Here is a 57,347-nt window from a genome sequence, read left to right as displayed (position 1 = left end):
GACCGGGAGGTGGAAATGGGCGCGGTGGTGGTTATGGCTCCCGGCGGGGACCTGCTGGCCATGGCCAGCAGGCCCGCCTACAACCCGGCCCCGGGTAAAATTGAAGACTATCTGGGCGGCAACAACGACGCCTTTCTGGACCAGTGCACGGACCTGTTTCAGCCGGGTTCAATTTTTAAGGTGGTGGTGGCCGCTGCCGCCCTGGAGGAAGGACTGGTTTCAGAAGACACACTCTTTTACTGCGCCGGGCGTGAAGACAGGCTTATATCCTGCTGGCACCCGGGACATGGTGAAATCACCTTCGCCAGGGCCTTCGCGGAATCCTGCAACCCCGCCTTCGCCAGGCTGGGGTTAAAACTGGGGGCCGCCAAAATAATAGAGTACGCCGGGCGGCTGGGGCTGAACAACCAGGAAATAACAGGCTACCCCCTGCCCCGTAAAAACCAGCAGGATTTTAGGCTTATTGCCGCCAAATACAATCTGGTTAACAGCAGCGTGGGGCAGGGTCCGGTGCTGGCCACCCCGGTGCAGATTTCAGCCATGCTCAACACAATGGTCAATGGCGGTGTATACCGGCAGCCCAGGCTGGTAAGCGGTATTTCAGGCCCGGGACTGGAAAAACAGTTTCCCCCGGGTGAAGGGGTAAGGGCGGTTTCTCCGGATACCGCCGCAAGGCTTTTAAAGCTGCTGGGCATGGTGACAACCGAAGGGGTGGGGCGGGAAGCCTATGTGCCGGGAGTCGGCAGCGCGGGCAAAACCGGCTCGGCCCAGCTGGGTTACGGGGGAGGCCCGGTCAATGCCTGGTTTTCCGGCTATGTTCCAAAGGAAAATCCTCAATATATTATCACCGTGCTGGTTAGAAACGGAAAGAGCGGCGGGGAAACCGCCGCGCCACTGTTCAGGGAAATCGCCCGGGAAATAATGCTACTAAAACATTAAGCAATAATTAATGAAAATTTAGAATTATTTCGCTGAGAATTAAAAATATATCGTCTTTGATTGACTGCCTAGGGAAAGTATAGTAGGATAATATTATATTTTTAAGCCGGGAGGCAGTGTGAGATATGATTGTTAAAGGTGACCAAATCCGCGCCATGCGTGAAGAACGCGGCTATACGCTGCAGGATCTGGCACGCCGGGCAAGCCTGTCTCTATCCTATCTCAGCGAAATTGAAAGAGGCTCAAAGCGCCCTTCATTGAAAACCATAGACAAGCTGGCCTCTGCCCTTAATGTGTCAAAGGCGCAGCTTATAGAGGGCGATGTGATAGACACCGGACTCTCCCTGGGGGATAAAATCCGCCTCATGCGCGGGGAAAAGAATCTCTCCCTGCAGGATCTGGCGGTTAAAGCGGGCATTTCACTGTCATACCTGAGCGAAATAGAACGCGGCACAGTCTATCCGGCGCTCAACACCCTGAAAAGGATTGCCGAGGGACTGGGCGTGCATCCGTCCGCGGTGATGGGGCACGAAGGGTCCCTGGGCCACAAGCTTAAAGCCCTGAGGGAAGAATACGGGCTTACCCAGGCCCAGCTTGCCAACCTGGCAGGGGTTACCGCCGGATTAATCGGTCAAATAGAGCAGGGCAAAGTCCAGCCGTCGCTTAAAACCCTTGAAAAACTGGCTGAGGTTATGGGGGTGTCCCCGTGTTATTTTATTATGGAACCCGGCGCGGTGGACCAGATGTTAAGCCTGATGAACCCGGAACTGAGGGAGTTGCTAATGCACCCCAATGTACAGGCTGTATTGAATCTGATTTGCAACCTCAATGAAAAGGAACTGCAGTTTGTTCTTAATTTTATACAGTTATTTAAAAAATCAGAATTAAGCTAACCGGTTCCGTATTTACACGAATCCGGTGAAAAGTGTATTATGGCTGCGGAGGTTACAATGCCAGCGTATGTGGTGCCGGAACTCTGCCTGGGCTGCGGGGCGTGTGCCGAAATATGCCCTAAAAAAGCAATTATAGTATTGCTGAAAAGGGCCCGGGTGGACATAGAACTGTGTGACGACTGCGAGGAATGCATCTTTATATGCCCCAACGGGGCCATAACCGGCGGATGATGGAGGTGTAAATTTTTTATGCCCATATATGACTACCGCTGCAAAAAATGCGGGCAAAGGTTTACCGTGATGGTGGCCATCAGCGACCGTGACAAGGTAACCTGTCAGAAATGCGGCAGCCCCCGGGTGGAGCAGTTAATATCGGCCTGTTCCGTTAAAGTGGGAAGTTGCGGCGGTTCCGCCGTTAAGACCGGCGGCGGTTGAGGAATATAAAATTAGGACGCCGTTGGCGGTCCTTTAAAATTGCAAAGGGGAGATGAATTTGGCACTGGAATTAAACGACAGTAATTTTGAAGCGGAGGTCTTGAAATCGGATCTGCCGGTACTTGTGGATTTCTGGGCGCCCTGGTGCGGGCCCTGCCGCAGTATGGCTCCGATTATCGAGGAACTGTCCAATGAGTATCAGGGCAAGGTGAAAATTACAAAGTTGAATGTGGATCAAAGCCAGGAGATTGCCCGCCGTTTCGGCATAATGAGCATTCCGACCCTGATTATTTTTAAAAACGGACAAAACGTGGGCCAGACCGTGGGGTTGACCCCCAAGGCGCTTCTGGCCAAGAAACTGGATGCGGTTATTGAAGATTAAATATACTAAAATTATACTGCACTTATTTTAAAGCTAAAAAAGCAGCGCCTTTAAGCCGGATGGCAGGGCGCTGTTTTTTTCCGGAAATCGCTGCTAAAACATTCACCTGGCGCTTCAGCCGGGCGGACAGTATTAATTTGGGACTTTATCGTTAGGGACACTATATTTGGGTGGGCGTTCATACGTTGGGGACGTTCATACGTTGGGGACATTCCTCTGGAAGAGGTGTGTCCCCTTTCCACTTTCGGAGGTATGTCCCCTAACCTTCGATCGGCCTGTACGCATAGCGCCGTCCGGCACTTTTCCCAAACGAAAATGCCTGTTGCGAACTTCCGGACAATTTTCAAATCTAATGGTGCCGCTTAGCAGCGTAAACCGTCCATTTTTTCAGGTTCTCCCGAAAGCGCTTTGTTATATTTTCAGCACTAATCCCCGGGATGGATTAATGAAGCGCTTTTTCCAGTTCCGAAGGGTTGTAGCCCATAATGACCTTGCTGCCGACGGTGATCACCGGTACCGCCAGCTTCCCTGTTTTTTGGACCATTTCATCCCTGGCCCGCTGATCCGCGGCCACATCCTGCTCGGTGTATTTTACACCTTTTTGTGAAAGAAACTCTTTCACCGAGCGGCAATGGGGTCAAGTTGGTGTAGTGTATACGGTTATCTGTTGCTCCTGCATAGTTACCTCCGGGAATATTTTTATCTGCTGACAGCCTGTTTTTTCTAGTCCTTGAAGGCCGGGGAAAAACAGGCTGAAAAGCTCGAAGTCAGGGGACACCTTCTTTGAGCATGGCTTTAGGCCGCAGGATTGTCCCCAGCCTATGTCGGTAGGGGAGTAACCTCTTTTCCAACATAAGGCTCACTTATAGCGTTTTTTTATTATGTATCAATTGGCATTGTATTTATTCCTTTGAAGTTTGCGTATGGCTACACCCGGATCATTGCAGCCAGCATGTCACAGCATTTGTCCAACATCTAAAAACAGAAAATTTAATTTTTGCGACGCCCGAGAACCGTCCCCTGTCGCAAAAACCCCCCGGTATATGGTTCCGGGGGGTTTGGCGATAACAAATATGTTTTTCCACGGTTGCCCGGGCCGGTTTAAGATAACCTCAACGCCAGGTGACGGCAGGCTCTTTGCGCAATGGGATGCGGTGATAGCTGAATTGGGGGTATCCTATCATCAAAGCGCCGTAGGCCTGATGCCCTTCGGGAAGGGCCAGGGCCTGGAGCAGCGGCGGATAGAGCCCGGCGGCGGCGCCGAAATATCCGGCCCAGCAGGCCCCCAGCCCCATTGAATATGCGGCCAGCTCCAGGTAGGCCAGGGCGATTGTACAGGCCGCCGGGGCGGGTGGCAGCGCCTTCGGGGCATGGGCCAGAATTAAATGGGGCGCTCCCCGGCAAATCTTATCGTAGCCTGCGTCCCAGCCCGCCACTACCTTGTCCATGTGCAGGGAAAGGGCAAATTCGGGTTTTTCTTTGAGCATAAAGCGCATCCAGTCTATCACCATTCCGGAAAGCCGCTTTATTTCCTCCTTTTTTTCAATAACCAGCCAGTGAACAGGCTGCAGGTTGTGGCCGGAGGGAGCGTAACTGGCGATTTGGATAATCCTTTGCAGCAGCTCCCGCTCCACGGGCTGCTCTTTATATTTGCGGATGGAGCGGCGGGTCAGCAGGAAATGTTCCGCCTGTTCCGGACCCGGAAGCAATTCCCCGCGGACCGGGGAGCATTTTTCAGGACTCATGTCGCCCAGGGATATGGCGCCCTGGGGGCACACGGCCACGCAGTGGCCGCAGCCAATACACATTTGTTCTGCACCCTGCGCCCAGGCGGGGAAGGATTCCTTATCCGGCATGCTGATAATGGAAATAGGGCACTCAGCCGCGCAGATACCGTCTTTTTTGCATTTTGTCTGATCCACGGTAAAAATAGACATTTGGTTAAAGGCTCCTTTCATAAAATAGTTGCATGGATATAGATAAAAATGATAGTAACTATACGAATAATTTGCTTATTAAATTTTCATATGCATATATTCTATATTTTTTTAAATTTTCCTTGCCAAGGGTTATACCCGGGGGGTTAAATATTATTAATCAAATCACGGAGAAATGAGGCTGATGACGGTGTACAAACATAAAGTAATTGCCACGGTGAAAGAAATCCGGGGGGAGGGGAGCTGTCCTTTCGGACACAAGGTGGGGGATGTTTTTGAATTTACGGAACACACTCCTCCGGGACTCTGTCATTTCGCTTATGAATCAATGCATTCCGCAGTGGCGGTGACACTGTACGGAGGAAGATACCCCTGGGCAAAGGAAGGGCAGCCCACCACCTGGGGCTGCCCGGATCCCGAGCGGACTGTTGTTTTTGAGCTTAAAAGGGTGGAACGGGAATCCAAATAGATTCGGTCAGGACTGCAGTACCCTTTGTACCTCTCCAATGTCGTCCAGCGGCCGGCCGCAGGCGAAATTTTGGCATATGTAAAAGGTGGTTTTGTCGTCCAGGGGAGACATGCCGCTTATATGCGGGGCAATTTGCTCCAGTTCCCGGTATTCCCGCCCGGGCAGGCGGAACATAAATACGGTGTCCGGGGTGAACAGCCGCCGTATTTCCGTTAACTCCTTCCGGACATCCCCGCTGTCCCGCCCGGACACCACCACCACTTCCCTCCCGGGGCTCATGGCGTAATCCAGGGCCATTAACAAATGGCAGTGGCCGGCGGGGTATTGTTTAACATTGCCCGAAAAGCTTTCAAATAGGGTTTCAGCCATTAAGGAGTATTCATTCTTTGCCCCCAGCCGGGCCAGCCTCAATAAATTCAGGGCCGATACGGAATTGCCCGAGGGTGTTGCGCCGTCATATATTTCCTTGGGGCGAGCCAGCAGTTCTTCCCCGTCGCTGCCGTAGAAGAAATATCCTCCGTGCTGGCCGTCCCAGAACAGCCGGTTTTGCTCCTCCTGCAGCTCCAGCGCCAGTTTGAGCCATGACGGCCGTTGATCCGCCTGGTACAGTTCAATCATCGCCCATACCAGGAAGGCGTAGTCATCGATATAAGCCGGGTAGGCGGCCTCCCCGTCCCTGTAGCGGGCCAGCAGCCGGCCGTCCTCTCTCCTCAGCCGGGTCAGTATGAATTCCGCTGCCCGGGTGGCGGCGTCCAGGTACGATTTTTCATTTAGAATGGAGAAACCCCGGGCCAGGGCCGCGATCATAAGCCCGTTCCAGGAAGTAAGTATTTTATCATCTTTGTGGGGATGGATCCTTTTCTCCCTGGCGGCGAAAACTTTTTGCCTGGCTTCCGCCAGCTTTTTTTCCCATTCCTCCGGGGCCATGCCCGGGCTTAAAGCTTTTTTGTCCCGGTGTATTCCATTCAATATGCTGTGTCCTTCAAAGTTGCCCTTTTCCGTAACGTCATACCACAGGCAAAACAGCCTTCCTGTTTCCTCACCCAGTATATTTATAATTTCCTCCGTGGTCCATACGTAAAATTTCCCCTCCACTCCTTCGGAATCGGCGTCTTCCGCGGAGTAGAACCCGCCTTCGGGGGAGGTCATGTCCCTCAGCACATAAGTGAAGATCTCTCCTGCAACCCTTGCGTAACCTTCGCCGCCGGTGGCCTGGTGAACCTCCAGGTAAAGCATGGCCAGCAGGGCGTTGTCGTACAGCATTTTCTCAAAATGGGGCACCAGCCACTTGCGGTCCACGGAATAACGGGCAAAGCCGTATCCCAGGTGATCGTAAATGCCTCCCCGGTGCATGCTCCGCAGGGTTTTTTCCACCATGGCCAGGGCTTCCCCGTCGCCGGTCCTTTTCCAGTGGCGGAGCAGGAAGGCCATATTGTGCGGGGTGGGGAACTTGGGCGCTCCGCCGAAGCCGCCGTATTCCGGATCAAAGCTTTTTTTCAGGGTTAAATATCCTCTGTCTAACGTATCCCGGTCCGGTTTTCCCGCTTTATCGCCGTGGAATTGCCGCCCCACGGCGTCTGCTATGTGCTCCCCGGCCTTTAATATTTCCTCCCTGCCGGAAATCCACTGCCGGTGAACCTCCTCCAGTATTTCCATCAGCCCGGGACGTCCGTAGTGACTGCGTTTGGGAAAATAGGTCCCGGCGAAAAAAGGTTTTTTAGCGGGGGTCATGATTATGGTTAGAGGCCAGCCGCCGCTGCCGGTCATGGCCTGGCAGACAGTCATATAGATATGGTCCACATCCGGCCTTTCCTCCCGGTCCACCTTTATGGACACGAAGTATTTATTCAGCAGTCCGGCCAACTCTTCGTCCTCGAAGGACTCCCTTTCCATAACATGGCACCAGTGGCAGGTGGAATAGCCCACACTAAGGAAAACCGGCTTATCTTCCTTTTGGGCTTTATCAAATGCCTCTTCCCCCCAGGGATACCAGTCCACAGGGTTGTTGGCGTGCTGGAGAAGATAGGGGCTTTTTTCATCAGCGAGCCTGTTGGCCATAAAAAATAACCTCCTAAAACTGTTTGAGGTTATTATCCCTAATAATTATTACAAAATAATGAACAAAAGCTTCCAAAATCCCTATAACAGGAGCTAAAACCAATAAAATTTTTAAGGCGCGACAGCATTGGTTTATTCATGGGTCAACCGCTCTTTCACTTAGGGGTTCTGAAAATGCCAATCACCTGGTTACCACCGGCTAATGTCAGGGGGAAGGGGGAATTGACATGAAGTTTTCTGACATCCTCCCCTTGACCCTTTGATACCCAGCAGAAAATTGTGGTTCTGTTATTGACAAAAGCCAGAAATATTGTACTATTGTATTATGCACTTAATACAATAGTACAGGAGGTGATTTAATGCCCTGGGAATTAAATTCTGACCGGCCTATTTACATCCAGTTGGTCGAACAGATTGCGCTGATGATATTCTCGGGTGTTTATCCATTAGGGTCAAAACTGCCTTCGGTACGGGATATGGCCAAAGAGGCGGCCGTTAACCCTAATACCATGCAAAAGGCTTTAGTGAAGCTGGAAGAAGACGGACTTATAATAACGCACCGCACAAGCGGTCGATCGATAACGGAGGACGCACATATGTTGGAGGTGGCTAAAAACAGATTGGCTCAAGAGCAAATTTCCGAGTTTTTGGGGAAAATGCAAAAGCTGGGCTTTGACCCTAAAGAAATTTTGCGTGTTATTCAAAACATGGTAAAGGAGATGAAAAAATGAGCGCAATTTTGGAATGCAGGAAACTTACCAAAAGTTTCGGCAGTAAAACCGCTATATCTGAAGTTGATTTAAAGGTAGAAAGAGGCCAGATCGTTGGGCTGTTAGGGCCTAATGGCAGCGGAAAAAGCACCCTTATCAAAATGGTCAACCAACTTTTGACACCTACCAGCGGAAATGTTTTTATTGGAGACAAAAAGCCAGGTATCGAAACCAAGAAAATAGTATCCTACCTCCCGGAAAAGAATTATCTGAACGATTGGATGAGGGTGCACGAGATTATTGAACTTTTTTCCGATTTCTATGATAATTTCCAACCGAAAAAGGCATACGATATGCTAAAAAAGCTCAATATCAATGCCCACGACAAGCTGAAGACCATGTCTAAAGGAACGAAGGAAAAGGTGCAGCTGATTCTTGTTATGAGCCGGGAGGCGGAGCTTTACCTTTTGGATGAGCCCATAGGCGGGGTGGACCCGGCAGCGAGGGATTATATATTGGAGACGATCCTTGGCAATTACAGAGAAAATGCCACAATAGTTATCTCGACACACCTTATTTCAGATATTGAAAAATTATTGGATTATGTTGTATTCATCCATCAGGGACAGATTGTATTGACTTCTTCTGTTGATGCTATCCGTGATGAAAAGGGCAAATCTATTGATGCCCTATTTAGGGAGGTATTTAAATGCTGAGAAAACTATTCAAGTACGAGTTTAAAGCCACAGGGAGAGTATTTCTGCCACTTTTCGCTTCTCTGCTGGCGTTTGCCTTTATCTCAAGAATATTGTCTGTTTTTGATTTTCAACAGACTTTTCCAGTATTCATCAGCCACACCATCTATATTATCATAATGGCCGGTATGTTTGTCATGACTCTGACAGTGATGATTCAGCGCTTTAATAAGAATCTGCTTTCCGATGAAGGCTACCTAATGTTTACACTGCCCACAAATCCCTGGCAGCATATCGTCAGTAAGCTTTTGGTATCTATGCTCTGGATTACAGCCAGCGTAATCGCCGCCGTATTCACAATTCTGATAATTACTTACAAAGCAGGAGCGATAAGTGAAACTATCCGGGGTCTTTCACTACTTATAAGTCGGTTGTCGGAATATTGGAGTGTTTCCGCGTCATTCACCATCTTTGAAGTTATCATCGCCATCTTTAGCACCCTGACCTCCGGCATTTTGCTCATATATGCTTCCATTGCTGTGGGGCACCTGTTTAGTAAGCATAAAATACTGGCTTCCTTTGGAGCCTTCATCATTCTCAACACCTTAGCACATGTCCTGGTCAATCTAATCAGCCTGGTCATAAAGGTTGTTCCATTAGCCAATATTCATATTAGTTCCTATAACTTTGCCAACAATTTACCGGCGATTCAGATGGCTTTAGCTTTTGGAATCATTATTGCCGGGCTTAAAAGCGCCGCTTACTTCGCTATTACTAATTTTATATTAAGTAAACGGCTTAACTTGGAATAATATCAGGGGGATATCAGGGGGACGGGGGAATTGACATGGAGTTTTTGATTTCAAATAGCAGGGTAAGTGTCATTTCCTTTGTCCCCTTGACAACCCTATGATTCATGGAAACTTGAACCATGCGGTTTCATCTAATCCCTTTTAATGATTATCCTTTTTTGTTTGGACACAAGAAATCGGTCTTCCCTTATATATTTCATCAACACATTTATTACACGAAATACACCTTGCTTTTTTATGTTCATCAGTTTTCCATTGGTTTATCAGGCTGGGCTCACATATCAAGGGACGGCATAACGATATAAAGTCCGCTTCTCTGTTTTGAATAATCTCTTTCATTAGAGATAAAGTTCTTAAACCGCCGACCATCATTATTGGAATATCCGTTTGGCATTTTATTTCCCGGCACCAGTTTCGATAGTATGCCTCTTTGTCCAGGCTATTGATATGGGCTTTGTATTCAGTGCCTTCATATCGTTCACCTCTTAAACCCTGGCTGATTTCCAGAGAGTCAAATCCTAAATTTGCAAGAAATTCGGCAGCCTGTTTTCCCTCATCGAACTCAAGTCCACCGGGAAAACCATCCTGGACTCCAATTTTAATGAATACCGGATAATCCTCGCCAACTTTTTTCCTGATGTCCTTGTATATTTCGCTATAAATACGAAGACGGTTTTCAAGACTCCCGCCCCATTGATCCTGCCTTTTGTTTGTATAAGGTGAAAGGAACTGACCTAAGAGGTAGGCATGGGCACCGTGAACCTGGACGGCATCAAACTCGGCCTCTTTTGCCCTACGCGCTCCATCTCCGAATGCTTGAATTATCTCCCAAATCTCACTGTCCGTGATTTTCCGGTATTCGCCCCTGTAATATTGATCATTTTCGACAACTGACGGAGCAATAGGAAGGACATTCTTTGTTTTTAAATATTTGGCCTCTCTTCCTCCATGAAAAATTTGCAGGGCAATTCCGGCTCCACGGTCATGAACCGCTTTAGTCAGTTTTTTAAAGCCGGGAACAAACTCATCACCGGCAATGGAATTCTGAAACGGTGATATCTGACCGGTATGATGAACGTAAGCTATGCCTGCCATTATTAGGCCTACACCGCCATCAGCTAGATCGGAAAAAAGTTTCATCTGTCCGTCGGAGACATGACCGCTACTATCGGCGAAACCGTCGTATGTAGCTGATCTGACAAATCTATTTCTAAGCACAATATTTTTGATCCTGACCGGCTCAAATAAAATACTCATGGTATCCTCCCAATCTTTCAAAAAATTACTTTTTTCTAATATTCTAACTATACAGTTAATTATATCTCCATAAAAACTATCTGAGAAGGCTGGCAGCCGGAGAGTTCCACAATAAAAACTGTCATTATCAATGAAAATTACAATAATAAGTTTTTCCAATAACCTTTTGGGATTTTATTTATTTTTTATCAAAAATAATTTTATATCTGGGAATCTGCAAAACATCAAAACCAAGTACAACAAATCTTTTATTCTTTTGCAGAAACTCATTCATAGTTTTCAAGGAAATTCCATCTTCGTAAATTAGAACTTCTTCTATTTCCAGGGTGTTCATACTTTGCGCAGTTGCCTCTTTAGAGACCCAATTTCCTATGCTTTGCGAAGTGGTATTAAGCCAATGTTTCATTTTGGGAGTAAAATCCATTATATCCCGAACGGAAGACTTTTGGGGATATGCAACAGCGAAAACTCCAGATGTCAGATCGCCGAAGTCAGGAATAGTATCATAAAAACGAAGGGAATTTACTTCGGGATGATTAGTGATTAAGGCAAAATTATTTTCTGTAAGTATTGAAACGTTGCACACCCCAAGATCAATTATACTTTCTTCAGGATTTCCCCATAATTCTTTTTGCTTTTCAGCCGAAAAAAAGCCAATGTCGGTAAATTCGTTTATTTTTCCGCCCGTACCGTCCAAGGTAGCGTGTTCCGAAGCAGGGTAATAGCTAAATGCTCCTTCACCTGCAACGTAATATTTTTCAAAGGCGACTTTGACAAAACCTTCAATCAATGCTTTCGCCTTGGCTTTATCGTCCTCCGAAGCGTCTTTCCATAAATACCTTGTCAGCATGATTATTCCTTTTCCCATTTTCAACGACCATTCATGCCATTCATCCAAATCTTCATCTGAAGGGATTGGTTCGGACATAACCCCAAGAGCCGTTTTGAACATCTCCTTCCTGTATCGCAAAGGAAAGGATTGGTGAATGTCACTGCCGTTTCTGTCAATGAATGTTTTGATAATTGAAGCCGTGTTGGTTAAATCCCTTTTTAACAATTGGCCGCTTGTTCTTGATCTGGGTCCCCAAAACCCCGTTCGCCGGTCCTGATTGTCATAAAACCATTGAAGCAAAGTTTGTTTCCACTCGGGAGAGAAATTATATAAATTATGTTCTCCAATAACACCTTCCCCGTTGTAATAACTCAATAAGCTTCTTGCGAACAAAAAAGTGGTTTGCGGAAACCTGGAAGCAATCCACCCGACATTGGATACATCCTCAAGAAACGCTTTCAGCTTTTCAGGCGTATTAATATCGTCCAGGTATTTCAAAGGATACTTCAAGCGTAATGGCTGTCCTGTTTCTTCAGCCAGCGCATCAATATGAGATAAAATATTTTCCGTGGGTTCGTTATAAGTGCAATATGGATAAGAGTCATCCATAAAGGCTCCTGTTCTGGCGTTTTGAAGGTTTAAATAGAAATCCAATTCATCTTCCTTGTTTTTAAATTTCGGCATTTTAATTAATCCCTCTCTTGTTTTTAACTGCCTGTGCAGTTGATTGAGCCGTGACAACGCTGTGTGGTAATGGCCATGATCCAGCCAGTATGCCATTCCCATCATCTTAAACTCAAAATCAGCCATATAATAGCCCTCTTCCTGAAGTTCTTTGTTTAACCGGAACAAATCTGTTATTTGTGATTGCACGTGAAGTACGGTAAAAAATAAGGAAATAATCAAAGCCAGAATAAATATTGACACGATGAGAATTGTTTTTTTATTTTTCATTTCAACCCCCGGGTAAAAATTTATTTATGACAATAGTAGACAAAGGCTCTGCCCAAAAAGGGCATTGAAATAATAAAATCCCTCAACTTTATAATAAAGATGAGGGAGCCATCGGGCATCATACCCCAGACATGTTCTTTCTCTATCTTAAGTCATGGATTTTTTGGGCAAGTAACGCCAGCTGGGTCCTGTCCCTGGCCCCGAGTTTGGCCAACAGATTGCTTACGTGATTCTTCACTGTCCCTTCGACAATAAACAGCGCGGAAGATATTTCAATATTGGAAAAACCCCTGCCGATCAGTCTTAAGACTTCCTTCTCCCGGTTGGTCAGTTGAGAAATATCCTTCCCGGACAGATTATCCGCGACAGCCTTTCTATCCTGTTCTGAAATTCTTGCGAGAATTTTTTGGGTTACATCAGGATGCAGGCAAACTCCACCGTCATGAACAACCCGGATGATCTGGCACAGTTCCTCGGGCTGCATATCTTTAAGCAAAAAACCCTTGGCTCCGTTTTGTAATCCTTTGACAATCAGCATATCCTCATTAAAGGTTGTCAGAATCAGCACCCTGGTGTCCGGAAAGAGCCGGGTGATTTCTCCGGTAGCCTCAATGCCGTTCAGCACAGGCATACGCGCATCCATTAATACTATATGGGGTTTATTCCGCTCACAAAAATCCAACGCCTCTTGCCCATTGTAACAAACACCCACAACTTCAAAATCCTCTTCAAACCGCAGAATAGTGTTCAAGCCTTCACAGACAATGGGCTGATCATCAACAATCAGAATTTTTATCTTCTTCATTTCCTACCCTCCGTCTGTCTATGTGCCCGTGGATTTTAAAACCTTTTCCCCTCTGCGACTGAAAATAAATAACGCCGCCAAGTTCGGCGATTCTTTCCTTCATACCCTTTAAGCCGTTTCCCTCTTCAATCCTATTTGTTCCGGCACCATTATCGCAATAGGAAAAAGACAAAGATTCCCGGTTTGCTGATATGGAAATTTGCGCGCGGTCAGCATTCGCGTGACGTAAGGTATTGGTGACGGCTTCCTGAAATATCCGATATAAATTGAAATCCTCTTTACTGGATAAGCACAGACCCCGGGGCCTCATGTCAAGCTCTATCTGCAAACCGGTTAAAGCCTGCGCCTTGCGGGCCATTTCGTTAAGACGGGAAACTAACTCAAATTCAAAATATGATTCCCTTTTTTCTGAAACCAGTTCCCTGACTGAGTTAAGAGCCGTCCGGGAAACCTGAAGGGCTTTGTCCCAGTATGTCTTTGCGGCTTCCGGATCATGGTTCAGCAGTCTTTTCCCGGCTTCCAGGGTCAAAATTAGGCCGGTGAGATCATGGCCGAAACCATCGTGGATCTCGCCCGCGATTCGCCGCCGTTCAGCTTCAGAGGCTAACTTCTCACTTAAAGCCATGCTTTCGTTCAGCTGAAGGTTGACGTATTCAAGTTCTTTTGTCAGTTTTTTAAAGGCCAGCCTTTGTTCCCTTTGTCTTCTTTCACTAAGAACCAGAATAAACGCAAATCCATACAGAAGTATTTCGGCAATCCCAAGTAATTGCGCCTGACCCGTTTCCCTTAATTCAAACAGTGCATTGGAGCCCACACTGGCTGTGGTGGCAAGCATGGCATAGATAATGAAGAAAGGTTTCGGTAATATAGCTGTTCCTTCTATGAGGTAAATCATAAAAAGTTTATCAAAGCCGGCACTTTTCGGGAACAGAGAGATAAGAACAGCCAAAAATAAGTCCAGCAGCAAAGTAATCATATTCACTTTTGCCCTGTCATACCTGTAAAAACTTCGCCAAAAGCCATTGGCTAAAATAGCAAGCGCAATTGCCGTCAGTGGGAAGCTGAGCGGGGTTTTTTGCAACAACCTGATTAAAAACCAGGAATATAAAATGATCTTTGTGCCGGTTAGCCAGATAAACATGATTCAACCTCAGAGATATTTTCTTTCCCGCAACTCAATCCTGGACTTAAGCAACCATTCTATCCGGGGTGTTGAATTCCTCTATTTTACACATTGCCCGCCAACTAAACACTCAATATACGTCCTCTTTTCCTCCGGTCCGGGACATTTTATGATGACACAACCACCAATTGTGATAAATCTTTAAAACAGGGCAAAAAGTAATGGCCTGAAAATTGTCCGGCTCTGAAAAATTTGTGGGACATAAGTTAAGAGAGCAGGGCGTCAATAGCTTATTGACTTTTGGGTCGACATGAAATATATTAATACCTAGATTAACTATGCATAGATATAGAATTTATTGCGAAGAGGGATTGCCTTGAAAGTAAATAAAGAGCTGTTAAAAGGGAGCACGGTAATTCTGGTTTTAAGTTTGCTGGACCGCGCGCCTATGTATGGCTATCAAATGATAAAGGAAATAGAAAAAAAATCCGGTGGAGTTTTTAAATTCAAAGAAGGAACACTCTACCCCATTTTACACTCATTGGAAGCCAATGGCATGATTGAGTCCTATTGGCTGGGAAACGAAGGCAGCCGTCAAAGGAAGTATTATCGAATTACTGATAAGGGGAATCATTGTTTAAAGGAAAAACAGCAGGAATGGGAAACATTTCGTTCAGCGGTGGATAAAATTTTAACCGGGAGGCTTATCTATGGTTATAAAACAGAATGACAGAATACTGGCATATATAAATGACGTATGTTCGCAAATTAAATTCCGCGAAGTTCATAAAGAAATACAGCTTGAACTTAAAAGCCACCTTCAAGAGATTGTTGAGGAGTACTTGTCGGAAGGTTTTTCTGAAGATGAAGCCGTTGGCAAAGCGATTGCTCAAATGGGGAGCGCGGAAATTGTGGGAAGGCAGTTGGACAAGGTTCATAAACCAAAGCCGGAGTGGACCGTTTTGACTTTAAGCCTTCTTTTTGCGGGACTGGGTTTATTGTCAATATATTTTATGGAAAAACAAGGATTATTTGCGTCTGCTTCCGCCTCTATCCCTATGTTTACCAGGAGTATTGCCGTTATAATTATTGGAGCGGTGGTGGTGACCGGATTGTATTTATTTGATTACAGAAAATTGGAGCCCTTTTCCAAGCACATCTATCTGGGTACGGTATTTGCGCTGACTGTTCTTCTTTTTGTTGGTCAACCCGTTATTGGAAAACCATATTTTAGTGTGGGTTTCTTTTCTTTTGACATGGCAGGAATTAGTACAATATTATTTAGCATAGCTTTAGCCGGTATTTTAAATAAATGGGATTGGAACAATTCAGAAAAGCTGGCGCAGCTGGCATTATTATGCCTGGTGCCGCTAATCCTCATATTGGCAAGTCATTCATTAGCCACAGGCGTTATATACTGCATAACTTGCATTGCCCTCGTGATTGTTTCAGGGGCCGGGCCCAGGGATTTTTTAATACTGACTGGTTTAGTGTCGGGCATGATTTTGCTGCCAATAATCAACGACCCATACAGATTGAATCGATTAACTGCATTTATTCACCCTGAAAAAGATCTCTCAGGCATGGGCTGGTTAGGTGCGCAGTTGAGTAAATTGATTGATAATTCCGGGCTTTATGGACAGGGGTTGGCTTTAAAACCTGAATATGTGCCCGGTCTTCATACGGATTTCATTTTTTCGTACATAACTTTTGCTTTTGGTTGGATAGCCGGGGGTGTTTTAGCGGTTTTGGTGGCGGTGTTTATAATACGTATAATGCTTATAGCAACAGCGGTAAAAAGTAGTTATGCCAGGCTGCTTGTCACTGGATTTGTTGCCATCTTTGCCGTCCAGTTTTTGTGGAACATACTGATGAATTTGGGATTTGCCCCGCTAATCGGAGTGGGACTGCCTTTTGTTAGCTACGGCGGCTCACAATTGATTTTCAATGCTGCGGCGCTGGGTATTATTTTCAGCGTTTACAGGCGGAGAAACCTTTCAGGGCCTTTAATTGACGGTTAAAAAACATAAAGGCCCCGGGGCGGATAGAATGCTTGCGGCAGTGCTGTTGCTTCGCTGTGGCTGATTACCTCTGAATAATTTCCAGCGCCCCCAATGGGCAGATAAAGGTGCACCGGGCGCAGCCCAGGCATTTTTGCAAATTAATGGATGGAAGTTCATAATGATTTTTTTGCTCAAGTACTTTCCAGGTGCAGGAATAAGTGGCAATACATTCTCCATTTTCGCATTTATCAGGCAGGCATTTGTCTTTATTCACCACTACCAATTGCATGGCTACCTCCGGTTGCAGGTTATTGAAAATTTAGTTTTAGCGATGGTATTTTTTAAAGTCATTTTGGTTAACCCATCGATTATCTATTATACTTGCTGCGGCCACGGATTTCATCAATTCCACTTCCCATTTGTTAAATTAATATTTTAAACCCTTTTGCCTCCGACAAGACTTGAAGAGGATTTAATCGGGAGAAAACATGCCGGCGCTACTTATGGTCACTCCTGAAAATACGGAAATAAACAGGTTTAGAGCAAAACAGTGAGGGGAAAAGACTCATATGCCCGATTGACATAAAGATAAATATATGATAGTTATGTTTTAAGTTGAATAAATCATCCAGGTGCCCTCAATGGGGATAATAGGGAAGACCGGGCGAAAGAGACAACTTTCGGAACCGGCGCGGTCCCGCCACTGTAGTCGGTAAGCTGCCGGCAGCCACTGGGTTTGACCCGGGAAGGCCCCGGCAACCAGCAATGACCCGATAGCCAGGAGACCTGCCAGGATGAGTATGCCGCGCTTATGGTAAGCGTTTTGCGAGATGATGGAAAAATCTCCAGCCTTTTTAGGGTTGGGGATTTTTTTGTTAGTAATTATTAAACAAAAGAAAGGAAGATGTTTATGTCCCCAAATTCATTCTCCCGCCGCTGGCCGGCACGGCGGCTGACCTACCTGGCAATGTTTATGGCTTTGTCAGCTGTGGGAGCATACATCAAAATCCCCAGTATTATCGGCACTCCGGCCCTGGACTCCTTTCCCGGTTTTCTGGCCGCCCTGCTTATGGGACCGGTCAATGGCGCCATTGTAGCCGCTTTGGGACATATGCTCACTGCCCTGACCGCCGGATTTCCACTCTCAATACCCATTCACCTGCTTATTGCCGGAGGAATGGCCGGTATTGCCGCACTCTTTGCCCTGGTTTCCCGCTACTCCCTTTGGGCCGGGATGGCAGCCGGAGCAGTGCTGAACGGTATTGCCTTAAATGGCCTTTTTTTGCCAATCCCGGGTTTTGGCAAAGCCTTTTTCCTGGCCATGGTGGTTCCATTAACTGTGGCTTCCATTTTGAATATCGCCCTGGCGGGAGTTGTTTTTAAGGCCTTAAACAGGTTATTCCCAAACAGTTACATTAAGACCGGGAGGGAGAAAGCCGGTGCGGCAATCAATAATTCCCATTACTAGGCGGCACCGGGATACCACCGTTATTGATCTGGACCGGAACAAAGCACTGGTGGTGGCCTGTGATTCCGCCGGGGCAATCGGTCCCAAGGAGGCCGACGTGATACCGGTGCCGGGCTATGTTCTGGGGCGTTTCACCGCCAGGGTGGCCCTGCTGGAGGTTCTGGCGGTGGGGGGATGGCCTGTTTGTGTGGTGAATACTCTTTGTGTGGAGCCCCGGCCCACCGGAGAAGAAATAAACAGGGGCGTAGCCGATGAAATAAGGGTTTTGGGGATTGAGCCCGGGGATATTCTCACCGGCAGCGCTGAAAAGAACATTCCCACCGCCCAGTCCGGGGTGGGGATAACGGTTATTGGACTGGCTGAAAAATCCGCTTTAAGAATTGGACGCCTTGGGGAGGGCGATGGGATAGCCCTTTTGGGCCGGCCAAAGGTTGGCAGTGAAGTTACCCTGGACGACCAGCACATTGTGGATTTAAAAACTGCCTGCGTTTTACTGGACGACCCGGATATCCGGGAGATTGTTCCGGTTGGCTCCCGGGGAATATTTGATGAGGCGAGCAGCCTGGCCGGCCTTTACGGGCTGCAAATATCCTGGCGGGAAATTCCGCCGGATATTGACCTGCGCAAATCAGCCGGTCCTTCAACCTGCCTGCTGATCATGGGTGACCCGGCTGCTCTCAGAGCAGCGGCGGATAAAACAGGAAAACCCTTCTTGATATTGGGCGGTTTATATAAAATTTAGCAACTGCCCGGGCAGGACATTTAATTTATAAGGCGGTAATGTTCAAATAACGATCCCGGGAGGGATCGTTTGCGTTTATGGAGGGCTGTTCCGGCATTGCAAGAGGGCCTTTGTCACGGGCGGCGGATTAGCTATTCTTAATACACATTCATGGAAAACTTTCTGATATTTAATGTTTATTTCAATAACGTTTTACATGAAAACCGGATAATATTGTTGAAATTTATTTTTGCGGGGTGTTTTATGTTAAACGTTACAGCTATGTTTAGTTGGTCCGTTTCCACCGCAACAAAATATATTTCCGCCGCTCCCATTCCCGTCCAGGGAGTAAAGGGCGCCAGCAGCACCCATACTTTCATTAACGAGAATGGAAGGCAGATACTGCATAACGATGGTCATAGGCGGGCGGCGCAATTTTACCGGATGTTCGCCGGCCAGTTGGACAGCGGTGTGGTCTGGATTGATAAAGGTTTGAAAAGCACTTGCCATCACTACGATCCCGAAACCGGGGGGGGAATGTGGCTCTGGCCCAGCGCCGCGGTGAAGTGCCTGGAGTTTTTTAACAGGTCGCTGAAACTGTGGAGGGATAAAAAGCACGCCAGGGCCATGTTCTTTTTAGGGGCCGCTACTCACCTGGTACAGGATGTGTGTGTGCCTCACCACGCTTCCTGCAGGATATTCAGCGGTCACCGGGATTACGAGGGCTGGGCGGAAAAGAGAAAGGCCGGCTATATGGTGGACAGCGGGGGGATATACCAGGTTTCGGACAGCCCCGGGGAATGGGTGGCCGAAAACGCCAGGGTGGCTAAAGAGCATTATGCCCTGGTTAGCAACGGTAATGACCGGGATTATCACCGGGCCACGGAAATACTGCTGCCGCTGGCCCAGCGCACCACCGCGGGCTTTCTGCTGAATTTCTACAACCAGCTCTAACATGCCGGAAAGGGGGATAAGGGTTGAGAGTTGCCATATTTACGGATACTTTTATTCCTCAGGTAAACGGGGTTGCCCGCACCGTGGGAAGGCTGGCGGAAGCCCTTGCCTGCCGGGATATACCGTGCCTGGTGCTTTCCCCGGATACCGGCCTGCAGGGGAAGTACCCCTTTGAATTTAATTTTTCGCCGGGTTTTGATCTGCCCGTATACCATGAGTGTAAACTGGCCCTTCCCAGTTATCCCGGCATATGTAAACTGATGGAGCAGTTCAGGCCCGACGTTGTTCACCTGGTTACCGAATTCTCCATGGGTTTGTGCGGTCTGAAATACTCCTCCTCATACCGGATTCCCACTGTGGCTTCCTATCACACCAACTTTCCCGAATACCTTTCTTATTACAGGCTGGCCTTTTTAACAAACTGGGTATGGAAATACATGCGCTGGTTTCATAATCAGTGCCTCATCAACTACTGTCCTTCGGAAGCCACGCTAAAACAGCTGGAGAAAAAAGGAATACGCAGCCTGGACATATGGGGGCGCGGTATAGATACCGCTCTTTTCAATCCCGGGAAAAGAGATTTTTTATTCGGGGACCGGGTGGGGGCGGCGGGAAAGACCCTCTTGCTGTATGTGGGCAGAGTCGCCCCGGAAAAGGATCTGGATATACTGATGGAATCCTTGAGGATACTAAATGCCGCCAACCGGGATGTCCATCTGGTCATAACCGGGGACGGTCCCCAGGCTGACGTTTTGAGACGGGAAGCCCCGCCCAACGTCACCTTCACGGGTTACCTGCACGGCGAGGAACTTGCCGCGGTTTACGCTTCCTGCGATATTTTCGTGTTTCCCTCCACCACGGAAACCTACGGCAATGTTGTGCTGGAGGCCATGGCCTCGGGGCTGCCGGTGGTGGGGGCTTATTCCGGAGGAGTAAAAGAAAACCTGGTTAACCGGTTCAACGGGTTGACCTGCCGTCCCCGCAACCCCGGGGACATGGCCGCGGCTGTGCTGGAACTTATTGAAAATAAAGGACTGAGGAGCTTGCTGGCCTCCCAGGCCCGGTCCTATACCCTGACAAAATCCTGGGAAAGTGTATTTAACAAGCTGATTGAAGGCTATTGCCGGGCTATCGCCGGGGGGAATAAACTGATATCGGCATGAAATAGGGGAAATATCAGAAAAAGGGCTGTTAAAGCCCTTTTTTTGCTGTCCGGAAAAAGGTTGTTTTAATATTCCCTGCGCCGGGAGCGCTCAGGAAATCTTTTTTAGTCCGTGACGTAACGATGTCAGGTATTCATGTACCAATGCCATGGAGGTGTTTAATATCCTGCCCGGTTTAATGCCCGCTTTTTCCGCCGCTTCCAGGGCGTTTTCAAAATTGCCCACACCGAAACAGCTGTGCGCGTCGCTGTTAATCGAGATCATGGTTTCATATCTGGCCGCTATTCGCGCCATCTGGTTGCAGCGGGGGGTGCTGCCAGGGCGGCTGAGATAGAAAGAGCTGTTGTTGATTTCCAGGGCTTTGCCGGCCGCTTTGGCGGCCTGGGCGATTTTTTCCAGGTCAACTGGAAATTCGGGGTTGCCGGGGTGGGAGATTATATGGACGTAAGGGTTGTTGATGGCCGCGATAAGAGCCCCGGTATTTTGCTCCACTGTGCCTTCCTGGTAGCCCGTATCGGCGTGGAATCCGGCCAGTACAATGTCCAGGCCGTGCAACAGGCGAACCGGCATGTCCAGATTTCCGCTGCCATCGATAATATTGGCCTCGACTCCTTTTAATATTTCCACCCCGTAAATACTGGGCGGCAGTCCTGCAATCTGGCTGAAATAGTATTCGTGGGGGCCGCCGGGCATGTTAATGCCGTGATCGGTTATGGCGATCATCTTAAGCCCCATGAAGGAAGCATATTCAGCCATTTCCCTGACAGTGCTGAAGGCGTGGCCGCTGGCAATGGTATGTGTGTGCAGATCGGCTTCCAGCCTCATAAAGATCCCCCTTTCAGAAGTTGGGACATTCCCGGGTGAGAGTGTTAAAGGATGTAATGGTTTTACGTGTCCCGCCCCGGGATTTAAATTTTGCGACACTTGAGAACCGTCCCCTGTCGCATTGTCCCCTGTCGCATTTTGGGCGGGTGTGCCTTTTTCCTTAATATAGGACGGCAATGTTAAATGAAAAGGTGTTATTATTTTAGCAATTGGTTAATTTTATGCTCTCCCCATGCCGGCGTACTGAAAACCCAGACTTTTTATCTTATGGGGGTCCAGACAGTTCCTGCCGTCCAGTATTACCCTGGGGGGGCTCATTATTTTCCAGGCTTTTTCCCAGTCCATATCCAAAAATTCCCGCCATTCAGTGGTTATAACCGCGGCATGACTGGATGTCAAAGCGGCCAGGGGATCCCCGCACAGCGTGAATTCAGGCAGCGGGCCGGCGTTTTGGCGCAGTACGGCCATGGGGTCGTAGGCGGTTACTTCCGCCCCTTCGTCCCCCAGCATGCGGATTATGTCAAGAGAGGGGGATTCCCGGGTATCGTCGGTGCCGGGCTTAAAGGAAAGCCCCAGTATGGCGATTTTTTTCCCGCAAAGGGAGTCCAGCAGCCGTGACAGCTTTCTTACCGCCAGTATGCGCTGGCGGGCATTGACCTCTATCACGGCTTTTAACAGGTTAAAGGTGTGCCCGTTCAGGGTTGATATAAAGTCCAGCCCCTTGGTATCCTTGGGGAAGCAGGAGCCGCCGTAGCCCAGACCCGCCTGCAGGAAGCTGCCGCCAATGCGGCCGTCCATTCCCACCGCCCGGGCCACGGGGATAATATCGGCGCCCACCAGTTCGCAGAGGTTTGCTATTTCGTTTATAAAAGAGATTTTTGTGGCCAGAAAGGCGTTGGAGGCGTACTTTACCATTTCCGCGCTGGATATGTCCATCACGCAAAAAGGGGCCTCTATATCACTGTACAGACTTTTTACCGTTTCCACCGCCTCCGGGGTTTCGGCGCCCACCACGATTCTTTCCGGCTGGTACCAGTCCTTTACCGCCCTTCCCTCCCGTAAAAATTCCGGATTGGAAACATAGGCGATCTTCCCGCTTTTTTGGAATAAGAAGCGTTTCTGCAGCTGCAGGCCCAATCCTGGCGGTACGGTGCTTTTCATTATAAGGGTAACCGGTTCCGTTGCCAGTTCCGATATGTCCGTCATCACCCCAAATATTTGTCCAAGGTCCACTTTTCCGTCGGGCCGGGAGGGAGTTCCCACCGCCACAATAATTATTTCAGTATTTTTTATGCTTTCTATTTCAGTGGAAAAGCTGAGTTTTCCGCCTTTAACACCCCTGGCCAACAAATCTCCCAGGCCTTCCTCGTAAAATGGCAATAAGCCGCCGGCAAGCATTTCGCACTTGGAGCGGTCATGTTCGACGCATTTAACCCGGTGGCCCGAATTGGCAAGGCAGCAGGCGGCCACCAGGCCCACATACCCGGCCCCTATTACCGAAACAAGCATACGGCTCCATCTCCCGTCACTGTGGTTTATAAGTTTTGGGGACATTCCCGCAGGAAATTGTTATAAGGCATGATTTTTAACTTTCCCGCCGGGAAGGTGTGTCTTCAAACCTTAAGGATAAAGGATAAAGTTTAAATATTGACGGGGTCCGGGATAAATTTTTATTAATTTCAGGTAACAGTGAAAAAGGCCGCCTACTGGCAGCCTTCCACGGTTAACTCCCTGATCAATTTGGTCAGGGCCCTTTTTTCTATGCGGGATACGTACGAACGGGAGATTCCCAGTTTGCGGGCTATTTCCCTCTGGGTTTTTTTGGTGCCGTCGTCCAGTCCGAAGCGCATCACCAGAACTTTTTTTTCGCGCCGGCCCAATCTTTCTATTTTTTCCAGAAGAAGCTTTTGTTCAAAATTTTGTTCCGCCATTTCCGATACCACTTCGGCATGGGTGCCCAGTATTTCTATAAGGGTTATTTCGTTGCCTTCCCGGTCAACCCCGATGGGATCGTACAGAGAGATTTCCGAACGCATCTTTTTTGTATAGCGCAGGTGCATTAATATTTCAATTCCAATGACATTGATACAACGGAAAAATTATGTAATGGCTATATTCAGCAATCGTCCTGCCGGAGTATTACAGTGATTTGGCTGTTGTTTTTCCGGGGTCTGCCGGTGAGCAGCAAATCCGACAACACCAGCCGGAGCAGCGCTTTCTTTTCATTGAAACTTAATTCGTCCAGGCCGGACAGCACCCTGGCCGAAGCCGTCCGCAGCCTTTCGTCTTCCAGGGGACCGGCGTCCACAATCAGGGTTTCCAGACGGTCTCTGCTTTCTTCCAGGTGGTCTTTGTATCTCAACAATTGCTCCAGCCGGTTTTTTATATCGTCGTCAAGATTGATAATCCCGGCGGCCAGGGCGTCCAGCAGGGCCTTCCGGCCCCTGGCCGTTTCTTTGAGCTGTTTATTTATTCCGGCCAGCTCCTTTTTTAATTGATTTCCGGCGGGGATAAGGGAGCGGGTTTCCCGGGCCAGGGCAAGGGGATCGCTGAGTTTTTTTTTGACTTGTTGCCAGACAGCCTGCTCCAGGGGCTCCGCCGGAATAAATTTGGCCGGCCGGCAGCAGGCATCCTTATTACTGTGACTGCTCCGGCAGGTATACCGCCGCTCCGGCTTTCCCCACCAGTGGACAAGACAGCCGTGCATGGGCAATAAGCAGTCGCCGCAGGTTACCAGGCCGGAAAGCAGGTAGCGGCTTCTTCCCCGGGAATAGACTCTGCCTGCCCGGGCCATTTTTTCCTGCGCCCTGTTCCATATATCCGGTCCGATAATGGCCGGAACCGGGATGATGATAACCTGGCCGGGGGAGCGGGGCAGTCCGGTGTGACGGTCAAATTTTCCATATCGCCATTGTCCCTTGTAAACCGTATTGCCGAGGATTTGACGGATCACCTGGCGGTGCCAGCGGGGGACCCTTCTTCTGGTGGGAATCCCCATTTTATTCAGTCTTTCGGCTATGCCAAGGATGCCGATATCCTCTTCGGTATACCAGGTGAATATATTGCCCACCACCCGGGCCTCCTCCGGCTTTATGGATACATTGCCGGTCTCCGGGCGGTAGTCGTAGCCAAATACGTCAAAATTCACCGGAATGCCGCCCTGCCTGGCTTTTTGTTTTTTTCCCCTGGACATGCGCTCTCTTATTTTTTCCCTTTCGTATTCCGCCACGGCTCCTTTAATTGAATAAAAAAGCCTTCCCTCCGGGGTATCCTTCCATTCGAAATCCAGAAATTCAATGCGAACGCCGTGTTTTTCAAACTCCTCGGACAGCAGCAGCTGGTGCGCCAGCCTTCGGGAAAGACGGTCCGGGTCCCTGATAATCAGGCAGTCAATCCGGTTTGTTCCAATCGCTTCCCTCAAATCCGACAGGGCCGGCCGCTCCAGGGTCGACCCGGAAACCCCTTCATCGCAAAATTCCAGTATCTCCCTTCCTCCCAGTTCCATGGCCCGTTTGCCGCAGGCCTCCCTTTGCTCCGCCAGGCTGTAGCCGTGCCTGGCCTGATCCTCCGTGCTTACCCGGATATAAATGGCTGTCCTCATTGTTAAGACGCTCCAATTCCTCTATAACTTTTATTGCCAGAAGGCGGTATGCGGCTTCCAGCCAGTTTTTTTTAATATTAATACCGAGTACTGCTCCCTGTCCCGTTTTATCCCCGGACATCAAACATCCCCCCCTGTATTAAGCCTATGCCCCGGGATCTTGTCCGAAAACCCGGTTTAAGCGGTGTAAAGAGCTATTTTATAATGAGGCGGACTATTAACGCAGGAGAAATATAATCCAACAGCGAACAATAACAAAAATTGATAAAATTCTATGTTATAAGCTTGAGGGGGAGCAAGGTGAGTAATCCAGCACTTTTAGGGATTATAGTCAAGGCTTTGTCCGGCGTGGACCTCTTCAACGGTCTGCCGGCGGCTATTCTGGAAAAAATGGCCGAACTGGCGAAGGTTACTCAATATAAAAAGAACGCTCTGATTTTTAAAGAGGGCGATAAAGGCGACAGCATTCACATAGTGGTTAACGGCCGGGTAAAAATACGCAAAAGAATTTCCGACACCGAAGAAACCGTCTTATATATCGCCGGTGCCAGTGACATGTTTGGGGACATGGCCCTGATGGACGGGCTGCCCAGGTCGGCCGATGCCGTGGCGCTGGAGGATACCGTTCTTTTTTACATAGAGCGGACGGTCTTTCTTCATTTTTTAAGATCCAACCCCGACGCGGCCCTGAAGCTCCTGGAAACCATGAGCCTGCGGGTGCGGGAAACCAACAATATGCTGGTAAATGTAATAGAGAGTTACACCAGGTCCCCGGAAGCCTCCCAGACAACGCCGAAAAAGCCGGTTATATCCAATGAAGGACCGGTGCTTAAAGAAAAAACCGAAGATTTTGCCCCGGGCGGGGAAGAATACAAGGTCGAAGAGAAAACGGGGAATTATGTTGAAAACACCCTGAAATGGACCTACAGCAAGAAGTTCATCTGTCCGCTGTGCGCCAAGGAAAGTCCGTCCCTGGTGGCAAAAACCGACTGCGTGCAGGAGGAGAGCGTGGATACGGATATGTGCACCCGCTATCGGCTGGTCAACCCAACCTTTTACTATGTGGTTGTTTGCCGGCACTGCGGGTATGCCTTCCCCGAGAGTTCAATGGAAAGATTACGGCCCGCCAAGGCCAGGCTGGTTGGCCAGCAGCTGCCTCAGGTCCGTTCGCAACAGGATTTTTCGGGGGTCAGGACCATTGACGAGGCCATATCAACCTATCGTCTGGCCATAACCTGTCAGAACCTGGCGGGGGCTAAAAACGCTGTGATGGGCAGGCTGTATATGCTGCTGAGCTGTCTCTGCCGGCAGAAGGAGATGCAGAAAGAGGAAAAGGATTGTATGAAACAGGCCCTGGAGTACCTGGAAAAGGCCTATAATTACGAGACTTCCGCAGATCCCAGGGCCGAGTTGAACCTGATATATCTGATAGGCGAGTTGTACGGCCGCCTGGGAAGACCCGGAAAGGCGGTGGAGTGGTTCAAACAGATTGTAATCCACCCCCACAGGGAATCAAACCCATATATTGTGAATATGGCCAGGAGCAGGTGGCAGGATTTTAAACAGCGGAAAATGAACAATTAACTCTTTGCCCGACCGCGTAAGATTGCCTTAATACCAAATTATTACGTTGCGGAAAAGTCATTAACATTTCATTTTCTATGCATCTGGCGGCGTATGTTGCCAGTCGGGTACCGCGGTCCGGCTTGAAGCTGTTGATGCCTTTGATAAGCCCTATGGTGCCGATGGAGATTAAATCATCGGTTTCTTCATTATTACTGTCAAATTTTTTCACAATATGGGCTACCAGGCGCAGGTTGTGCTCGGTTAAAATAGCCCGGGCCTTTTCATCCCCCTGTAGGAGCAAGGATATATATTTGGCCTCCTCATCTTCCGACAGGGGTCTGGGGAACGTGTTGTTGGCCATGTAGGAAACCAGCAATGTTATCCCGTTGATTACCGATAATATTAATAACGACCATAACCCGCATATCATAGCGCACCCTCCCCTAAAGCTGCTATAAATACTATGGGCTCCGGGGGTTTTGGGTGCATGTCCGGCCGGTTGTGGAGAGAACTTAAAGTGGAGTGGGACAATGATACTGGTTCAGTACGGTATAGGAGAGACCCAAAGACTGATAGCCATGTTGACAGGAGCGGGTTACCGGGTGGCGGCGTCGGTGAAGACCGAGTATGGCGGGGAGCTTGCCGGACGGGGAGGAGCGGAGGAAATTGTTTTTCTTCCGGAAAATCAGCCGGAAATATCCCAACTGCTGCGAAATAAAGGTGTATCCCTGGTGGTGGACGCCAGCCATCCTTTTAAAAACCCATTATCCCAGTTGCTGGGCGCGGCCTGTTCCGAAACCGGGATACCCTGCTTGAGGTTTTACCGGAAGGAAACTAAAATCCCCGCTAATAATCTTGTTTATTGTGTATATTCCTGGGAAGACGCCGCCAGGAGGGCGGCGGAGCTCGGGGAAACCATTTTTCTCACCACCGGCAGCAATAATCTGGACGTTTTTTTAAAATGTCCGGCTTTGAAAAATAAACGGCTGGTGGTGAGGGTTCTTCCGGAATACAGGGTTATAAAAAAGTGCCAGGATATGGGGATTTATCCCAGGGATATTGTTGCCCTGCACGGCCCCTTTTCCGTTAAATTCAACAAAGCCATGTTTCAGGCCTATAAGGCCGGGGTTATAGTTACCAGGGACGGCGGGTCCGCCGGCGGCACGGAAACTAAAATCACGGCGGCCCTGGCCCTTAAAATACCGGTGGTGCTGATAAAAAGGGAGCAGCCGCTAAAACCCGGAGCGCCGGAAACCTGTGAACAGGTATTGGAATGCGTGAGGAAAATTCTGGATAGCAGCCGAATGGAATGATACAGATGAACTCCGTAACCGGGGTGGTGTTGGCCGGCGGTAAAAGCGGCCGCATGGGTACCGACAAGGCGGTTTTAAATATAGGCGGACGAAGTATGCTGGACCGGGTGATGCATGAACTTTTCCGGCTTTTTGACCAGGTGCTGCTGGTGACCGGGGAGGCTGATCAGCGCGGTTATCCCGGTGTTCGGGTTATCCGGGACATATATCCCGGGTGCGGCCCGCTGGGGGGTATACACGCCGGACTAAAGGCGGCCGGCACTCCGTATATTTTCGTTACAGGCTGCGACATGCCCTTTGTCCGGGCTGAACTGATGGCATGCCTGTTAGACCATGCCCCGGGCTACGACCTGGTAATACCAAGGAAAGGGGAATATGTTGAGCCGCTTTTCGCGGTTTACGGCAAGGGCTGCATTGGGCCGGCGGAAAATATGCTGAGGGAAAAAAAGTATAATATAAGGGGCTTTTTCCCGGAAGTAAGGGTAAAATATATTGACAGGAAGGAAATGGAACAATGCGCCGGTTCCGACAGGTGCTTCATCAATGTGAATACTCCTGAGGAACTGGCGGAGGCCAGGCGCATGTCGGAAGACGGGGAGGTTTAATTTGTTTCGGAAACTTTTATATCCCAACCTGTATGTGGGCTCTGTTCATCATATTGATATCGACAGCCTGGCGGTTATGGGTATTCGCGGGCTGCTTTTCGATCTGGACAATACGGTTGTGCCAAGGGATGTGGATGATTTTTCCGCTGAAATAAAGGATTGGTTCGGCAGACTTGAAGCCAGGGGCTTTAAAATGTGTTTCGTATCGAACAACGGTCCCAGAAGACTTCAAAACCTTACCGGAGCATTGGGACTGCCCTTCGTCTGCCGGGCGGTCAAACCCCGAAAAAAACCCTTTCTCAAGGCTATGGAAACCATCGGCACATCCCAAAAGGAAACAGCGGTTATTGGTGACCAGATATTTACAGATATACTGGGAGGCAACAGGCTGGGATTGTTTACAATTCTGGTTACCCCCATGCCCGGAAAGGAATACTGGGCTACGGAACTTATCAACCGCAGGCTTGAAAGATTTATTATTAAAAGACTTAAACGGAATCCGCCTGCCGGCTGCGGGGAGGTGTGACAATTAATGATACACATCGACGGGACCGTCAGGGTATGCGGCCTGTTTGGCGACCCGGTGGCCCATTCTTTTTCCCCGGCCATGCATAACGCCGGGTTCAGGGAACTGGGCCTGAACTGGGCATACATTCCCTTCCGGGTAACCGCGGACAATCTGGCTGCCGCCGTGGACGGGGTAAGAGCCCTGGGCATGGCCGGTGTTAATATAACGGTTCCCCACAAGCAGGCGGTGCTGGGCTGCCTGGACCACATAACGGAGGAAGCCGCGCTGATCGGGGCGGTGAACACCGTGGTGAACAGGCAGGGACTTCTCTGGGGCTACAATACCGACGGGCCGGGTTTTATCCGGGCGCTGGCCGAGGATGCCGGATTTAGCGTTTCAGGCAGGAGGGCGTTAATTCTCGGGGCCGGCGGGGCGGCCCGGGCTGTGGCCGTATCCCTGGCCCTGGCCGGCGCCTCGGGTATAATTATAGCCAACCGCTCACCGGGCAAGGCCCGGGAGTTGGCCGAACTTGTCAGAAGTAAAACAGGCTGTCCGGCGGGGGTATTGGGAACCTATCCTCAGCCAGGCAGCGGTTCAGCTCCGGAAAAAGAGTGGCAAGAGGCGGTTGGCGGTTCCGCCCTGGTGGTGCAAACCACCACCCTGGGCATGCACCCGAACCAGGATACTTTGCCCCCATTTCCCTATCATTTGCTGGGCCCCGGGCATCTGGCGGTGGATCTGGTTTACAATCCCCGGCAAACATTGTTTTTAAAACGGTGCGCCGGCCGGGGCGCCGGTGTCAGCAGCGGGCTGGGCATGCTTTTGTACCAGGGAGTGCAGGCCTTTGAAATGTGGACCGGGGTGCGGGCCCCGGTGGAACGGATGAGAAAAATATTAAAAGGGTGTGTGTCCTAATGATTCGTTTTCTTACTGCCGGGGAATCCCACGGGCCGGCCCTGACCGCCATAGTGGACGGCCTGCCGGCGGGAGTGCCGGTAACCGGGGAGTATATAGATGTTCAGTTGAAAAGGCGGCAGGGGGGCTACGGCAGGGGCGGCCGGATGAAAATTGAAAATGACCGGGCGGTTTTGCTGTCCGGCGTCAGGGGCGGGTACACCCTGGGCTCTCCGGTTTGCCTCAGAATAGAGAACAGGGATTGGAGCAACTGGCAGAAAATTATGGATCCCGGTCCCGGGGCAATACTTACCGAGAGGGTTGTTACCAGACCCAGGCCCGGACATGCCGACCTGTCCGGCGCTATAAAGTACGGCCACAGGGATATGCGCAACGTGCTGGAGCGCTCCAGCGCCAGGGAGACGGCCGCCCGGGTGGCGGCCGGGACTTTGGCCAGGCGACTGCTGGAAGAACTGGGTGTGCGGGTGGTTGGCATGGTAACCGCCATCGGGAAGGTGGCCTCAGCCGGGATTGAAGCAACACCGGAGCAGCTGGAGGAAAGGGTGGCGGCTTCGGAGCTGTATTGCCCGGACCCGCTGGCTGAGAATAAAATGATGGAAGCCATAGACTCCGCCAGGGAATCCGGGGATTCCCTGGGAGGGGTTTTTGAAATAAGGGTTTTTGGCCTGCCCCCGGGTATAGGCGGGTATGTCCAGTGGGATCAGAGGCTGGATGGCCGGCTGGCGGGAGCGCTGATGGGCATTCAGGCCATTAAGGGTGTTGAGGTGGGCCTGGGTTTTGCCGGGGCGGCCATGCCCGGTTCCAGGGTGCATGACGATATTTATTACAGCCCGGAAATGGGCTTTTACAGGGAGAGCAACGGAGCGGGCGGCATTGAAGGCGGCATGACCAACGGGGGGACCGTTGTGGTCAGGGCGGCCATGAAGCCGATTCCCACCCTTTACAAACCAAAGCAGAGTGTGGACATAGCCACCAAGGAGCCCTTTACGGCGTCGGTGGAAAGGTCCGATATATGCGCCGTCCCCGCCGCCTGTGTGGTGGGTGAGGCGGCGGCTGCCTGGGAGTTGGCCCGGGCGGTGCTGGAAAAATTTGGGGGGGACACCCTGGAAGAAATTAAACAAAGATGGTCACTCTACCTGGAAAGGGTCGGGCGGTTTTAATACCTTTTTTTCGCTGCCCCGCCGGGGGATGGGAGGCTGTGATGAAAAATATTGTATTAATCGGTTTTATGGGCACGGGCAAGACTACGGTGGGACGGCGCCTGGCCTTGCGTCTGGGGCTGGAATTTATTGATACCGACGCGGAAATAGAAAGGGTGGCTGGGAAAACCATACAGGATATATTTGCCCGCCACGGGTTAATACGGTTTCGCTCCGAGGAAGCCCTGGTGATTAAAAGGCTGTCGCTTCAGGGGGGAAGGGTTGTCGCCACCGGGGGCGGGGCCGTGCTTGACTCTAAAAATGTGGACAGTCTTAAAAAAAACGGCGTGCTGGTAAGGCTGACCGCCCCCCCGGAGGTAATAGTGCAAAGGGTTGGGAAAAGACGCAACCGCCCCCTTTTAAACCATGGGGGAGCCCTGCTGGAGACAGTGCAAAGGTTAATGCGGGAAAGAGAGGAAATATACGGTCAGGCCGCGGACTTCACCGTGGATACCGGGGCTTTGTCCAAGGATGAAACGGTGGAAAGGATTGTATCCTTTTTAAGAAAGGATGTTGATTAATTGTCTGAAATAACAGTGGGCCTTGGGGACAGAAGTTATAACATATTCATCCGTCCCGGATGTTTAAACTCCCTGTGCGACGGCCTGAAAAAATTCAACTTCAGCCGCAGGCTGCTGCTTGTAAGCAACCCCACGGTATACGGCCTGTACGGGGGGGCGCTGTTTAAAAGCCTGGTTGGCGCCGGCTTCGAGGTGGTGGTGGGCGAGGTTCCGGATGGGGAGGAGCACAAAAGTCTTTTCCAGGCGGAAAGGCTTTATGATCTGGCCTTTTCCAGGGAACTGGACCGGCGTTCTCCGGTGCTGGCCCTGGGCGGAGGGGTGATAGGCGATCTGGCCGGCTTTGTGGCTGCCACTTATTTAAGGGGTGTGCCCTTCGTGCAGATACCCACCACGCTGCTGGCCCAGGTTGACAGCAGCGTGGGCGGAAAGGTGGCTGTCAACCACCCGGCGGGGAAAAACATCATCGGGGCTTTTTACCAGCCGGTGGCGGTGTTTACCGACCTGAACACCCTTTTAACCCTGGATCCCAGGGAAATACGCTCGGGACTGGCAGAGGTTATAAAGTACGGGGTTATTGCGGATGACGGTTTTTTCACCTGGCTGGAGGACAATATCGAAAGGGTCCTGGGGCTGGAAGCCGGCGCCATGGAATATGTGGTGGAAAAATCCTGCCGGATCAAGGCTCTGGTGGTGCAGTCCGACGAGACCGAACAGGGCCTCCGGGCAATTTTAAATTTCGGGCATACCATCGGACACGCCGTGGAAGCCCTTACGGAATACAAGACTTACCGCCACGGGGAGGCTGTGTCCCTGGGCATGGCGCTGGCAGCTGAACTGGCGGCTAATATTGGCATGCTGGAGCAATCGACGGCTGAAAGGATTGAAAAGCTGCTGGTTAGGGCCGGCCTTCCGGTAAAGCTTCCTTTAAATATGGACAGGGAGCGGATAATAGATTTGCTGAGGCGGGACAAAAAGGTTATTTCCGGAGCGCTGACCTTCGTACTTCCCACCGGAATAGGCAGGGTGGAAATTGTCAGGGATGTTTCCGGCAAGGATATAGCCGGAGCTTTAAAGGGTTAACGGCAGGTGGATAGCATGGCAGGGGAGTATTTCTTCGAAAAAACAGAAATTGATTTGGGGGAGTCCCCGGAGTTTTCCCTGTTGCCGGATATCCACCAATTCCGCCCCGGCGATGCCGATATGTCGGGGTTGTTCAACTTTATTGTGAATGGGGCGCTGGGGGCAAGGGCCACGGATGTCCACCTGGAGCCCGGGCCCCGGGGATTGAAGATTCGCTTTAGAATTGACGGATTGCTGCTGGAAGCCGGGGTGCTTGCCGGTGAAACAAGCCTTCCCCTGGTGTCCGCGGTAAAAATAATTTCCGGAATGGATATTGCCCAGAGCAGATTGCCCCAGGACGGCAGGGCGACCATAAGTTATAGGGAGCGCCGGATAGATTTGAGGGTTTCCACCCAGCCCACCATTGAGGGCGAGAGGGTGGTTATTCGCCTGCTGGACAGGCACGGACCCCTGTTGGAACTGGACAGGCTGGGGTTTTCCGCCGGCAACATGAAAAAAATCAGGCGGATGATGTCGGGCAATGGGTTGCTGCTGATTACCGGTCCCACCGGAAGCGGCAAAACCACAACCATGTATGCCATGCTGAAATCTTTGCGAAACGGCCACAGCAATATTATGACGGTGGAAGACCCGGTGGAATACGTGCTGGAAGGCGTTAATCAAACCCAGGTCAATACCAGGGCGGGACTTGATTTTACGGTGGGACTGAGGGCCGTGCTGAGGCAGGATCCGGACATCATCATGGTGGGAGAAATCAGGGACAGGGAAACCGCCGATTTGGCCGTCAGGGCCGCCGGTACGGGCCATCTGGTGCTGAGCACCCTGCACACCGGGGATGCCGCCGGGGCGCTGACCAGGCTTTTGGAAATGGGTATTGAGCCCTACCGGGTGTCTTCCTCGCTGATAGGGGCTGTGGCCCAGCGTTTGTGCAGGGTCAGGTGCGGACGATGCGCGGTGGCAAGCGGGGATTGTCAAAATCCGGAGCCCGCCGGGGGATGCCCTGATTGCGGCGGCACGGGCTACAGGGGGCTGGTGGGGATCCAGGAAGTTTTGCTGGTGGACGACCCTGTCAGGGAGCTATTGGCAAAGGGCGTCTCGTCCAGGGAAATCAGCAAGGCGGCCATGGACAGGGGAATGGCCACTTTATTCGGGGACGGCATGGAAAAGGTGGAGAGAGGTCTGACCACCGCCCGGGAAGTAAGGAGAGTTACAGGCAGGGAGTAGTTTCCTGCCGGTGAAAAATGAAAGTGAAATTTAAGCCGGGGGGTGCCCCCGGCTTTATAATGAATTTACTGCCGCTTTAAGCCCATATCTTCAAGGTGTTTTGTTAAAAGATCGGTGTTAATCCTGTAACCGGCGTCCTCCAGGATAGTTTCCCCGTTAATATTAATTATAACGCCCGGTACGGTTTCATCATACCGGTAACTGGTGCTCACCTGCTCTCCAAAGTACCACTGTAATAGTGCCTCTACAAATTTGTACTGGTGCGACAATTGACTCCGGACCGAAGTACAGCCTTCAGGCGGTCAGCCGGGTTTACCAAAGTTGTTGGGGGGAATGCTTCCTGTAATTTCAACATTGACTTTCAAGGGCCTCAACCTTTCCATTGTTATTTCCCGGCAATTGTTTTACCGCCGGCTGCCCGGCGGTATTTTTGCGCCGGGAAAATTTTAATATTTACGCACATTTCCCCCCCCGGTTAAATCAAATAATAACAGGATAAACCGCGGGGCAAATATTTTTGCCATGTTGAGATGTAAAAGCGCATAGTTTTAATTATGTTGGATAGGAAAGGAGTGTATTGGGATTGCGCTTTTATGTTTTCAACAGGCGAACGCTTAAAAGAAAAATACTGTATATGACTTTAGCCGCCATGTTGTTTGGAGGGGGGCTGGTATCATTGTACAACAGCCGCACTCAGCCTGTCATGGGGCAACCGGTGTATCACGGGGACAGCCGCTATAAGGAAATTGCCCTGACCTTCAATGTTTTCTGGGGAGAGGAGTATATTCCCGGGCTGCTGGACATCCTAAAGGAAAATAATGTTAAGTCAACTTTTTTTATGGGGGGGACATGGGTTAAAAAATTTCCTGATTTAACCAAAAAAATTCACCTCCAGGGCCATGAAATAGGCAGTCACGGTTATTCCCACCCGCATCCGGATAGTCTTTCAAAATCCGCCAATATAAAGGAGATTGAAAAAGCCGAAGGGGTGATTTACGAGGCTATCGGCGTAAGGACCGATTTATTCGCCCCTCCTTACGGAGAAAGGGGGCCCGCGGTTTTGCAGGCGGCCCAGGAAGCCGGTTATACCACTATCCTTTGGTCGGTGGATACCATTGACTGGCAACGGCCCGACCCCGGCACAATAGTGGCGAGGGTTGTCCAGAAGGCGGAAAGCGGCTCAATAGTGTTGATGCATCCCACGGAACCCACGGTAAAGGCATTGCCGGAAATTATAAAAGGGCTCCGGGAAGAGGGTTATTCCTTTGTAACGGTATCCGGCATGCTGGAGCATATGCGGACGGAAAGCGCCGGTTTCCGGCAATAAAAGTAATATAAAGCATTTTATTTTAATATTTTGGAGGAAATGGCTGTTTAATAGCGAAGTTTTAACGCTTAAACATAGTTGCGCTAAATCGAGGAGGCTCTTAATGATTCGAAAAATCACGCTGGAAAACGGAGTGACCCTGTTAACAGAGGATGTTTCTCACGTTCGCTCGGTGGCGGTGGGAGTTTGGGTAAATGTGGGCTCAAGGGATGAAGATATTTCCGTGAGCGGCATTTCCCATTTTATAGAGCATTTGATGTTCAAGGGCACGGAAAAGCGTACCGCCAAACAAATTGCCGAGGCCCTGGACGCGGTGGGAGGGCAGTTGAACGCCTTTACCACCAAGGAGTATACATGTTATTACGCCAAGGTTCTTGACGAGCATTTTGACCTGGCCCTGGACGTGCTTACCGACATGATTTTTGGTTCCCGTTTCGCCTCTCCGGACATCGACAGGGAAAAGAATGTAATAATAGAGGAAATAAAAATGTACGAGGACGCCCCGGATGAACTGGTGCATGATGTTTTCACCAGCACCCTGTGGCAGGGCCACGCCCTGGGCAGGCCCATCATCGGGCAGGCGGAGGTCATCGGGGGAATGACCCGGGATGATATAATAGCCTATTATTCAAAACACTATATTCCCGCCAACATGGTGATTTCCGTGGCCGGAAACATCGACCATGACGCTGTGGGGGAAAAGATAAAGAGGGCTTTTGATAAAGTGCGGGGAACCGTTGTTCCAAGGATTTTAACGGAGCCGTCTCCGAAGAGGGAAATAACCTGCAGGAGCAAGGATACCGAGCAGGTCCATATTTGTGCCGGCGCCCCGGGACTGCCGCTGGATCACGAGAATATTTACGTGTTTCAGCTGGTCAACACCATATTGGGCGGAGGATTAAGTTCAAGACTGTTCCAGGAAATCAGGGAACAGCGGGGCCTGGTGTATTCTGTTTATTCTTATCACAGTTCATATCATGATGCCGGGCTGTTCTGCATTTACGCGGGACTGTCCAAACAAAACCTGGAACCGGCCATGGATCTGATAATTAAAGAGGTAAGGGATATACAGAAAAACGGTGTTACCGAAGTGGAACTTCGCCGGGCCAAGGACCAGCTGAAGGGTAATCTGCTTTTAAGTCTGGAAAGCGTTAACACCCGCATGAGCAGGCTGGGCAAGTCCCAGCTTTATCTGGGCAAGGTTGTTCCGCCGGAGGATATCGTGGCCAGGGTGGAAAAGGTGTCAGGCAATGATATAATCAAGCTGGCCAATGAGATGCTGCGTCCCGAGCTGTTTTCCATAGCCAGCGTGGGGCCGTGGGATGACTGCAAGCTATTGGAGAATGCGGTGGGCAGGGCCTCTTCATGAGCACAATGTATAAAAATCCCGGTGTTCAACGCCGGGATTTTTTATTGGGCGCGCCATACCTCCGGGGAAATTATGTCCTTCTTTTTCTTTTTTTGGCTTCCCGGCGGCATAAATTCCATCCCTGTCCAATATAATTCTACCGGGGGTGGGACAATGTATATCAGTTCAATTATTTTTGCGCTGGTGGTGCTGGCCTTTGTGGTTTTATCGTTAAGGGAGCGGATAAGGATTAAAGCGCTGAAGGAAAGGGCCTGGGACGGTTCTGAAACCAAATCATCCCCTTTGTCCCAGGCGTTGTCCAACCTGATCGGCACAGCGGGGGGAATTTACCTTTCTTTGGTGATGCTGTTTTCCTTTATGGAAATTCAAACCCCTGAAAGAATCGGCTTCCTTAAAATACAACTGGAGCCTCTGGCCACACTGTCCTTTGTGCTGGCTATTTTTCAGCCCTTTTTACTCAGGCTGTGGCAGTTGAAACAGAGATTTTAGGGGTCGTAAATCCGGGGATACCGGACAACTCCTCATTACTTGCGAGGTGATTGACGTTGCGTATGGCGGAACTTGCAGGCAAGGAGATTATTAACATCTTCAACGGCGCCAGGCTGGGTGTTATAGGGGAAAGCGACATGGCTATCGATACCGAATCAGGGCATGTGAGATCGATTATTATTCCCCGCCGAAATAATATTGTTAACTTCTGGGTGGACCGGCAGCATATGGTGATTCCCTGGGAATCAGTGAAGAAGATTGGCCATGAAGTGATTATAGTGGATATTGACCAGGCCAATCTTAATTTTCACCGCTATTCGGTTTAAAGAACAATCCCGTAAAGGAAAAACCTCTACGGGATTTATTTTTAATCTGCCGGGTGCCGGCCTGATAGAATGGCACACTAACAGCGGTTTAATGAATACGGTGTATTAGCTGGTTGTTTAAAATGCATCTTGTGGTGATTAATTTGATTTTAACCATTACTTTCCGGATTGTCTGAGGCAGGGAAGTGCATATGTATTTTCTGCTTATTGTATACAATAAGGATAATTAAATTTAATATATTTTAAAAAAACGGTATATACCCGGGCAATTTTTTCCTTCCCGGGAATTGTAAACGGAAAAAGGTCTAAAACCGTGTTTCCGCTTAACCTGTAAATATGCCGGGATGTCCAATTTTTCTTGACATATTAAAATCAATATATGAAAATTAAGGTTGTACTTACTTTACCATGTATCACTACAACCCATAGCAATATATAAAATTAATATAAATTCAGGAAGGAGGAAAGAACGGCGTTTAGCTTTTTTCAAGCGCCGGTTGCCAATGATTAATGTTCTGGTAAACGGAGCCGCCGGCAGGATGGGCCGGGAGGTTCTTAAAACCATCTGGAATGCCGATGACACTGAGCTTATGGCCGCGGTTGATCCCCAGGCCGCCGGGGAGGACGCGGGGGTGCTGATGGGTATCGGCTCCATCGGCATGGAGGTTAAATCCGACCTGACATCGGCTCTGGAGAGCGCCAGGCCCGATGTGATGGTGGACTTTACCACTCCCGGCACGGTATATGGAAATACAATGATAGCCCTGGAGAGAAGGGTCAGGCCTGTGGTGGGCACCACGGGGTTTAACCCGGAGGAAATTCAAAGAATAAAGGATACCTCCACTAAATTCCGGACAGGTTGCATAGTCGCTCCCAACTTTGCCATAGGCGCTCTGCTGATGATGCGTTTTGCCGCCGAGGCTTGCAAATACTTCCCCAATGTTGAGATCATTGAACTGCACCACGACCAGAAGCTTGACGCGCCTTCCGGCACAGCTGTAAAAACAGCCGAATTAATTACCGGAATGAGGGGAGAGTTCAAGCAGGGTTCGCCTCTGGAAGTGGAGAAAATACCCGGAGCAAGGGGAGGAGAGTTTGAGGGCGGCATTCGTATTCACAGTGTGCGTTTGCCCGGCTTTGTGGCCCACCAGGAGGTGCTTTTCGGGGGGCTGGGGCAGACTTTAAGCATCCGTCATGACTCCATTTCCCGGGAATCCTTCATGCCCGGAGTGCTGCTGGCGGTGCGGCGGGTAATGGGATTGGAAGAGGCTGTGTACGGATTGGAGAATATCATATTTGAACGGTGAAGTATCCGGATTAAATTATAAAATGTAATACAACCGGTGGCAAAATTCCCAATTTTAAAGGATATCCGTATTGCGCACCACTCACCACCCAGGTTCATATATTGGTGGTAAAATATGAACGAAGGTCAAGAGGAGGTTGCCGGTCATGCAGCCGGACCTGAATGGGGTCACTGTGGCCGTGCTGGGCGGCGACGCCAGGGAGACAATCCTGGCGGAGCGGCTGGCGGCTTTGGGAGCCACCGTTAGGGTGGTGGGGTTACCCGTCAATAAAAAGGAAAATATCATTCTGTGCAGGAATCCGGCTGAAGGGCTGGAGGGAGTTGACGCCGTTATACTGCCGGTACCCGGCATTAACGACCAGGGCCGGCTGTATACGGCTTATCCCGACCGCCCATTAATACTGTCGGAGGAAATGCTGGCCTCCCTTTCACCGGGTACACCGGTATTCGTAGGTGTGGCCAAACCGCTGTTAAAGAAAATGGCGGCCGGAGCCGGAGTAACATTGATAGAAATAATGGAAATTGACGAGGTGGCTATACTTAACTCCATTCCTTCCGCGGAGGGCGCCGTTCAGATTGCCATGGAAAAAACCCCGATTACCATTCATGGCAGCAAATCCGTGGTGCTGGGATTCGGCAGGACGGCTGTGACTCTGGCCAGAATGCTGAAAGCACTGGGAGCAAAAACAACCGTGGTGGCCAGGAATACCGCCGCCAGGGCCAGGGCTGCGGAAATGGGTCTGGAAGCCGTGGACTTCGCAGCTCTGCCTGGAGTGCTGGGCTCTGCTGAAATTATATTCAATACCGTTCCGTTCATGGTACTTGATGAAGAAGTACTGAACCTTATTCCCCGGGAGGCGCTTATTATCGATATTGCTTCGGTGCCGGGGGGGACGGATTTTTCAGCGGCCAAAAAGCTGGGGCTCACGGCAATTCACGCCCTGGGCCTGCCGGGTAAGGTGGCTCCCAAAACCGCCGGCAACATATTGGCCGGGGTGGTTCCCAGGCTGCTGGCTGAGCGTCTGGCCCGGAAACTCAACTGACTTTCGACAACACGGAGGTGCTGTCGTGTGAGGTTGAAGGATTTAAAAATTGGGTTTGCTTTAACCGGATCCCACTGTACCCTTGACGAAGTTATTGTACAGGTACAAAAACTGATTGATGAAGGTGCGGAAATTTTTCCTATTATCAGCCAGGCGGTGGATCAGACCGACACCCGGTTTGGAACCGCGGATAAATGGAAGGAACAATTTGCGGGTATAACCGGAAGAACTGCTGTCAGCAGCGTTGTTGGGGTGGAGCCGGTGGGGCCCGAAAAAATGTTCGACCTGCTGGTGATTGCCCCATGTACCGGAAATACCCTGGCTAAATTGGCCAATGCCATTACCGACGGTCCGGTGCTAATGGCCGCAAAAGCCCATTTACGCAACCAAAAGCCGGTGGTGCTGGCCATATCCACCAATGACGGCCTTGGACTGAACGCCAAAAATATAGGGCTTTTACTTAATACAAAAAATGTATACATGGTTCCCTTCGGCCAGGATAGCCCGTCGGGCAAGCCAAATTCACTCAAGGCTAAAATGGATTTAATCGCGGACACCATATTGACCGCCATGCAGGGCAAACAGATTCAACCGGTCTTGATAGCATACTCTTAAATTAATTTCTCAGGGTGGCGCCGGGAAAAAAACAATATTTTTGGGAGGGATAGTATTTTGTCGCAGAATAAGGAGAGGGAGCATTCCTGTTTGACCGGTGCCTGTCAAGCGGGAATATCCCCCGTAAATGTTGCAATTGTCGGGGCATCCGGTGCGGTGGGCCATGAATTGGTTAAAGTATTGGAAGAGAGAAACTTTCCCGTGGGAGAACTGAGGCTGTGCGCCACGTCCCGCTCAGCCGGAAAGGTGATGAGCTTTAAGGGACAAAGTTTGACCGTGGAGGAAACAACCCCTGACTCCTTTACCGGTATGCAGGTGGCCCTTTTTGCCGGCGGTTCGGCCAGCAAGGAGTTTGGTCCCGCGGCGGTTGAGCGGGGCTGCGTGGTTATTGACAACAGCAGCAATTTTCGGCTTGACCCGGAGGTTCCCCTGGTGGTGCCCGAGGTAAACCCCGGGGATGTAAAATGGCACAAGGGTATCATCGCAAACCCGAACTGTTCCACCATTATCATGGTGGTGGCTTTGAAGCCCATTCATGACGCGGCTGGAATCAAGCGGGTGGTGGTATCCACCTACCAGGCGGTATCCGGGGCCGGGGCCGAAGGTATCGCGGAACTATCCGGCCAGACCGGGGCCATAGTCAATGGCGGCGAATACCCACCGGGTAAATTTCCTTATCAGATAGCCTTTAACCTCATTCCCCATATAGATGTATTCCAGGATATGGACTACACTAAAGAGGAATGGAAAATGGTCAAGGAAACCCACAAAATAATGCATGACAGCAGCATGGGGATTACCGCCACCACGGTTCGGGTGCCGGTTTATCGCAGCCACTCCGAATCGGTCAACATTGAGACCAATAAAAAGCTGACTGCGGAGCAAACCAGGACGATATTGGCACAAGCGCCGGGGATTATTGTGGTTGACGATCCCCGGGAGAAGAAATATCCCATGCCTCTGTTCTGCTCGGATAAGGATGAGGTGTTTGTGGGCCGCATTCGTGAGGATAATTCCATTCCCAGCGGGCTGAACCTCTGGGTGGTGGGGGACCAGATAAGAAAAGGTGCTGCCACCAACGCTGTTCAAATAGCCGAATTACTGGTAAAATACGGATGCCTGCAGGTGTGATTTTTAGATGAGATTCATTATACAAAAATTTGGGGGAACCTCCCTGGTAAGCCAGGAATTGAGGGAGAAAGTCGCGGCCAGAGCCATAGCCGCCAGGGAGGAGGGGGTTACCCCGGTTCTGGTGGTATCAGCCATAGGGAGAGTGAATGACCCCTTTGCCACTGATACTCTAGTTAATTTTGCCAGGCAGGTGCACCGGGAGATTGAATCCAGGGAAATGGACATGCTGATGTCCTGCGGGGAAATAATCTCCGGGGTCATAATGGCCGGCACCTTTCAGAAACTGGGCTATCCCTCGGTATTCTTAAGCGGCCCCCAGGCCGGTATTGTAACGGACAATAGTTTCAGCGACGCCAGGATACTGAAGATAAAACCGGAAAATATAATTAGGCATGCCAGGGAAGGAAAAATAGTGGTGGTGGCCGGTTTCCAGGGCATGACCGAGGACGGGGAGATAACCACCCTGGGACGGGGGGGCAGCGACACCACCGCAGCGGCCCTTGGGGTGGCCCTGGATGCTGAGTTTGTGGATATTTATACGGACGTGGAAGGTATTATGACCGCAGACCCCAGGATAGTGGAAAATGCCAGAATCAGGGAAGTGGTCACCTATGACGAAATCTGTCATCTGGCCCATGAGGGGGCCAAGGTGGTTCATCCCAGGGCTGTGGAAATAGTAATGCAAAAGAATATACCCATGCGGGTGAAGTGCACTTTCAGCAACGCTCCGGGAACTCTTGTCACCAGTACCGGCGAGGTTTTTAAAGGAACCATCGATATAACCCGGGACAGGACCATTACGGGCATAACCCAGATACCAAACCTTACCCAGTTCCGGATTTCCATGGACAACGGCTCCGGAGGCCTTACGGTCAAGCGCCGCCTGTTCAATTCCCTGGCCCTGGCCGGCATCAGCCTTGACTTTATTAATGTTTATCCTGACAGGGTGGTTTTTACGGTCAGGGGTGACATGGCCCAGAAAGTGCTTCAGGTTCTGGAAACCACCGGAATAAACAATGTGGAATATACCGACGGTTGCTCCAAGGTGGCCGCGGTGGGAGCGGGAATGACGGGACTGCCGGGCATTATGGCAGCCATTGTGGATGCGTTGACCAGGGAGGAAATACAGATATTGCAATCCAATGATTCCCACACCACCATCTGGCTGCTGGTTAAGAGGGAGGACATGGAAAAGGCGGTCCGGGCCCTGCACCGGCGGTTTGCCCTGGCGGATTAAATTATTTGTGTCCGGTGTGCCGGGGAGTATCATTTGATAAGGAAGGTGAAAGTCTTGTTTAAAGATTTCGGACGGGTGCTAACCGCCATGATAACTCCTTTTACCAGGGATTTGGCTGTTGATTACAGTGTGGCCAGAAAGCTGGCCCGCCACCTGGTGCAGTCCGGTTCCGACGGTCTTGTGGTATGTGGTACCACCGGGGAGTCACCAACTCTTACCAGGGATGAAAAGCTGGAATTATTTAAAATTGTGGTGGATGAAGTCGGCGGAGAGGCCACTGTAATCGCCGGCACCGGAAGCAACAGCACCATCCCCAGCATCGAGTTGACCCAGGCGGCGGAAAAGGTTGGTGTGGACGGTGTCATGCTGGTATGCCCGTACTACAATAAGCCCTCCCAGGAAGGTTTATACCAGCATTTCAGCGCAATTGCCAAAAGCACCAATCTACCCGTGATGCTTTACAATATTCCCGGCCGGACGGGGGTGAACCTTTTGCCGGCCACTATGGCCAGACTGGCTGAGCTAAACAACATAGTAGCCCTGAAAGAGGCTGCCGGCAGTGTTGACCAGGTCAGCGAATTGCGCCGGATACTGCCCGACGAATTTTCCATATACAGCGGTGACGACTCCATGACCCTTTCCTTTATGGCCCTGGGAGCCAAAGGGATTGTCAGCGTGGTGTCCCATGTGGTGGGGCCTCAAATGAAACAGATGGTGGACGCTTTCACCTCCGGAAACACCACCCTGGCCAAACAACTGCACCTGCAGCTGTACCCGATTTTTAAGGGAATGTTTATCAACAGCAATCCCTCTCCGGTGAAGGCGGCAATGAATATGCTGGGCTGGCAGGTGGGACCCCCGCGTTTGCCCCTGGTGGAGGCCACGGCGGAGGAAAAAGAATTCATCAGAGGATTGCTGGCTGAGAAGAATTTAATATAAACGAAAAGGAAAGAGACCCTAAGGGTCTCTCTTTCGATTATTATATCTTACCTTTTACCGCCTCATGAAGGTTATTTTTATGTACGGGAATATTATAATTGTCCCAACAAAAAATACATAATGAAGGCCTAGATAAACATAGATCTTGTTTTTGCCCGTTCAGGTTGTTGGTGACGGCAAAATTTATTATAATATTTACCATAGGTTTTTGAACGGCTTTTTGGTTGCAGTCCATAACCGCCAATATTTCCCACCTTCTCCTGGAATGCTCACCGAAATAGTATCGTCTCTAACTGAAATCAAACTTTTGACTTGGGAGGTGCGGATTTGGCAAAAGAACCTAAGGTGTCCCTTATCCCCCTGGGGGGGCTGGGGGAAATAGGCAAGAACATGATGGCGGTGAGATTTGGGGAAAATATTCTGGTTATTGACTGCGGGTTGATGTTTCCGGAAGAGGAAATGTTGGGAATAGATGTGGTGATACCCGATATAACTTTTTTGCTGGAAAACAGGGAGCAAGTGCGCGGAATTGTGCTTACCCACGGCCACGAGGACCATATTGGCGCCCTGCCTTATATACTGAGGCAAATAAATGTTCCTGTTTATGGGACCAGGCTTACCCTGGGGCTGCTGCTGGGGAAACTTAAAGAGCGGGGCATGGAGCGGGAAGTGGAGCTCCATACGGTGAAACCCAGGGAAATGGTCCATATAGGTCCTTTCAAGGTGGAGTTTATCAGGGTTTCCCACAGTATACCCGACGCGGTGTCCGTGGCAATTCACACACCGGTGGGAGCTATAATACATACCGGGGACTTTAAGCTTGACCTTACCCCTGTGGACGGACAGGTAACCGACTTTTACCGGTTTGCCCAGTTGGGGGAGAAAGGCGTGCTGGTGCTGATGTCGGATAGCACCAATGTGGAGCGCCCCGGCATTACCATGTCGGAAAAGGTGGTGGGGCAAACCTTTGACGAAACCTTTCGCAACGCCCGGGAAAGGATAATTGTAGCCACCTTTGCCTCCAATGTGCACCGTTTGCAGCAGGCCATTTCCACCGCATACAGGTATGACCGCAAGGTTGCCGTGGTGGGAAGAAGCATGCTCAATGTGGTTAGCGTAGCAAACGAACTGGGTTATCTCAATATACCCGAGGGGACCATGGTGGAGTTGGACGAGGCCGCCCGCCTGCCTAAAAACAGGCTGGTGTATCTTACCACGGGAAGCCAGGGAGAACCCATGTCCGCGTTAACCAGGATGGCCATGTCCGATCACCGCCAGGTGGAAATAGTGCCCGGGGATACCATTATTATTTCAGCCACCCCCATTCCTGGTAATGAAAAGCTGGTGGCACGGATTATTGATCAGCTATTTAAACATGGAGCGCACGTCATATATGAAGCTGTATCCGGAATTCACGTCAGCGGCCACCCCAGCCAGGAAGAGTTAAAGTTGATGATAACACTGACCAAACCACGGTTTTTTGTGCCTGTTCACGGCGAGCACCGCATGCTGGTGAAGCACGCCCAGCTGGCCAAGGAAATGGGCATACCCCCAAATCATGTTTTTGTGGGGGAAAACGGTCATGTGCTGGAATTTAACCGTAGAACCGGCCGCTTCGCCGGGAGGGTTACCGCCGGCAGGGTGCTGGTGGACGGACTTGGCGTGGGTGATGTGGGAAATATTGTTCTCAGGGACAGAAAACAGCTTTCCCAGGATGGCATACTAATAGTGGTGGTAACCATTAACAGGGAGGCTGGAATGATTGTGGCGGGGCCGGATATCGTATCCAGGGGTTTCGTATATGTAAGGGAATCGGAGATACTCCTGGAAGAGGCCAGGGAAAAGGTCAGAGCCGCCCTGGAAAAGTGTACTGAAAGGGGTATATCCGAATGGGCCGCCATAAAATCTCAGATCAGAGATTCACTGGGGAAATTTTTGTATGAGAAGACCAGGAGAAGGCCGATGATTTTACCAATCATCATGGAAATATAAAACAACGGCAGGAATACACGGGTTTATCAGGAGCCCGTGTATTTTTTTTGTTAATTAAGCATACTAAAGAAAGTTCCACGCAGCTGCTAAATTGACGGATAACTTATTTTTAATACTTCATCCAAATCCTTTATGTATCTCAATGCCGGGAAATTCCAGGCAGCAGAGCCCATGACCGGGGTAAAACCCCACGGAAAACAGTGCTATATGCTGTGGCATTTTTAAATGATAGCGCCAGCTTTTTCAGGAGAGGAGATTATTATGCCAGACAGAAAGAAAGATGAAAAGCCCGGTATCCATATGCAATCCCCTGAAATCGATCCCGATCCCGCAATTGTACCGGAGCACAATCCGGATTACCCCGCGGAGCCCGGCAATCCTGACGACGAAGGGAGTCCCAGAAATCCCCGCCGGGTGCAGGGCCGTCCCAAGGGGGGCGGCATTGAGGCGTTGAAGGAACTGGGTTCGACTCCGCTGCCGGAGATAAAGAGCAATATTCATTGTTTAAGTATAGTGGGACAGATCGAAGGCCATCTTGTGCTTCCCCCGCAGAACAAAACCACCAAGTACGAGCATATAATCCCCCAGCTGGTAGCCCTGGAGCAGGCAAACGAAATTGAAGGAGTGCTGATGATATTGAACACCGTGGGGGGGGATGTTGAAGCCGGCCTTGCCATAGCCGAGATGGTTGCCAGCATGTCCAAGCCGACAGTTTCAATTGTTCTGGGAGGAGGCCATTCCATAGGCGTCCCGGTGGCCTGCAGCGCCGATTACAGTTTTATCGCCGAGACTGCCAGCATGACCATTCATCCCATCCGGCTGAACGGTCTTGTTATTGGTGTTCCCCAGACCTACGAATACCTGGACAAAATGCAGGATCGGGTGGTGCGCTTTGTTACCGGCCATTCCAAGGTTACAGCGGAAGACTTCCGGGAATTGATGTTCAGAACCGGTGAACTGGCCAGGGACATAGGTACGGTGCTGATAGGAAAAGAGGCCGTGGAAAAGGGGCTTATCGACGAGGTTGGGGCACTGGGGCAGGCGGTGGCCAAACTGAAGCAGCTGATCGAGGAATCGAAGAGGGGAAAAGAGGTGCCGCTGCAATGATTCTTTACACCCCCATGCAATTGGAACTTGTGATTGACGGAATTGAAGAAATGCGACCCCCATCTTGCAGGGAGATATGTATCGGGGGTGTACAAATGCTGGTGGAGGACGTGGGGTCCGGGAGTGTCAGGGTGGTTAAGCTATTGTCCACCGATCCCGGGCACTACCTGCTCCCCGATTACAAACCGGGCAATATTATAGATATCTACCGGCTGTCCCAGGTGAAATGCGACTCCGGCTAAAGGGTTTTAAAAAATTCAAACCGTATTGAAATATTTCAAAAAAAACGCCAGTTGCCTAAATCGGCGTTTTTTTTAATGTTTACACCACCTTGCGATAAAAGACATTTGAACAAGGGGGTGGAGTAATAGCAAGGGTAAAATCCAAAATCAATAATATCAAGTTCGTTCTTATCAGCACATCGTATGTTTATATTTAGTGGTATAAACTAAGGCGAAACTACTCCACCTTTACTGTATATTCCAAATAAAGCGTGGCATGTGCCTGTCTTAAGCAGCAGCAAGCAAGATAATCGGCCCTTTGCTTTTTGAGTGTCGTAACATGTCGTATTTTAGGAAAAATCAACTGCATACTCAATTACTTTGATGCTGTATAATTTTAAAAGCTAATATATTAAAAAAGGAGGTAAGTACGTGCAATGTGATCTATTGATTAAAAATGGAACTATAGTAGACGGTACGGGTAGAGCACCCTTTCAAGGTGATATTGCCGTGGAAGATTTTAAAATTTCCGCGGTTTTCAGACCGGTAGATAACACAGGAAATATAGAGGCAAAGCATATTATTGACGCGGATAATCTGATGGTTTGTCCCGGATTTATAGACATTCATTCTCACAGCGATTATCTGTTACCCCTTGATAATCACCCCGAAATGTTGGCATGTCTGCTTGAACAGGGGATTACAACAATAGTCGGTGGAAACTGTGGATTTTCCCCGGCCCCTTTGGCTGAGGGATATTCAAAATACATGAATCTTGTGCAGCGTTCATATGAATTATTGTCGGGAGGACCACTTGAGGTTAAATGGGAATCAACAGGTTCTTTTTTTGATTTTCTGGAAAAAAGAGGCCTCTCTTTGAATTTAGCCCAACTTACAGGGCATGGGACTCTGCGGTGGTCTTTGTGGGGGGCCGATTATTCGTATCCCGGCAGAGACAAAATGCAGCAAATGAGTCGAATAATTGAGGAATCTTTTTCAGACGGTGCTTATGGATTTTCTCTGGGCCTGGGGTACGAGCCCGGGATGTTTATAAATATAAAAGAACTGGAAGAAATGGCCCTGCTGGTAAAAAGAAATAATAGAATTCTTACAGTTCATATAAAATCCCTTACCCGAATATCACCAATTTACAAAACTGATTTCCTTATAAAACCCCATAATATCCGCGCCCTTGAAGAAATGATTAATTTAGCTGAAAAAACCGGGGTTAAGATACAGATTTCCCATCTGGTATTCGGTGGTGAAAAAAGTTGGTCAAGCAGCGATAGAGCTATTGGCATGATTGACCAGGCCAAGTCACGTGGCGTTGATATTGCCTTTGATGTTCTTCCCTATCATTGCGTTAATACGACAGTTAATGCTTTATTTTCTGCATGGTTCCTTAGAAACCCGGAAAAGAACTTTAAAAGTCTCTTATCCAGGTTCCGGCAGTCGATTGAGTGGGAAATTGGCTTTAAATTTCTAGGTATGAGCTATGAAGATATCCAACTGATGTACGGAGGTCATAAGGAATTAGAGAAATACGAGGGTTTGTTTATTCCCGAAATTGCCAATATGATGAATTGCTCCAACAGCGATGCCTTACTTAGAATAGCTGAGCAAAGCAAAGGTAGTGCTGCCTGTCTCTACTATAAATACAACGGTGAAGAAAACAACGATGAGGTTTTAACTAAAGTAATGAAGCATCCGTTGTGTACCTTTGAAACTGATGTAATTATTGCCCCCGGGGGGAAGCCGCATCCTGCTGCGTTTGGGACTTTTCCTGTTATTATTCAGCGTTACCAAAAGGAGAAAAACCTTTTTTCTCTGGAAGAAGCAATAGCAAAGATGACAGGAAACTCTGCCGAGCGTATTGGATTAAAAGACAGAGGTTTCTTAAAGGCCGGCTGCTGGGCAGATATTACCGTTTTCGATTATAACCTGATCAGGGACAACACTTCCCGCCGAAATACCGGGGAGAAGCCTTCCGGTATAAAATACGTCTTTGTAAACGGCCGGCAAGTAGTGAGTGACGGTAAGTGCATAACTGAGAAAAAGGCGGGTCGTATATTAAAATGCACCTAGTGTTAAGACTATTGTCTATAAGTTAAAAGCATTGTTAATTAAACACTCATGCCGCTAAGGGGGCACCAGCAGAGGATGATAGTGTAGATATACTATATTTAGAGGTTTAGGGGAATATAGCACTTACTATTTAGCTATTAAGCCTAAAATTTGCCAACCAACAAAATAAGCATAATAGATTGCTGTTGTTAAGTCATATATTTGTTTAGCGTCACAAAAACCAGTCCTTGCACCGCACATAACAGAGAGAGTGTGGCACGTACCTGTCTTTAGCAGCAGAAAGCAAGAGAACTGTCCCCTTACTTCCACCCTTGCTTCCAGGCTAGTCAAATACCAAGTTCCTGGATTAATTTTTTAAATGTATAGTAAGCTGGTTTCGGCGAATAATCATCTCGCGTTATCCCAAATTGATAAAAAAGATCCTCTTTGGAGCTATCCGCATCCCTGAGTCCAAAAAGCTCATAGTGAGAAATAATTAGTTCTTGACGCAAATTATATATCGTTCGTATAATCGTCTCAAGAACTTTCGCTTGGTGCTCATAAGATCTGTCTATATTGGCAACAGGGTTCTTTCCCGTAGGCCATCCGTTTTCTGTAACCCGTATAGGGACTGAAGCGGGTATACCGGCTGTAACAAGATCTTTTTCCCTTAAGTTGCGGAGCGTACGCTTTACGGAAGCCGGTATTTCTTTTAAATCCAGTGGTTGTTCATCGAATACATCCAAATAAAAATTATGTCCGACAAAATCGACGGAATCTATAAATGTCTTTCCTCCAGCTTTTGAGAGGTTTTCCCAAAAACGAGGAACCGCCGCAGGACTTTCCGGCACCGAACCGAATCCAATCTTTAGCGGTAGATTACGCTTTCGGGTTTCTTTTTTTGCCGCAATTACTCCTTCTACAAGTGCGTTCAGTATATACGGCTTCGAACCTTCCATAAACGACAGATTGGGTTCGTTTGTAATTTGCAGAGAAGCCAAATGAGAGCCATATCGGTTAATCACCTTTCGAATAAAATCAAGCCAATTATCCATTTCTATATCAATCTCCTGCTGGTGTGTCCAATCCCCGCATCCCAAGGTCAAGTCCCCCAGTAAACCGGCATCAAGATAGCGATCCGCAAGTGATAACATTTTTGATTCCCATTCTTTCGTATAGATGAGGTAGTTTCTCGGGAACAGCTTTTTTGACTCCCCTTTAAGGTCTTGGAGCGCCAATTGAATCTTCCCGTAATTGTCCGGCGGCCCCACAGCCAAACCGAAAGGAGTACCCGCCACGCTCAACGGGTAAATCCCAAATGTTAATTCAAGCATAATGTTAACTTCCTCCTTCTTAATATTTTAATCATGTTTGAAAATACCATTCAACAGGTGGCATGGGGACGTTTCGTTTGGCGCGTTGCCCCGCTTTTGAGGGACAGAATAAATTATATTTAATGAAGGAATGGATTACAATTATTCCCGGGTGACAAGGGAGGTCTTCCGGGAATTGATGGGGTGAACTGGCCGGGGACACAGGTATGGTGCTGATAAAAAAAGAGGTCGTGGAAAATGGAGTTATCGGCGAGGTTTGGAATCGGGGCAGACGGTGGCAAGACTGAAGCAACTGATGGAGGAATGGAAGAGGGGAAAAGAGGTGCCGCTGCAATAATTCCCATGCAACTGGAACTTGTGATTGACGGAATTGAAGAGATGCGACCCAAACCTTGCAAGGAGATATGTGCAGGGGGTGTGCAAATGCTGGAGGAGACCTGGGTCCCTGGAGTGTCGGGGTGGTCAAACTGTTGTTCACAGATACCGGGCACTACCTGATTTTCGATTATAAACCGGGCAATATAATAGATATTTACCGGCTGCCCCAAGAGAAAGGCAACTCCGGTTTAAAGGATTTAAAAAAATTAAACTGTGCCTTATGTGTCCCAGTTGGCCCACTCCAGAATTTACGAGATGATAAAGGCCGCAGGGGTGGAGCAACTGGGTGGCGGGAACAAAAGGTACAAATCCTTTGTTGAGGAGACTTTTGATCCTGATAGAACCTTGGAAAAATTGGTGGAGGAATATTTTCATCCCGCCGCCAGGAGATTGGATGTCCCCAAAAGGATACTTTTGTTGATGGGGCCCGTCGGTGGAGGTAAATGCACCCTGGTGGCCATGTTGAAGAGAGGTCCGGAGAAGTTCAGCTATACCGATCTTGGCGCTCTTTATACCGCTTATTGGGGGTATCCTAACCGGGTTCCAGTGATCCCGGTCCATTCTTTAGCGGTGTAAAAAGACATAATATACTTCGTAATTTAATCTACATAATAATTTATATATTGAAAAAATTCTACAAATATTATAATTTATTCTTGTTTAGAAATTTAGTTGGAGAGGCGGAGAGGTGTTATGTTTTTCAGAAAAGCGAAAAAACAGTCTGGAGGTGTGAGTGAGCAGGAAAATTATCGGAGTGATATATTAAAAGATGAAAATCAATCAAGCAAAGAGGCAGCCGGGACCGAAGAAATTGTTGCCGCTACGGATGCCGGTGCCGGGAATAATTTGAATAGTTCCATGGTTGCAGGTCAAATTTTATACGAAATTTTTGATAAAAAGATATATATTATTATAATTAATCGAGAAAAGAGGATATTAAAAATTTTCGATTCTCCATACCTTAATTTTGGTTTAAGGGTTGGTGAGGATATTCCCGAAAATACGGTAACCTACGAAACGATGGCAAAAGGTATGCGAATAGCAAAGCATGTAACCAGGGAAAAATCAAATTTTGGTTTTAGCTATGGCGCCATTGGTGTGCCTGTAAGGGATAATACAGGTAATATTGCGGGCTCATTTTGCATAACCCTGCCGGCGGTCAAGCCGGATGATCTGGGGAATATAGCATATCAGCTCAAGGATAATGCCGAACAAAATACCGCTGCTGCGGCTGAAATTGCAAAAGGGGCAACAGATCTTGCAAAGGTCGTGGACGAGCTGAGTGACAGTTCTAAAAAAGCTCAATCGGGACTGGTTACAATCAATGAAGTAATTGACCTGATTGAGAATATAGCGGACCAGACCAATCTTCTTGCATTAAACGCGGCCATTGAGGCCGCCAGGGCTGGAGAACACGGACGGGGTTTTTCGGTGGTATCGGATGAAGTGCGTAAATTGGCGCAGGGTGTTAGGAATAACGTTAAAGAAATATCTGAAAAATTGATACTGGTTACAAACGAGATAGAATTTGTGGCGACAAGCATGAGTAACCTTAGCGGTCTTGCCAATCAGCAGGCAGCCGTCACGGAAGAAATAGGCGCCACCATGGATCAGTTCGTGGAATATTCCAAACGAATGCTTGATATGTCTGAAGAGTTGAAAAAAGGTTTGGACTTTTTAAATTAAATGCTTTATCCATGAATTTATTCATGTGTTTTTATTTCCCCCAAAGTTGCGGTCAGGAAAATAGATTTATTACCGGCCCCGGTATTTCCGGGGTTATTTTTTGCCCTTGATTAATTATTTTACGAGGAACGAATCTGGCCAGCGCATTGATTGCTTTCCGGTTATCTTCCGCATCATTCGAATACTGCCTTTCTATTATCACTCCCGGCACCCCAGGAGTATGCTATACTTTTACATATATGTTGGTAATTAAGGTGGACAATCCCAGCATGATGGTGGCATTTTATGCAGGGTGGCAACCGACGGGCGGAACGGGGGAACATAGAGAGCCAGGTGGACTTTGCTAAAAAATATTTTGACTTTTATGCAGAGGCTAACGGTATAAGCGGATGTGGATATTACCTGGATGACGGGTGTTTCAGGAGTTCTTCCGTTGCAGGACAGGCCGGCAGTAGCAAGATTGCCTGCCGATGCAAAGGCCGGAAAATATAAGGTGTTGCTTGTTTACCGGCCTGACCGCCTGGCCAGGTCGGTAAGGCATGTGCTGGAGCATACGAAATTTGGGTAAGAGAAAAACATAGCCCTAAAGATAAGAAGGGTGGAGATAAATCTATGAGTGGTGATCTATCAATAGTGGCTGGAATAATAGCTTTAGAATTATTTTACATAATAAGGCTACTTCATAAAATATATGATAAATTGAAGTAAGGGTGCACGTGAAGCAAGGGTACGGTTCTCTTGCTTCCTGCTGTTCAAAACAGGTATGTCTATACTTTATTTGAATTAATTGGCAATATCGTGTCCGACATAAGTTTGACAGTTCTGATATTGGGGCTACCTTTAAAGCATAATGCTTAGGAAAAATCTGAGTAAAATTATGGTTATTCTTAGTGAGTGAGTGGGTTTTCACTTTTTAAAATAAGTTTATTGCTAATTGGTGTGGGTTTGCTGTTAACATTAGAATAACTTATGGGCTGATAGCAAAGAGTCCATTACCAGCACCGCTTTCTGGAAAGTAAATGCGCTCATGGCTGCACCGCCTGAAAATCTCTTACCCATACCATCATGTTGGGTTCCCATTTACCATATATTCTTTCAGACATGGGCAACACGCCAAACGAAACGTCCCCATGCCACATGCAAACATGGACAATGTGCCAAACGAAACGTCCCCATGCCCATGCCACCAAACGAAACGTCCCCATGCCATTCCTTGCCATTCCCGTCCCCATGCCATTTGCCAGGACGTCCCAGGGGCGCGCAAATGCTGGTGGAGGTGGAACCCGGGAGTGTCAGGGTAAGCAAACTGTTGTCCACCTATACCGGGCATTACCTGATTTCCGGTTACAAACCGGGCAATATAATGGATATCTACCGGCTGTCCCGGGAGAAATGCAACTCCGGCTGGAGGATTTAAAAAAATTTAAACTGTATTGAAATATTTCAAATGAAAACGCCAGTTGTCGAAATTGGCGTTTTTTTCATGTATGCTGAGACGGGGCGGAGTCTTCTTTCCCGGAGGATAGCATATAATGTAGTATTCGTTTAGCCTGAAAATAAAACGCAGTAGCTGGGCGTAAAAATGCTACCACGGAAGGAGTGAGTGGTCGTGGATTTTTTCAAAAGGCTTGAAGAACATCGATCGCTGGAAAAACAATTGGCCTGGGAGGGGTCCTTCCAGGATTATTTGCAAATCGTCAGGTTAAGGCCTTACGTGTCCCAGTTGGCCCACTCCAGAATTTACGAGATGATAAAGGCCGCAGGGGTGGAGCAACTGGATGGCGGGAACAAAAGGTACAAATTCTTTGTTGATGAGATTTTTGGTCTTGATAGAACCTTGGAAAAGTTGGTGGAGGAATATTTCCATCCCGCCGCCAGGAGATTGGATGTCCGCAAAAGGATACTTTTGTTGATGGGGCCCGTCAGTGGAGGTAAATCCACCCTGGTGGCCATGTTGAAGAGAGGTCTGGAGAAGTTCAGCTATACCGATCTTGGCGCTCTTTACGCGATTAAGGGCTGTCCCATGCATGAGGAACCCCTGCACCTTATTCCAAGGGAATTAAGAGAGGAAGTTGCCAGGGAGTACGGGATTCACATTGAGGGCGAGCTTTGCCCATCCTGTAGAATGATGCTGGAAACGGAATATGACAGTAAAATTGAAAATGTTATGATCGAAAGAATATTCTTTTCCGAGGACAACCGAACAGGCATAGGAACCTTTACGCCTTCTGATCCAAAATCCCAGGATATAGCGGACTTAACAGGCAGCGTGGATTTTTCCTCCATAACCGAATTCGGCTCGGAGTCCGATCCCAGGGCCTACCGCTTTGATGGTGAATTAAACATCGCCAACCGGGGAGTCATGGAATTTCAGGAGATGCTCAGAATGGAACAACGGACTGGTCAACTGGCTATATCGTAGAAACAGCCTGGGTTTTCAGGGCTTTTAGCAGGAACGGTGGGACAAGTCTGGGGATACAATGAGAGAAGGCAGGTATGGTATAATTAAACTGCATGTGGTAGCATGCAATTGAACAGAGCGGCGGGCATTGAAGATTATTTATTCCTGGGAGGAAGGTGATTAGATATGGCTGTTGACCGGCTGGTTGAAGAAATAAGAAAACTTACCCCTAAACAAAAAGAGGAATTATTCTTAAAGCTGGGAATGCCTGATTTTTTAAAAAATGATAAAAACAGGGGCGGGGATGACGATCCTCTGGCGGAGTTGATTGGTATGTTTGAAGGTCCGGGGGATGGTTCACAGCGGTACAAGGAGGATCTTTATGGAGGTAAAAGGCCCTTATAAACTATTCATTGATACAGGCGGTTTAATTGCCCTAATGGATAATATTACGGAATCATTTGGTTGGTTATAAATAACATATGGATATTATTGACAGCCATAAGATTAAACAGTTATAATTCATACACACCCGTCTTTAAAGAAATGCGGTGAGGTATATTGAATATCCATGAATTTATTTGGAATGATGATATAATTTATCACATAGCAAGGCATAACGTAGATCCGGAAGAAGTCGAAGAGGTGTGCTTCGGAAAGCCAATAATCGTTAAAAGCAGACAAGCCTCTAAGGGGTTAAACCCTACCTACTATGCTCTGGGAAAAACTGAATCAGGCCGATACCTTGTCGTAATGTTTATATACTTCAAGAATAGCCGGGCCATGGTAGTCACTGCCCGGGATATGGATGAAAAAGAACGAAAATATTACCGGAGGCAATCTAATAATGACCAACAAAACCATACCTAATTTTGGCACCTTTCAAGAAGCCAGAGATTTTTGGAATAATAATTCTCTCGCTGATTTTGAAAATGATCTTGAGGAAGCTAAGGAAGTAAAGTTTACCAGAAAAAAATTAATTATAGCTATTGACCTTGAAAAAGAAGACGAAAAACGCCTTCGTTTGATTGCAAAACAAAAAGGCGTTAAATACTCTGACCTTATTGCCTCATGGGTAAAAGAGCGCCTTAATAATGATTAAAGAGAAAATTAAGAAATCCTTGGCAAGCAGGAAATTAATCTGGATTAAGAATCTTAAACGAAGAAGAACTTCGCCAACTAAGCAGTAATGCCGGTTATGTAACCGGAGAGGAGGCCTGAAACGGTATTGCAGCGGAGCCGGGCTTTGCCGTTAAACAGAGCAAAGCGGGGCGGCCTCAGGGTTGTGGGCGCATAGAACACCCCATACTCAGGGCATGCAGCGACCAGGAGCTATCCTATACCGATGCAATGAGCTTTGTAATTTTGGAGACATATGGGATTCAAGATGTCTTTGGATTTGATTCCCATTTTTACATCATTAATTGTAATCTTTGGCTTCAAGAGTGCGGCAGAAGTATTAAAAAGTATCATAACGGATAGGAAAAAGAGGTTAAAGCTGACTCCTGGGATAATAATTGTAGTTCACACATTTGGAAAGGATTTAAAATCATGAGTATAAAGTTTAGTCAGGACTCCTACCGTGTCTCCCAATATATTGTTACCGTTTGCCAACAGAACACCTATGGCCATGGGGATCCTGAGTTAAATTGATACTCATGTTAATTATTTTAAATGTGTATCGAAATCAAACATTAGAAGATTTTTGTTCAATTATTGGAATAGCTTTAATAACTATATCTGCGGGATTGTTGGGAATGCTTGGGTTTTTGGTCGGCGGACTGGCTATCATATCAGGCACGATAAGCAACAAAATATTAAAGAACATTAATGCTGAAGAAAAATCTGATCATCTTATTAACGTTGTTTACGCTTTTTATTTTAATGGTGCATTAGTTGGTTTTACACTGGTTTTGTTTTTGTCATTTTACTTGAGTTTATATACCAACTGGCCAATATCAGAGAATAGAGTTTTTTAATATCACTAATTATTAGTTATTTTTTTTGGTTTACTCTAATTTATGCCGTAATGCTGCTTGGTACATGTCTAAGGCTGTTGATTCTTGCTTATAGATTTGAGTATGACAAAACGTTAACACCAGCGGTTGGATTTCAGTTTCAACAAAAAAATGAAACACAGAAAGGCAGTGCACTTAAAAAATAATAGTATTAAGGTTAAGTAATTCAATGAATTGGAGAACTAAGTATTCCATGGCTACCCAAGACCTCCACTCCGCCATCGCCCGCACCAAAGCCCAAATCCACGCCCTCAGACTCCAAATCTCCGAAACCACCGACCCCGCCGACTAAAACGCCAACTTAAAGAACTCCAATACATCCAGCTCTTGCACATCGACCAACTGGGCTGAAAGATATGGGACCCCGGCGGGCCCGGGGGGGGGGGGGGGGGGGAAA

General features: G+C 48.7%; 61 protein-coding genes, 2 pseudogenes and 1 riboswitch (1 of these 64 running past the window's edge). Of the genes and pseudogenes, 47 read left to right on the top strand and 16 right to left on the bottom strand.

Annotated elements, in window-relative coordinates:
- From DCCM_RS11400 to trxA, 5 genes are all read left to right on the top strand, one after another.
- Positions 1-939, top strand: partial view of a peptidoglycan D,D-transpeptidase FtsI family protein gene (locus DCCM_RS11400; RefSeq protein WP_104372525.1) — the 3' portion only. It extends 756 nt beyond the left edge of the window; only the last 939 of its 1,695 coding nucleotides appear in the window; its start codon lies off the left edge, out of view; the stop codon is at positions 937-939.
- 125 nt (positions 940-1,064) lie between these two features.
- Positions 1,065-1,832 (top strand): helix-turn-helix domain-containing protein, encoded by a 768-nt coding sequence (locus tag DCCM_RS11395; protein WP_104372524.1) that lies wholly within the window; start codon positions 1,065-1,067, stop codon positions 1,830-1,832.
- Between the two features lie 57 nt (positions 1,833-1,889).
- On the top strand, positions 1,890-2,063 hold the full coding sequence (locus DCCM_RS11390; protein ID WP_104372523.1) for a DUF362 domain-containing protein: 174 nt from the start codon (positions 1,890-1,892) through the stop codon (positions 2,061-2,063).
- A gap of 18 nt (positions 2,064-2,081) precedes the next feature.
- Complete coding sequence (locus tag DCCM_RS11385) at positions 2,082-2,267, top strand: FmdB family zinc ribbon protein (RefSeq protein ID WP_104372522.1); 186 nt, start codon at positions 2,082-2,084, stop codon at positions 2,265-2,267.
- Positions 2,268-2,325: 58 nt separating this feature from the next.
- Complete coding sequence (trxA, locus tag DCCM_RS11380; protein WP_104372521.1) at positions 2,326-2,649, top strand: thioredoxin; 324 nt, start codon at positions 2,326-2,328, stop codon at positions 2,647-2,649.
- A gap of 442 nt (positions 2,650-3,091) precedes the next feature.
- On the opposite strand, the gene DCCM_RS11375 is transcribed toward trxA, so the two are convergent.
- Both DCCM_RS11375 and DCCM_RS11370 read right to left on the bottom strand, forming a co-directional pair.
- Positions 3,092-3,328 carry a glutaredoxin family protein gene (locus DCCM_RS11375; protein ID WP_104372579.1) on the bottom strand — a complete coding sequence of 79 codons (237 nt, stop codon included), beginning with the start codon at positions 3,326-3,328 and terminating at the stop codon, positions 3,092-3,094.
- Positions 3,329-3,761: 433 nt separating this feature from the next.
- Positions 3,762-4,586, bottom strand: coding sequence for a nitroreductase family protein (locus DCCM_RS11370; RefSeq protein WP_104372520.1), 825 nt, complete (start codon positions 4,584-4,586; stop codon positions 3,762-3,764).
- A 184-nt stretch (positions 4,587-4,770) separates the two neighbouring features.
- Between DCCM_RS11370 and DCCM_RS11365 the strand changes: the two genes are divergently transcribed.
- Positions 4,771-5,055, top strand: a complete 285-nt coding sequence (locus DCCM_RS11365) for a TIGR04076 family protein (RefSeq protein WP_165792126.1) — start codon at positions 4,771-4,773, stop codon at positions 5,053-5,055.
- Positions 5,056-5,061: 6 nt separating this feature from the next.
- Here the strand turns inward: DCCM_RS11365 and DCCM_RS11360 are convergent, their stop codons facing one another.
- On the bottom strand, positions 5,062-7,113 hold the full coding sequence (locus DCCM_RS11360; RefSeq protein WP_104372518.1) for a thioredoxin domain-containing protein: 2,052 nt from the start codon (positions 7,111-7,113) through the stop codon (positions 5,062-5,064).
- A 359-nt stretch (positions 7,114-7,472) separates the two neighbouring features.
- Here DCCM_RS11360 and DCCM_RS11355 point away from each other — a divergent pair, with 359 nt between their 5' ends.
- Genes DCCM_RS11355 through DCCM_RS11345 form a run of 3 tightly spaced genes read left to right on the top strand, consistent with a single transcriptional unit; the run spans position 7,473 to position 9,330 of the window.
- Positions 7,473-7,844 carry a GntR family transcriptional regulator gene (locus tag DCCM_RS11355; RefSeq protein WP_104372517.1) on the top strand — a complete coding sequence of 124 codons (372 nt, stop codon included), beginning with the start codon at positions 7,473-7,475 and terminating at the stop codon, positions 7,842-7,844.
- A complete protein-coding gene (locus DCCM_RS11350; protein WP_104372516.1) occupies positions 7,841-8,539 on the top strand; it encodes an ABC transporter ATP-binding protein in 699 nt (232 codons plus the stop codon). The genes DCCM_RS11355 and DCCM_RS11350 overlap by 4 nt, the downstream gene beginning before the upstream one ends.
- Entirely contained in the window at positions 8,533-9,330 is a 798-nt protein-coding gene (locus tag DCCM_RS11345) for a hypothetical protein (RefSeq protein ID WP_104372515.1), read from the top strand. Before DCCM_RS11350 ends, DCCM_RS11345 begins: the two co-directional genes overlap by 7 nt.
- 141 nt (positions 9,331-9,471) lie before the next feature.
- Here DCCM_RS11345 and DCCM_RS11340 read toward each other — a convergent pair whose 3' ends face one another.
- From DCCM_RS11340 to DCCM_RS11325, 4 genes are all read right to left on the bottom strand, one after another.
- A complete protein-coding gene (locus DCCM_RS11340; protein ID WP_104372514.1) occupies positions 9,472-10,587 on the bottom strand; it encodes an oxidoreductase in 1,116 nt (371 codons plus the stop codon).
- 178 nt (positions 10,588-10,765) lie between these two features.
- On the bottom strand, positions 10,766-12,373 hold the full coding sequence (locus tag DCCM_RS11335; protein WP_104372513.1) for a hypothetical protein: 1,608 nt from the start codon (positions 12,371-12,373) through the stop codon (positions 10,766-10,768).
- Between the two features lie 142 nt (positions 12,374-12,515).
- Complete coding sequence (locus DCCM_RS11330; protein WP_104372512.1) at positions 12,516-13,178, bottom strand: response regulator; 663 nt, start codon at positions 13,176-13,178, stop codon at positions 12,516-12,518.
- A complete protein-coding gene (locus DCCM_RS11325; RefSeq protein ID WP_231702756.1) occupies positions 13,150-14,154 on the bottom strand; it encodes a sensor histidine kinase in 1,005 nt (334 codons plus the stop codon). Before DCCM_RS11325 ends, DCCM_RS11330 begins: the two co-directional genes overlap by 29 nt.
- 523 nt (positions 14,155-14,677) lie before the next feature.
- Here DCCM_RS11325 and DCCM_RS11320 point away from each other — a divergent pair.
- Both DCCM_RS11320 and DCCM_RS11315 read left to right on the top strand, forming a co-directional pair.
- Positions 14,678-15,031: a PadR family transcriptional regulator gene (locus DCCM_RS11320; protein WP_104372510.1), complete on the top strand. Its 354-nt coding sequence runs from the start codon at positions 14,678-14,680 to the stop codon at positions 15,029-15,031.
- Entirely contained in the window at positions 15,012-16,322 is a 1,311-nt protein-coding gene (locus DCCM_RS11315) for an FtsW/RodA/SpoVE family cell cycle protein (RefSeq protein ID WP_104372509.1), read from the top strand. Before DCCM_RS11320 ends, DCCM_RS11315 begins: the two co-directional genes overlap by 20 nt.
- A gap of 64 nt (positions 16,323-16,386) precedes the next feature.
- On the opposite strand, the gene DCCM_RS11310 is transcribed toward DCCM_RS11315, so the two are convergent.
- Positions 16,387-16,593, bottom strand: coding sequence for a 4Fe-4S binding protein (locus DCCM_RS11310; protein WP_104372508.1), 207 nt, complete (start codon positions 16,591-16,593; stop codon positions 16,387-16,389).
- A gap of 324 nt (positions 16,594-16,917) precedes the next feature.
- Positions 16,918-17,112: riboswitch (cobalamin riboswitch) on the top strand.
- Positions 17,113-17,214: 102 nt separating this feature from the next.
- On the opposite strand from DCCM_RS11310, the gene DCCM_RS11305 reads away from it, so the two are divergent.
- The 4 genes from DCCM_RS11305 (at position 17,215) to DCCM_RS11290 (ending at position 20,610) form a co-directional block, all read left to right on the top strand.
- Positions 17,215-17,772, top strand: a complete 558-nt coding sequence (locus tag DCCM_RS11305) for an ECF transporter S component (RefSeq protein ID WP_207655587.1) — start codon at positions 17,215-17,217, stop codon at positions 17,770-17,772.
- Positions 17,744-18,514, top strand: coding sequence for an AIR synthase related protein (locus DCCM_RS11300; protein ID WP_165792124.1), 771 nt, complete (start codon positions 17,744-17,746; stop codon positions 18,512-18,514). The genes DCCM_RS11305 and DCCM_RS11300 overlap by 29 nt, the downstream gene beginning before the upstream one ends.
- Positions 18,515-18,757: 243 nt before the next feature.
- Entirely contained in the window at positions 18,758-19,447 is a 690-nt protein-coding gene (locus DCCM_RS11295; RefSeq protein ID WP_104372578.1) for a zinc dependent phospholipase C family protein, read from the top strand.
- Between the two features lie 23 nt (positions 19,448-19,470).
- Positions 19,471-20,610, top strand: coding sequence for a glycosyltransferase family 4 protein (locus DCCM_RS11290; protein WP_104372506.1), 1,140 nt, complete (start codon positions 19,471-19,473; stop codon positions 20,608-20,610).
- Positions 20,611-20,700: 90 nt separating this feature from the next.
- Here DCCM_RS11290 and DCCM_RS11285 read toward each other — a convergent pair whose 3' ends face one another.
- From DCCM_RS11285 to DCCM_RS11270, 4 genes are all read right to left on the bottom strand, one after another.
- Positions 20,701-21,435 (bottom strand): phosphatase, encoded by a 735-nt coding sequence (locus DCCM_RS11285; protein ID WP_104372505.1) that lies wholly within the window; start codon positions 21,433-21,435, stop codon positions 20,701-20,703.
- Positions 21,436-21,654: 219 nt separating this feature from the next.
- Positions 21,655-22,944 (bottom strand): UDP-glucose dehydrogenase family protein, encoded by a 1,290-nt coding sequence (locus DCCM_RS11280; RefSeq protein WP_165792123.1) that lies wholly within the window; start codon positions 22,942-22,944, stop codon positions 21,655-21,657.
- A gap of 194 nt (positions 22,945-23,138) precedes the next feature.
- On the bottom strand, positions 23,139-23,495 hold the full coding sequence (locus tag DCCM_RS11275) for a sigma-70 family RNA polymerase sigma factor (protein WP_104372503.1): 357 nt from the start codon (positions 23,493-23,495) through the stop codon (positions 23,139-23,141).
- A 56-nt stretch (positions 23,496-23,551) separates the two neighbouring features.
- Positions 23,552-25,036, bottom strand: coding sequence for a recombinase family protein (locus tag DCCM_RS11270; protein ID WP_104372502.1), 1,485 nt, complete (start codon positions 25,034-25,036; stop codon positions 23,552-23,554).
- Positions 25,037-25,336: 300 nt separating this feature from the next.
- Here DCCM_RS11270 and DCCM_RS11265 point away from each other — a divergent pair, with 300 nt between their 5' ends.
- A complete protein-coding gene (locus DCCM_RS11265) occupies positions 25,337-26,620 on the top strand; it encodes a DUF2225 domain-containing protein (RefSeq protein ID WP_128739144.1) in 1,284 nt (427 codons plus the stop codon).
- On the opposite strand, the gene DCCM_RS11260 is transcribed toward DCCM_RS11265, so the two are convergent.
- Positions 26,595-27,032 carry a sigma-70 family RNA polymerase sigma factor gene (locus DCCM_RS11260; RefSeq protein WP_104372500.1) on the bottom strand — a complete coding sequence of 146 codons (438 nt, stop codon included), beginning with the start codon at positions 27,030-27,032 and terminating at the stop codon, positions 26,595-26,597. The two genes, DCCM_RS11265 and DCCM_RS11260, sit on opposite strands and share 26 nt — an antisense overlap.
- 100 nt (positions 27,033-27,132) lie before the next feature.
- Here DCCM_RS11260 and cobK point away from each other — a divergent pair, with 100 nt between their 5' ends.
- From cobK to DCCM_RS11220, 8 genes are read left to right on the top strand one after another with little or no spacing between them, the layout of a single operon-like run.
- Positions 27,133-27,915, top strand: coding sequence for a precorrin-6A reductase (gene cobK / locus DCCM_RS11255; RefSeq protein WP_104372499.1), 783 nt, complete (start codon positions 27,133-27,135; stop codon positions 27,913-27,915).
- Entirely contained in the window at positions 27,912-28,520 is a 609-nt protein-coding gene (gene mobA, locus DCCM_RS11250; RefSeq protein ID WP_104372498.1) for a molybdenum cofactor guanylyltransferase, read from the top strand. The genes cobK and mobA overlap by 4 nt, the downstream gene beginning before the upstream one ends.
- A gap of 1 nt (position 28,521) precedes the next feature.
- Entirely contained in the window at positions 28,522-29,046 is a 525-nt protein-coding gene (locus tag DCCM_RS11245; RefSeq protein ID WP_104372497.1) for a YqeG family HAD IIIA-type phosphatase, read from the top strand.
- Between the two features lie 6 nt (positions 29,047-29,052).
- Complete coding sequence (locus tag DCCM_RS11240) at positions 29,053-29,943, top strand: shikimate dehydrogenase (RefSeq protein WP_104372496.1); 891 nt, start codon at positions 29,053-29,055, stop codon at positions 29,941-29,943.
- The gene (gene aroC / locus DCCM_RS11235) at positions 29,943-31,103 is read left to right on the top strand and encodes a chorismate synthase (protein WP_104372495.1); all 1,161 of its coding nucleotides are present in this window, start codon (positions 29,943-29,945) and stop codon (positions 31,101-31,103) included. The genes DCCM_RS11240 and aroC overlap by 1 nt, the downstream gene beginning before the upstream one ends.
- 41 nt (positions 31,104-31,144) lie before the next feature.
- Positions 31,145-31,663, top strand: a complete 519-nt coding sequence (locus DCCM_RS11230; RefSeq protein ID WP_104372494.1) for a shikimate kinase — start codon at positions 31,145-31,147, stop codon at positions 31,661-31,663.
- A complete protein-coding gene (gene aroB / locus DCCM_RS11225; RefSeq protein ID WP_104372493.1) occupies positions 31,664-32,743 on the top strand; it encodes a 3-dehydroquinate synthase in 1,080 nt (359 codons plus the stop codon).
- Positions 32,744-32,758: 15 nt separating this feature from the next.
- Positions 32,759-33,967: a GspE/PulE family protein gene (locus tag DCCM_RS11220; protein ID WP_104372492.1), complete on the top strand. Its 1,209-nt coding sequence runs from the start codon at positions 32,759-32,761 to the stop codon at positions 33,965-33,967.
- A 65-nt stretch (positions 33,968-34,032) separates the two neighbouring features.
- On the opposite strand, the gene DCCM_RS18325 is transcribed toward DCCM_RS11220, so the two are convergent.
- Positions 34,033-34,236 (bottom strand): hypothetical protein, encoded by a 204-nt coding sequence (locus DCCM_RS18325; RefSeq protein ID WP_128739143.1) that lies wholly within the window; start codon positions 34,234-34,236, stop codon positions 34,033-34,035.
- Between the two features lie 314 nt (positions 34,237-34,550).
- Between DCCM_RS18325 and DCCM_RS11215 the strand changes: the two genes are divergently transcribed.
- The 14 genes from DCCM_RS11215 to DCCM_RS11145 all read left to right on the top strand — a co-directional run bounded on the left by DCCM_RS11215 (position 34,551) and on the right by DCCM_RS11145 (position 49,154).
- A complete protein-coding gene (locus DCCM_RS11215; protein WP_231702749.1) occupies positions 34,551-35,294 on the top strand; it encodes a polysaccharide deacetylase family protein in 744 nt (247 codons plus the stop codon).
- Between the two features lie 103 nt (positions 35,295-35,397).
- Positions 35,398-36,663, top strand: coding sequence for a M16 family metallopeptidase (locus DCCM_RS11210; RefSeq protein WP_104372491.1), 1,266 nt, complete (start codon positions 35,398-35,400; stop codon positions 36,661-36,663).
- Positions 36,664-36,816: 153 nt separating this feature from the next.
- Positions 36,817-37,152, top strand: a complete 336-nt coding sequence (locus DCCM_RS11205; RefSeq protein ID WP_104372490.1) for a hypothetical protein — start codon at positions 36,817-36,819, stop codon at positions 37,150-37,152.
- 56 nt (positions 37,153-37,208) lie between these two features.
- On the top strand, positions 37,209-37,478 hold the full coding sequence (locus DCCM_RS11200; RefSeq protein ID WP_104372489.1) for a YlmC/YmxH family sporulation protein: 270 nt from the start codon (positions 37,209-37,211) through the stop codon (positions 37,476-37,478).
- Positions 37,479-37,981: 503 nt separating this feature from the next.
- On the top strand, positions 37,982-38,785 hold the full coding sequence (gene dapB, locus DCCM_RS11195) for a 4-hydroxy-tetrahydrodipicolinate reductase (protein WP_104372576.1): 804 nt from the start codon (positions 37,982-37,984) through the stop codon (positions 38,783-38,785).
- Between the two features lie 145 nt (positions 38,786-38,930).
- Positions 38,931-39,827 carry a dipicolinate synthase subunit DpsA gene (gene dpsA, locus DCCM_RS11190; protein WP_104372488.1) on the top strand — a complete coding sequence of 299 codons (897 nt, stop codon included), beginning with the start codon at positions 38,931-38,933 and terminating at the stop codon, positions 39,825-39,827.
- 27 nt (positions 39,828-39,854) lie between these two features.
- Positions 39,855-40,442, top strand: a complete 588-nt coding sequence (locus tag DCCM_RS11185; protein WP_104372487.1) for a dipicolinate synthase subunit B — start codon at positions 39,855-39,857, stop codon at positions 40,440-40,442.
- A 114-nt stretch (positions 40,443-40,556) separates the two neighbouring features.
- On the top strand, positions 40,557-41,573 hold the full coding sequence (locus DCCM_RS11180; protein ID WP_104372575.1) for an aspartate-semialdehyde dehydrogenase: 1,017 nt from the start codon (positions 40,557-40,559) through the stop codon (positions 41,571-41,573).
- Between the two features lie 7 nt (positions 41,574-41,580).
- Positions 41,581-42,810, top strand: coding sequence for an aspartate kinase (gene dapG / locus DCCM_RS11175; RefSeq protein WP_104372486.1), 1,230 nt, complete (start codon positions 41,581-41,583; stop codon positions 42,808-42,810).
- 54 nt (positions 42,811-42,864) lie between these two features.
- Positions 42,865-43,749, top strand: coding sequence for a 4-hydroxy-tetrahydrodipicolinate synthase (gene dapA / locus DCCM_RS11170; protein ID WP_104372485.1), 885 nt, complete (start codon positions 42,865-42,867; stop codon positions 43,747-43,749).
- A 327-nt stretch (positions 43,750-44,076) separates the two neighbouring features.
- Entirely contained in the window at positions 44,077-45,741 is a 1,665-nt protein-coding gene (locus tag DCCM_RS11160) for a ribonuclease J (protein ID WP_104372483.1), read from the top strand.
- A gap of 261 nt (positions 45,742-46,002) precedes the next feature.
- The gene (locus DCCM_RS11155; RefSeq protein ID WP_104372482.1) at positions 46,003-46,848 is read left to right on the top strand and encodes a ClpP family protease; all 846 of its coding nucleotides are present in this window, start codon (positions 46,003-46,005) and stop codon (positions 46,846-46,848) included.
- Complete coding sequence (locus tag DCCM_RS11150) at positions 46,845-47,090, top strand: YlzJ-like family protein (RefSeq protein WP_104372481.1); 246 nt, start codon at positions 46,845-46,847, stop codon at positions 47,088-47,090. The genes DCCM_RS11155 and DCCM_RS11150 overlap by 4 nt, the downstream gene beginning before the upstream one ends.
- Before the next feature lie 411 nt (positions 47,091-47,501).
- Positions 47,502-49,154, top strand: a complete 1,653-nt coding sequence (locus DCCM_RS11145) for an N-acyl-D-amino-acid deacylase family protein (RefSeq protein ID WP_128739142.1) — start codon at positions 47,502-47,504, stop codon at positions 49,152-49,154.
- 326 nt (positions 49,155-49,480) lie between these two features.
- Here the strand turns inward: DCCM_RS11145 and DCCM_RS11140 are convergent, their stop codons facing one another.
- Positions 49,481-50,467 (bottom strand): hypothetical protein, encoded by a 987-nt coding sequence (locus DCCM_RS11140; RefSeq protein ID WP_104372479.1) that lies wholly within the window; start codon positions 50,465-50,467, stop codon positions 49,481-49,483.
- A gap of 594 nt (positions 50,468-51,061) precedes the next feature.
- Here DCCM_RS11140 and DCCM_RS11130 point away from each other — a divergent pair.
- Both DCCM_RS11130 and DCCM_RS19285 read left to right on the top strand, forming a co-directional pair.
- A pseudogene (locus DCCM_RS11130) lies at positions 51,062-51,358 on the top strand (protein prkA); the annotation flags it as partial.
- Positions 51,359-51,538: 180 nt separating this feature from the next.
- Positions 51,539-52,531 (top strand): methyl-accepting chemotaxis protein, encoded by a 993-nt coding sequence (locus tag DCCM_RS19285; protein ID WP_104372477.1) that lies wholly within the window; start codon positions 51,539-51,541, stop codon positions 52,529-52,531.
- 52 nt (positions 52,532-52,583) lie between these two features.
- On the opposite strand, the gene DCCM_RS18640 is transcribed toward DCCM_RS19285, so the two are convergent.
- Positions 52,584-52,733, bottom strand: coding sequence for a hypothetical protein (locus tag DCCM_RS18640; RefSeq protein WP_165792122.1), 150 nt, complete (start codon positions 52,731-52,733; stop codon positions 52,584-52,586).
- A gap of 204 nt (positions 52,734-52,937) precedes the next feature.
- On the opposite strand from DCCM_RS18640, the gene DCCM_RS11120 reads away from it, so the two are divergent.
- The 7 genes and pseudogenes from DCCM_RS11120 to DCCM_RS11090 all read left to right on the top strand — a co-directional run bounded on the left by DCCM_RS11120 (position 52,938) and on the right by DCCM_RS11090 (position 56,911).
- Positions 52,938-53,099, top strand: a complete 162-nt coding sequence (locus DCCM_RS11120; protein WP_104372476.1) for a recombinase family protein — start codon at positions 52,938-52,940, stop codon at positions 53,097-53,099.
- 696 nt (positions 53,100-53,795) lie between these two features.
- Positions 53,796-53,948, top strand: coding sequence for a hypothetical protein (locus tag DCCM_RS18635; protein ID WP_165792121.1), 153 nt, complete (start codon positions 53,796-53,798; stop codon positions 53,946-53,948).
- Positions 53,949-54,140: 192 nt separating this feature from the next.
- Positions 54,141-54,929, top strand: a pseudogene (locus DCCM_RS11115) (protein prkA); the annotation flags it as partial.
- A 189-nt stretch (positions 54,930-55,118) separates the two neighbouring features.
- The gene (locus tag DCCM_RS11110; RefSeq protein ID WP_104372475.1) at positions 55,119-55,337 is read left to right on the top strand and encodes a hypothetical protein; all 219 of its coding nucleotides are present in this window, start codon (positions 55,119-55,121) and stop codon (positions 55,335-55,337) included.
- Between the two features lie 156 nt (positions 55,338-55,493).
- On the top strand, positions 55,494-55,802 hold the full coding sequence (locus DCCM_RS19740; RefSeq protein ID WP_104372474.1) for a BrnT family toxin: 309 nt from the start codon (positions 55,494-55,496) through the stop codon (positions 55,800-55,802).
- A complete protein-coding gene (locus DCCM_RS11100) occupies positions 55,780-56,034 on the top strand; it encodes a CopG family antitoxin (RefSeq protein WP_165792120.1) in 255 nt (84 codons plus the stop codon). The genes DCCM_RS19740 and DCCM_RS11100 overlap by 23 nt, the downstream gene beginning before the upstream one ends.
- Before the next feature lie 547 nt (positions 56,035-56,581).
- Complete coding sequence (locus tag DCCM_RS11090; RefSeq protein WP_104372471.1) at positions 56,582-56,911, top strand: hypothetical protein; 330 nt, start codon at positions 56,582-56,584, stop codon at positions 56,909-56,911.
- Positions 56,912-57,347: the final 436 nt, after the last annotated feature.

It is taken from the genome of Desulfocucumis palustris, assembly GCF_002933875.1.
Classification (GTDB): domain Bacteria; phylum Bacillota; class Desulfotomaculia; order Desulfotomaculales; family Desulfocucumaceae; genus Desulfocucumis; species Desulfocucumis palustris.
Note: the sequence above shows the minus strand (reverse complement) of the source record. Positions and strands in the feature narration are given on the sequence as shown.

Excerpts from the sequence above, each read along its gene's own strand:
- DCCM_RS19285 (WP_104372477.1), top strand. The coding sequence starts at position 51,539 with ATGTTTTTCAGAAAAGCGAAAAAACAGTCTGGAGGTGTGAGTGAGCAG.
- DCCM_RS11325 (WP_231702756.1), bottom strand. The coding sequence starts at position 14,154 with ATGATTACTTTGCTGCTGGACTTATTTTTGGCTGTTCTTATCTCTCTG.
- aroC (WP_104372495.1), top strand. The coding sequence starts at position 29,943 with ATGATTCGTTTTCTTACTGCCGGGGAATCCCACGGGCCGGCCCTGACC.
- cobK (WP_104372499.1), top strand. The coding sequence starts at position 27,133 with ATGATACTGGTTCAGTACGGTATAGGAGAGACCCAAAGACTGATAGCC.
- DCCM_RS11390 (WP_104372523.1), top strand. The coding sequence starts at position 1,890 with ATGCCAGCGTATGTGGTGCCGGAACTCTGCCTGGGCTGCGGGGCGTGT.
- DCCM_RS11355 (WP_104372517.1), top strand. The coding sequence starts at position 7,473 with ATGCCCTGGGAATTAAATTCTGACCGGCCTATTTACATCCAGTTGGTC.
- DCCM_RS11240 (WP_104372496.1), top strand. The coding sequence starts at position 29,053 with ATGATACACATCGACGGGACCGTCAGGGTATGCGGCCTGTTTGGCGAC.
- DCCM_RS11305 (WP_207655587.1), top strand. The coding sequence starts at position 17,215 with ATGTCCCCAAATTCATTCTCCCGCCGCTGGCCGGCACGGCGGCTGACC.
- dapB (WP_104372576.1), top strand. The coding sequence starts at position 37,982 with ATGATTAATGTTCTGGTAAACGGAGCCGCCGGCAGGATGGGCCGGGAG.
- DCCM_RS18635 (WP_165792121.1), top strand. The coding sequence starts at position 53,796 with ATGCTGGTGGAGGTGGAACCCGGGAGTGTCAGGGTAAGCAAACTGTTG.
- dapG (WP_104372486.1), top strand. The coding sequence starts at position 41,581 with ATGAGATTCATTATACAAAAATTTGGGGGAACCTCCCTGGTAAGCCAG.
- DCCM_RS11260 (WP_104372500.1), bottom strand. The coding sequence starts at position 27,032 with ATGATATGCGGGTTATGGTCGTTATTAATATTATCGGTAATCAACGGG.
- DCCM_RS11230 (WP_104372494.1), top strand. The coding sequence starts at position 31,145 with ATGAAAAATATTGTATTAATCGGTTTTATGGGCACGGGCAAGACTACG.
- DCCM_RS11345 (WP_104372515.1), top strand. The coding sequence starts at position 8,533 with ATGCTGAGAAAACTATTCAAGTACGAGTTTAAAGCCACAGGGAGAGTA.
- DCCM_RS11100 (WP_165792120.1), top strand. The coding sequence starts at position 55,780 with ATGACCAACAAAACCATACCTAATTTTGGCACCTTTCAAGAAGCCAGA.
- DCCM_RS11365 (WP_165792126.1), top strand. The coding sequence starts at position 4,771 with ATGACGGTGTACAAACATAAAGTAATTGCCACGGTGAAAGAAATCCGG.
- DCCM_RS11155 (WP_104372482.1), top strand. The coding sequence starts at position 46,003 with ATGCCAGACAGAAAGAAAGATGAAAAGCCCGGTATCCATATGCAATCC.
- DCCM_RS11150 (WP_104372481.1), top strand. The coding sequence starts at position 46,845 with ATGATTCTTTACACCCCCATGCAATTGGAACTTGTGATTGACGGAATT.
- DCCM_RS11395 (WP_104372524.1), top strand. The coding sequence starts at position 1,065 with ATGATTGTTAAAGGTGACCAAATCCGCGCCATGCGTGAAGAACGCGGC.
- DCCM_RS11220 (WP_104372492.1), top strand. The coding sequence starts at position 32,759 with ATGGCAGGGGAGTATTTCTTCGAAAAAACAGAAATTGATTTGGGGGAG.
- DCCM_RS11340 (WP_104372514.1), bottom strand. The coding sequence starts at position 10,587 with ATGAGTATTTTATTTGAGCCGGTCAGGATCAAAAATATTGTGCTTAGA.
- DCCM_RS11270 (WP_104372502.1), bottom strand. The coding sequence starts at position 25,036 with ATGAGGACAGCCATTTATATCCGGGTAAGCACGGAGGATCAGGCCAGG.
- DCCM_RS11280 (WP_165792123.1), bottom strand. The coding sequence starts at position 22,944 with ATGCTTGTTTCGGTAATAGGGGCCGGGTATGTGGGCCTGGTGGCCGCC.
- DCCM_RS11275 (WP_104372503.1), bottom strand. The coding sequence starts at position 23,495 with ATGCACCTGCGCTATACAAAAAAGATGCGTTCGGAAATCTCTCTGTAC.
- DCCM_RS11385 (WP_104372522.1), top strand. The coding sequence starts at position 2,082 with ATGCCCATATATGACTACCGCTGCAAAAAATGCGGGCAAAGGTTTACC.
- DCCM_RS11285 (WP_104372505.1), bottom strand. The coding sequence starts at position 21,435 with ATGAGGCTGGAAGCCGATCTGCACACACATACCATTGCCAGCGGCCAC.
- DCCM_RS11295 (WP_104372578.1), top strand. The coding sequence starts at position 18,758 with ATGTTAAACGTTACAGCTATGTTTAGTTGGTCCGTTTCCACCGCAACA.
- DCCM_RS11310 (WP_104372508.1), bottom strand. The coding sequence starts at position 16,593 with ATGCAATTGGTAGTGGTGAATAAAGACAAATGCCTGCCTGATAAATGC.
- DCCM_RS11335 (WP_104372513.1), bottom strand. The coding sequence starts at position 12,373 with ATGAAAAATAAAAAAACAATTCTCATCGTGTCAATATTTATTCTGGCT.
- DCCM_RS11110 (WP_104372475.1), top strand. The coding sequence starts at position 55,119 with ATGGCTGTTGACCGGCTGGTTGAAGAAATAAGAAAACTTACCCCTAAA.
- DCCM_RS11120 (WP_104372476.1), top strand. The coding sequence starts at position 52,938 with ATGACGGGTGTTTCAGGAGTTCTTCCGTTGCAGGACAGGCCGGCAGTA.
- mobA (WP_104372498.1), top strand. The coding sequence starts at position 27,912 with ATGATACAGATGAACTCCGTAACCGGGGTGGTGTTGGCCGGCGGTAAA.
- DCCM_RS11140 (WP_104372479.1), bottom strand. The coding sequence starts at position 50,467 with ATGCTTGAATTAACATTTGGGATTTACCCGTTGAGCGTGGCGGGTACT.
- dpsA (WP_104372488.1), top strand. The coding sequence starts at position 38,931 with ATGCAGCCGGACCTGAATGGGGTCACTGTGGCCGTGCTGGGCGGCGAC.
- DCCM_RS11210 (WP_104372491.1), top strand. The coding sequence starts at position 35,398 with ATGATTCGAAAAATCACGCTGGAAAACGGAGTGACCCTGTTAACAGAG.
- DCCM_RS11330 (WP_104372512.1), bottom strand. The coding sequence starts at position 13,178 with ATGAAGAAGATAAAAATTCTGATTGTTGATGATCAGCCCATTGTCTGT.
- DCCM_RS11370 (WP_104372520.1), bottom strand. The coding sequence starts at position 4,586 with ATGTCTATTTTTACCGTGGATCAGACAAAATGCAAAAAAGACGGTATC.
- DCCM_RS11350 (WP_104372516.1), top strand. The coding sequence starts at position 7,841 with ATGAGCGCAATTTTGGAATGCAGGAAACTTACCAAAAGTTTCGGCAGT.
- DCCM_RS11360 (WP_104372518.1), bottom strand. The coding sequence starts at position 7,113 with ATGGCCAACAGGCTCGCTGATGAAAAAAGCCCCTATCTTCTCCAGCAC.
- DCCM_RS11205 (WP_104372490.1), top strand. The coding sequence starts at position 36,817 with ATGTATATCAGTTCAATTATTTTTGCGCTGGTGGTGCTGGCCTTTGTG.
- DCCM_RS11315 (WP_104372509.1), top strand. The coding sequence starts at position 15,012 with ATGGTTATAAAACAGAATGACAGAATACTGGCATATATAAATGACGTA.